A 57,671-nucleotide genomic window follows, 5' to 3' on the forward strand; every position below is an offset into this window, starting at 1 on the left:
GTAGATTGTTACGAATGGCTCGCCTTCTTTTACTGCATCGCCAACTTTTTTACGTAACATTAAACCTACCGCTAAATCGATTTCATCTTCCTTCGTTGCACGACCTGCACCAAGTAACATAGCTGCAATACCAATCTCATCTGCAACAATGTTAGAAATAACACCTGAAGTTTTTGCAGGTACATCAATTACATACTTAGCTTGTGGCATTTTTTCTGGATTGTCTACAATTGAGCTATCTCCGCCTTGATTACTTAAGAACTCTTTAAATTTCTCAATTGCTTTTCCGTTTTTCATCACTTCAATTAGCATTTCACGAGCTTCTTCTAACGTATTTGCTTTTTTCGCAAGTACAACCATTTGACTTCCTAATACAAGTACTAATTCTGTTAAATCTTCTGGACCTTCACCTTTTAACGTATCAATCGCTTCTTTCACTTCTAGAGCATTACCAATCGCAAATCCAAGAGGTTGTGACATATCTGAAATAACAGCCATAGTTTGACGTCCTACATTATTTCCGATACGTACCATTGCATGTGCTAATTCTTTTGCATCTTCTTCTGTTTTCATAAATGCGCCAGCACCTGTTTTTACATCAAGTACGATTGCGTCAGCACCAGCTGCAATTTTTTTACTCATAATTGAACTTGCGATTAAAGGAATTGAGTTAACCGTTCCGGTTACATCGCGTAATGCATAGATTTTTTTATCTGCAGGTGTTAAGTTTCCTGTTTGTCCAATAACAGCTACTTTGTCACGGTTTACAATATCAATGAACTGCTCTTTCGTAATTTCAACGTGGAATCCTTCTACCGCTTCTAATTTATCAATTGTTCCGCCCGTATGTCCTAAACCACGACCAGACATTTTTGCTACTGGTACATCTAAAGCAGCTACTAATGGTCCTAATACTAATGTTGTTGTATCACCAACACCGCCAGTTGAATGTTTGTCTACTTTAATTCCTTCAATTGCTGATAAGTCGATCGTTTCTCCAGACTCAACCATCGCCATCGTTAAATCTGCACGTTCGCGATCTGTCATATCTTTAAAGAAGATTGCCATTGCAAGCGCACTCACTTGATAATCAGGAATACTTCCGTCTGTATATCCATTAATAAAGAATTTGATTTCTTCAGTCGTTAATTCTTTGCCGTCACGTTTTTTTGCAATAATATCTACCATTCTCATTACAATCACCATTCCTTTTTATATTATATGAATCTATTAAAATAGTAAGCCAACGATTGTTGCTGATAAGAAACTTACTAATGTTGCACCGAATAGTAATTTCAAACCAAATCTTGCGACTACATTCCCTTGCTTTTCATTTAAACTCTTAACTGCTCCTGCAATAATCCCAATTGAAGAGAAGTTTGCAAATGAAACTAAGAATACAGAGATAATCGCTGTCGTTCTATCTGAGAAATTAAAGTTTCCTTGTGCTAAATCTGTCATAGCGACAAATTCATTTGATACTAATTTTGTTGCCATAATATTTCCGGCATTAACTGCTTCATGCCAAGGTACACCCATAATAAATGCAAATGGTGCAAATGCATAACCAAGAATTTCTTGGAATGAAATACCGATTACACCTTTAAATACTGCATTAATGAATGCGATAAGAGCAACGAAACCGACTAACATAGCTGCTACTGTAATCGCAACTTTAAATCCATCAATAATGTATTCCCCTAATACTTCAAAGAAAGTCTTTTTCTCTTCTTCTTGTACTTCTAACATATCTTCTTCCTCAGTAACTTCATACGGGTTAATGATAGAAGCAATGATGAAGCCACCGAATAAGTTAAGCACTAAAGCGGTTACAACATATTGTGGTTTTAATAACACCATATATGATCCAACGATAGACATAGAAACTGTAGACATTGCTGATGCACATAATGTATACATTCTTTTCTCTGGCAATAACCCTAGTTGTTTCTTAACTGAAATAAATACTTCCGATTGTCCTAAAATCGCTGATGCCACAGCGTTATATGATTCTAGTTTCCCCATTCCATTTACTTTACTTAATGCTAGACCGATAGATTTCACAATAATAGGTAATACTTTAATATGTTGCAAAATACCTATTAAGGCTGATATAAATACGATTGGCATTAATACACTTAAAAAGAACGAAAACTCTTTTTGATTTACTAATCCACCAAATACGAAATTCACACCGTCAGCGGCATATTTTAATAACTCTCCAAAACCATCTGCTATTCCGCTTATTAATATATTCCCTACACTTGTATTTAATAATAGAAACCCCAAAATGAATTGTAATATAACCATCGTTATGATTGGGCGATATTTGACTTTCTTCCTATCATTACTAGCAAGCCAAGCGATACCTAAAATCAATACGAGGCCAAAAACACCGATTAAGTATTTCATAAGCCGTTTCCTCCCATTCGTATCCGCTTACATTTTTTTTAATTATTAAAGCAATAGATATACTTTAAATGTATATCTATTGCTTTAATCTTTTATCGATTAGTAGTTATCTGTAGCACCTTTTGCATCATTTAATACGATTGCAACACTAGCACTTGCTCCAACGCGAGAAGCTCCAGCAGCTACCATTTTGTCTGCATCTTCACGTGTACGAACACCGCCAGATGCTTTTACACCAACGTTTGGTCCTACTGTTTTACGCATTAATGCGATATCTTCAGCAGTTGCTCCGCCAGTTGAGAATCCGGTTGAAGTTTTTACGAAATCAGCACCAGCTTTTACTGATAATTCACAAGCACGTACTTTCTCTTCATCTGTTAATAGACAAGTTTCAATGATTACTTTTACAAGAGCTTTTCCTTTTGCTGCTTGTACTACTTCATAAATGTCTTTTTCAACAAGTTCGTTGTCACCATCTTTTAAAGCGCCTACGTTGATTACCATATCAACTTCAGTTGCACCTTTTGCAATAGCATCTTTTGTTTCAAATGCTTTTGTTTCAGTCGTGCTTGCTCCTAATGGGAAACCGATTACAGTACAAACATCTACATCATGTCCAGCTAGTTCATCAGCCGCTAATTTTACCCATGTTGGGTTAATACAAACAGAAGCGAATTTATATTCCTTTGCTTCTTCGATTACTTTCATAACATCTTCTTTTGTAGAATTAGCTTTTAAAATTGTATGGTCAATTAACTTTGCAATGTTCATTATCTTCACTCCTCATATCTTTTAACAACTTCATTCTAACTCTTAGTTGAACAAATGTAAATATACTTTTGAAATTTTGTTCATTCTTTTTTAAAAGTAATTTTCTTGTAGCAAATAAAGCGCATTCTAACAAAGAACACTTCAGATATATAATCAAAATTTTTATGTTAACAATGGTAGTATGTATCTCCATATCCATAATTATTTTTAAAAAGGCAATTTGTGTTCAAAAAAGACTCCTATCATTCATACATAACAAAATAAAAGGCATTCTCAAAATTAACATCTTGAGAACGCCCTTTATTTCTAATCTTTTTGATAATGTAACAATTCTTTTGCTGTATGCTGATCGATAATTAATACATTTGCATACCCGCCACGTAACGCACCATCAATTGCTTTTATTTTTCTATTACCACCTGCAACTAAAATAGAGCGTTTCTTTAATTTCAGTTCCTCTAACTCAATTCCAATGGTACGCTTATTGATTTCTTCACTACTAATATTTCCGTCTCCATCAAAGAAACGTGAACAAATGTCACCGACCGATTGTTTTTTGAGTAAATTTGTTTCATCCTTATCGAAATAACCTAATCGGAATAATAGCGCTTCGTCTCGCACTGTTCCTACAGTGAAAATTGCAATATTCGCTTGTTTTCCCATTTCGATAATGTGATGAATATGTCGATCCTGCTCCACTAATTCTTTTGTCACTGCATTATCAAATATAACCGGAAGAGGTAGATTTCTTGGCGTCGTTTGAAAAGCATCTGCAAATAAAGCTATCGTCTCATTCGCATATGTATTTACACTTGAATGACTAATACCACCTTTTAGCTGGACAACCTCTACCCCTTTTACATGTTGCGGTACGATTTTTCTAGCGATTTCATACATAGTCATGCCCCAGCTTACACCAACAATATCACCGTTTTTAACCGTCTTTTCCATATACTCAGCAGCATATTTACTTATATACTCTGTAATCGTTGCATATTCCGGCACTGGAGAAAATACCACATGTGCCTCTAACAAGTTGTACTTTTCTTTCAGTAAATTCCCGACGTTATCTAAATCAGCAAATGGATCAGCGATGCTAATTTGAACAAACCCTTTTTCTTTCGCGTACTTTAACAATCTAGAAATCGTCGGTCTTGAAATATTTAATTTATTAGCAATTTCTTGCTGACTATAATCTGATTGATAATATAATCTTGCAACTTCAACGCTTAATTGTTGTTTATCTTTTTCCATAGTAACTCATTACAAATCCCTTCCTGTATTTCCCTTTCGTTACAAGCATTATACAGCTTTATGCAAAAAAATTCGACTACTGAATTTTATTTAACTGAACTTCTATTACGCTTATTATATATAATGAAATCGTTCAATAAGAAACATGAAACATCATCTAAAGACTACCTTTGCTAAAAACTATTCAAATACCCCTTATAAACAGAAGATACTGTTTATAAGGGGTATGTATTCAATTTAACTTTATAAAAATTGGATGGAAACAATGCAAGTTCTCACTTATTTAGAATAAGTGAAAAGATGATGTTTTATTTGTTCAATAAAATAATGATGGTGTATATTATCGTTAGATACTCGACTTGCCATAATAGCTCCCTCCATTGAAGATGCAAGAAAAGAAGCGAGCGATATAATGTCTATATCTTCTTTAAGTTCTTGTTTCTCTATTCCTTCCTTTATGAGAGAAGCCATTAACATTACTGTATCATCATAACCTTTTGCTGCTGCTTTTTGTAATTCTGGAAATACTCCAGTACTTTCGATTGCGCTATTAAGTAATGGACAGCCTCCAGCAATAGGAGGATTATTAGCTGCATCTTGATATACAAGGAATATTGCAAGGATTTTATCGATTGCATTCTTTTTATTTTCCATTGCTTTATGAAAATGACTCCACATAATCTCACCACTTTTGTCGTAGGCAGCAAGGACAATTTCTTCTTTACTTTTAAATCTACGATAAATAGATCCTTTAGGTAACTCAGTAGCTGTCATTATATCCTGAATGGATGTGCGAGTTATCCCATTAGTATTAAATAAATATAAAGATGTTTCAATAATTTTTTCTTTTACCTTATCAACTTTAGTCATGCTTTGTAATCCTCCTAATGAAAACGATCCTAATATTCTAGGTAATGTTTACCCTCTATTTTCTTAATTTTTTTGTAAGTATAAATAAGTTCGGAACAGAAATATCTTATCAATCCCTATCTTATGGAAACCTCAAACAATACAGTTTGAAAAGAAGTTTATCAAATTATATTATCTATATAACTTAAGTGAATTTTCTGTCAAAATAACATGACCGATTGTTTAATTCAGTCATATTATACAACTAATTTTACCTAAAATCGTAGAGGTGTAAAAATATATAGTTAATTTTAACGTATAGACATATGATTATTATATATAATTTTTATTAATATGTTTAGCTAAAGTGTTTGAACTACTCCCACTTTCACTTCGTATATTACGGGTATCTCCCGCAGTCCTTGCGGTTAAAAGCCTTATCACTTCATTCTATAAAAAGCTAATTGCCAAAAATGAATGAGTACTGAAATTTGCTTGTAAATAAGCAACTGAGATATAAATATATTTGTTGTTTACCATTTTTATTTTATTAATAATTTATAAAAGGGGTTTAAAAAACTAGAAACTTATAGTATCATTAGTTTCCGAACCGAACGGTCCGGTTCTGTATTTATATAAATATATTTTAGAAGGAGAACCTAATGCAGAAAGAAAAATCAAAGATTCTAAGTAATTTAATTATGGAGGTAATAAAGTGAACTTTATAAAAACGAATACAAAAGAACTTATTATGCTAATAATTTATACACTGTTTGTACCATTTCAAATCGGCTTGTTCATATTATTTGGCATATCACTTTTAACTAACAGCAATATAGTTGAATCAGAATTTGCTCTTAGTGCCATCTGTTTAACTATACCTGCTATTGTGGGAATAATTTTCTTTAGGAAAGAAATTATTGAGAGTTTTGCTTATTTTAAAGAGAAGACAATTTTGAAAATAGTAAGTGTTCCTCTGGTGGTTTTATTTACGGTAATTGTAGAACAGACTGTTATGCGTTTTCTGGCACTTGATCAGCCGGAGAATCAAGAACAGCTCCTTGAAACGGGCGCGGAGATACCTCTTATATTTACATTACTTGTATTTGGTATTCTCGGTCCAATACTTGAAGAAATTATATTTCGTCATATAATATTAAATCGTTTTTCACATTATATTGGTACTGCTATTGCATCTATCATTTCGATTCTAATTTTTACATTCCTTCATACGAACCAGCTTTCGGATTATGCTCTTTATTTACCTGGCGCGGTGATACTTACTGCAGCTTATCTTATTTCTAACAGATCCCTTGCATATGTTATGGCGATACATGTGTTAAATAATTCTATTGCTTTTATTCAATTGCATATGTCATAGGAAAACATATGTAATTACAGGTTTTGATACAAAAATACTCTATGTTTTTATCGAGTATTTTTGGCAACAAAACCACTTTTTCTACGGCATAATAAAGCCTTAAGAAAGCTAATCAAAAATTATAATATATTAGGAGAGTGTCAGTCATGATTGTAACAACGACTTCTGGAATTCAAGGTAAAGAGATTATTGAGTATATTGATATTGTAAATGGTGAAGCTATTATGGGTGCAAACATTGTACGCGATGTATTCGCCTCAGTTCGTGATGTTGTCGGTGGCCGTGCTGGTGCTTATGAAAGTAAGCTAAAAGAAGCCCGTGATATTGCGATGGACGAAATGAAAGAACTTGCAAAACAAAAAGGTGCGAACGCTATCGTTGGCATTGACGTAGATTACGAAGTTGTTCGTGATGGAATGTTAATGGTTGCTGTAAGTGGTACAGCTGTACGTATATAAGTAAATAAAAAACAGGCTCCCCCCTTGGAATTTATATTTTGAGGGGAGATCCTGGTTCTGTTGCAGATTTTAAAGAATAAAAAGAGATGTTGATAAAGCATTATACGTCGAAAAAACACAGTTTGAGTGTAAACTGTGTTTTTTTATATAGAAGCCTCATCCCATCACTATCAAGCTAAAATTTTGTGTTAACTTGTAAAAAATGTACATTTTTTACTTTGGGGTAATTTTGAATCCTTAAGCTTATGGGCATGTGCTGGTACCCTCTAATACTGTACAAATTTTTTATAAATGGTTGTAAGGTTCTACGTTTTTGACCATTCTGTATAACGATAACTTTGGTTTATTGATTTCACCTGTAATCTGGTAGCCTATCCTCTGATACAATTTAATGGCAAGTTGGTTCTCTTTCTTTACCGTCAGAGAGCATTTGGCAAAGCCTTGCAGCGAAGCTTGTTCCTCAGCAAACTCAATTAATCTGGTACCTATCCCTAGTCCTCGACTTTCGGGCAGTAAGGCAATTGTTCCGATGTGAAACTCGTCATCTTCTCCCTCCTTCAAGGTAAACATGGAATAAAGCATTTTGATATTCAGAATGTTATAAACAACAAAACCCAGCTTTCGGAACGAAAGCAGCTGTTTAAAAGTGGGCCAGGCAAGACGATTTAAAACGGGTATGGGATAGCAAGTAATCATCCCTAAAGTTTTCCCGTCCATTTGAGCTTCATAGGCGTATTGATGACTAAAACGGTTGTTCTCCTGCCGCCATAGCTTACAAAATGTCCAATCGACTGTGTTCTTCTCCTCAGATCCTGCAAGTGGAAACGCCATGTATTCCAATGCCATTACATTTAGCTGGGCGCCGACCATGGATTGATGAACAGCCTTTACAATAGAGATTTTATTCATTATCCTATTGCTCCTTTTCACTTTCTATATTATTAATATTAATTATCATGGATTTGAATCAGTTCACTTCCCTCTCAATTCATCCTTAGCTTTGAAACCATAATAAAATGTATTTAAAACAAGCTCTGCAGCAGATTTTTTAGCCACATTTCCTTCATGTACCTGTTCCCAGGTATGGAAAAGCAGAGCATAAAGCGTATTCAAAATCCATTCACTGCTAACTGTTTGCTGAAAGTAACCTCTTTGTTGTAGCAATTCAATAACGCGTCTTAAGGGTTCCCTCAGCTTCTCTTCTGCTTCACCTAATTCTTTGTTGTTAAATACAGATGCATCATGACCTAGAAAATAGATTTTGTCACCTAAAGGGATTAACGCTTCAATGAGTTCCGGGATATAGTTTTCGCTTCTTTCCTCATCCAGTGGAATCTGGTTTACAGTATCACTTACCAGTTGTATAGCCCGATGGCCCAAGAACAGCATCAATTTCTCCCTGCTTTCGACGTAGCGATGGAGTGTAGCAATTCCAATTCCCGCATATTCCGCAATTTCATTCATCGAAGCAGTAGGATTTTCAACAAGCAATATAGTAGCTGAATCAAGAATTGCATTAAATCTCGCTTCCTTCAACGCTGACAAGTCTTTCTTCATCGTCAATCTCTCCCTTTTTCTGTATAAAGTCGTCATTTTTGATAGATAAATATATCATTTGATATTATAATAAACAATCTCAAATAAAGTGTCCAGCTGCTGAATGTAGCTTTTCAAAAAGAATTATATTCCTGAAACTGATAGTACTTTGAATGTTTCATTTTTAGCATTTCATTATTTAGATAACGATGAAGAAATTAAATTCTTTAATGTAATAAATACAAGAGCCAAAGGAAATGGTACGAGTTACTTTCTGCATAAAGTTATCGGTTTATTTTAAAATTCACTTCCGGGTATTTGGTTATCAGCCTTTTAAGGGTTGAGCCGTCATCCTTCTGTTTTACATACTGGTCAAAAAATGCCAGGCTGAATTCGTTAATAATACGATGAACTTCCTTTGGATTTTCACCTGGGCTCTGCAACAGAGGTGAGAACAAATGTAAATCGGTAAAGCTTGTATGATCCGTATGAGGAATGACTATTGACATACCACCGCCAGCTAACCCGCGTCCGTATCGCTCCCTCACTTCAAAGGGATCTGCTTCATCAGGCTCTTCTGCATTCATGAGCAGAAATGGTTTTCCAATGCCACTTTCAGGCAAGATTTCACCATACAATGTACCATCCATATTGATAGCTGCTTTGACACGAGAATCTTTTGCAAGTATTTGTGCTGCGGTAGCTCCACCGTAAGAGTGGCCAAACATTCCAATTCGCGAGGTATCCAGTCTTCCTGTAAAGAAACCGGTCTCATCGTTTTCATTAAGTTTCTCTATCTGATTAAGGACAAAGCTGACATCTTCCTCCCATAATTTTATGTGACTATCTCCTTCATCAGTTAAATTGATGGGCTGTACGTAAGCAGTTCGACCACCTGGAAAGACGGTAGCTGCAGCATCAAAGGTATGATCGATACTTAGAACAATATATCCTTGACTAGCCAACTCCTCAACTTGAAACGTGTTTTGATTATGAAAACCATTAAAACCATGAGAGAAGAGTAATATGGGATAGTGATTCTCTGAGTCTGAGAGTTGTAAATCCATAAACGAATGAGACTTTACCAATTCCATGTGGCTGAATGCAAATGCAGGAATAGACAATGTTTTTTCCAATCCCTTGGAGAGCTCATTTATGTTACGAATATAAGGTTCTGGATCCCCCTTGCTTTTTTCAGCTGCAGGATACCAAATTTGCAGCATCAGTTCGCGCCGATCGTTTGGATTTTTTGAATATGGTTCATTTCTCTGATGATCAACCCAATGATATAGCTTCGTACCGACCCTATGTGGACCAGTTGGTTCTTCAAATGAAAATACTGGCATAAGTAAGGGTAGCGCAACTGCTACAGACAAATAGATACATAGTAACGAAGTCTTAACTATGAATATACCCGAACTTCTAAAGCCCTTTTTCCGCCCAGCTAATAAATAGCATAAAATTAAGATAACTGGGGATACATATGCCGGAATCATCTGCCACCTAAAACCTTCTGCCAATAACTGAACTGTAACCATTACAACGGCAATCAAAGTAGCTAATTTAGACCACTTTTTCGTTTCTCTGCCTATTAACAGTATCCAACTCAATAGACTAAAATTCACTACTATCAAAACAACTTCCCAGAAATTCATTGGCCTATCTCCTTTGCATGCATTTTACTTCTAATTAAAGAGGTAGTTTTCAGCCTAAGCAAAAGCAGATGAAACACCTATATAGTTGCACCAATTATGCTTAGTAACCGTTTCATCCACTCTACTCCTTTATTCAAATTAAAAACTTAAAATGCCCAGCTACCTTTACGAAAAATTGGTTCTACAGTTCCATCTGGTAGAATACCGTCAATGTCCATCTCACTGCTGCCAATCATAAAGTCCTCATGTGTTACTGAAATATTTGCCCCTAACGTTTCAAGCTGATCGTTTTCTAAATCTCTTCCACCCTCTAAGCAAGTTGGATAAGCTTTACCAATCGCTAAATGGTTCGATGCATTTTCATCAAACAATGTATTAAAATATAAAATTCCCGATGCTGAAATTGGTGATTCATGTGGTACAAGTGCTACTTCACCTAAATAGCAAGAGCCTTCATCCACATTAATAAGCTCTTGTAATAAATCATGTCCTACCTGTGCTTCAGCTTTAACAATTTTTCCTTCTTCAAATGTCAGTTTAAAGCCATCGATAATATTCCCTTGATAAACTAATGGTTTTGTATTGCTTACATAGCCATTTACACCTTGTTTCATCGGTAACGTATAAACCTCTTCTGTCGGCATATTAGCCATAAAGATAGTATCATCAGGAGTTTTACCACCTCCAGTAACCCATTTATGCTGTGGTGCTAATGCAATTGTTAAATCAGTACCTGGCGCTGTATAGTGAAGCTTCATATATTTTTTATCGTTCAGTAGGACCGCACGAGATTCTAAATTTGTTACATGTTCACGCCATTTTTCAATAGCACTGCCGTCACCAATACGAACAGCTTTAAAAATAGCCTCCCATAATGCTGGTACTTGATCCTCAGTTGCTAAACCTGGGAACACCTTCGATGCCCACTTTGGTGAAGGAACTGCTACCATCGACCAAGCTATTGAATCCTTCATTACGGCGTTGCGATTGTTTCTCAGAGCAGCTCCTGCTACCTTTTGATAGGTAGCTAGACGATCAGATGAAATACCTGTAAATTTATCAGGATCTGTAGCATCTATCATTAATAGTGCTCCTTTACGTTCGATCAGCTCATCATTCATTTTGACTATCCACTCTGGGAAGCGATTAAATTCTTCATCTGAGGCATAATCAAAGTAAGCACGTTCCATTTCTTCATCCGAAAAATTAACATGAACAAGCCCTGCCCCAGCCTTATAAGCCTCTTTCACAACTATACGGGCGAAATCCAATGCATCCACTGATGTATTGACTAATAAGTATTGCCCTGGTTGAATATTGACACCGATTTTCACCGTAAGTTCTGCATATGCTTGTAATTTTTCTTCAAAAGTCATATTATTTACCTCGCTTTTATTAAATTGGTTTTGAATTCCCCTCACTAACTTACTTTCTGAACAGGTTTTCTCAGAATTTCCATTTCCCATTTTTTATTAGAACATGATAACAACTAATGGATTTTTTCTACTACTCATATATTTAATTTCTAAACTTTGATTCAATTAATATTGATTTGTTTTTCAAAAAATCTAATCGAAGGGTATCAAACACTACATAAAGTTATAGAGTTCTTTATTGTGAAAGCTCACTCAGTTCTTCCCAATCTTTTCAATGCTGCTGTACCTAAAGACTTACCATCAATGGGGCGTTTAACATTCTCAATCACTCCTTTATCTTTACAAAAACATTTTTGATAGATAAACATATCATTTGACATAAGATTAAATCATTTTAAATGAATTATCAAGCCATAAAATTTAATTTTTAAAAAATTCGGTAAAAAACCATATAAAAATAGATTCTATCAAAGGGAGCGATAACGGAAAAATTTTTACGCACACATGGATACGAAATTACTGCTCAAAAATACCCTCTTACATTTATCTGCAAGGGGGTTTTCTTTTTATTCATTTTGCAAATAAACAAACGTGTTTCCACTTTACCTATTTTTTCATGTTTACATTATCCTATCTAGATGAAGCTATCTCCTAGAGGTAACGCCACATGCCCATCAAGTTAAGAGTTAAATTGCCCCCATAGAAAGGAAAACTGAATCGGATTGTATGAATAATTATGAAGAGATAGAATTTTCGTTTTGGAGATATTTCAAAAGTTTAGCTTGATGGGTATGTGAATCTCCTCTCTATAACAAATATTTTTTAGTAAATGTTAAAAATTTTACGAGAATGTAATTTTTTAACATTTTAATTTTTCTCAATTGTATAACTTTATTTTTGAACTATACTTAATTCGTAATCCCAAAATTAGGAAAGGAGCTTTGAGATAGGACATTTATCTTAATTGTTTACTTAGAGGAGTGATTTAAGAAATCAATGAAGGTAATGTGTTTCTAAATTAATCAGGAAGGGCACTTGAAGTGTTACTATGCTTTTTTTTACTCATCTAAAAATATCATCAACATTTTTTTATAAGTGTGAATTTAAAAAATCCACTTTCGGCATTAGTGAAAAAACTGATATTTCGTATGTAAGTAATAATGAATTTTAACGAAGGGACTGATCTATATGAACAGAAGAAAGAATTGTAGATTACAAAAAACTATAAAGGTGTTTGCAACATCTGCTATTTTAGCAACCACGTTATTTACACCTATTACGTCAAACAATTTAGATGTACATGCTGAAACTGCACAAACTGCAACTCAATTTGAACAAAGAGAGTTTGACCTTCCAGGTACAGGAAGTTTTTGGGATGAAGCAAAAAGAGAAAAAAGAAGTGAGCAAAAAAATTATATGCCAACAGGCATATATGTGAAACCTAATGAACAGGTTACAATTACAGTATCAGGAACGCAAAAGATTAGAGCCATTATTGGGACACATCAATATGATAAAGAATGGGGAAAAGAAATTGATCTTTCACCTGGCTCTAATACCATCTCTTCACCAAACGGCGGCGTATTAGGGTTAGATAATTTTCAAAGCACAGGAACAGTTAAGGTGCAAGTAACGCAAGGCGGTAGCCCTATTCCTTTCTTTGTATTAGGGAAACACACAAAAGCAGACTGGATTGCCATGATGAACAACTATCCAAATGCACATGCAGTACAATTGAAATCAGAACGAGCGGTGCTAACTGTAACTCGTGATAGTGCCAATAAATATATTGTAAATCAAGATCCTGTGCCCCTATTAAATAAATATGATGAAATGATTCGAGCGCAAGACAAGTTAGCAGGGCTATCTGAAACAGATCCTAATCCTTTACATCGTTCAACTCGTCGTATTTGGGCCTTTGTAGAAAATCCTAACGCACAAAGTTGGGGCATGTATGCAAGTTGGGATGGAGCCGTCTTTACGACTGCTGGTGAAGCTATCAAAAGTACTTTAAATGTCAATGAGTTTGGGTGGGGACAAATGCATGAAGCGGGACATGCACGACAACAATATCCATGGACGTGGAATGATTTAAGAGGTATGGGTGAAGTAACTAATAATCTATATTCTTTAGCTGCATTCAAGAAAATATACCCAAATATACCAACACGTTTAGATACAGAGGGAGATTATAATAGAGCTTTTGCGTATTTAAAACAAACAAATAAGGAATATAAAAATATTGACGACCTGTTTGTAAAACTTGTTATGCTTTGGCAACTTCATTTGGCATATGGGGATGATTTTTATCCAAATCTCCACAAATTATATCGTGAGATACCAGAGGATCAACTTCCCAAAACAGACGAGGATAAAATACAGGCATTTATTTACAATACATCGAAAATAGCAAAACAAAATGTACTGCCATTCTTTGATAAATGGGGATTGAAAGCAACACAAGAAACGAGACAAAAAGTAGAAGCTTTAAACAATCCAACATTAATTGCACCTATATGGGAAGCGACGGATGCTAAACCTGTTAAACCACTTGCTGTATTGTCAAAAAAAATAATGAAGGCAAGTGCAAATAGTGAGGAATCAACGGGCTCAGCTAGTAAGGCGATAGATGGAAAAACAGATACATTTTGGCATAGTACTTGGACACCAAATCAATATCCTTACAATTTGACACTAGAACTTGGTGATACACGTACCATTTCACAATTGGCATATCTTCCAAGGCAAGATTGGTCAGAAAATGGCCGTATTTTAACTTACAATATTTATACGAGTGTAGATGGCATTACGTATGACAAAATATCATCAGGAACATGGGAAAATAATAGTGATAAGAAAACGGCAACATTTACCCCAGTTACTGCAAAGTATGTAAAAGTGGAAGTAACGAAAGGACAGAATGGATTTGCTTCAGCAGCTGAAGTAGATATTTTAGGGTATTAATTATTTTCACTTGTAAATGAGTATATGATCACAGGGTGGATTTTGAAATATTTTGAGGATCTGCCCTGTGATATTTTTTGCGTATTTCATGTTCTGTTTTCACTTTATAATTTCTGATAGGAAATTAAGTGAATAAGTTTCAGTTAATACTAATAAAGTAAAAGTCTATAATGATTCTTCAAAAATTTCTTCCTCAAAAAATCTTTTTTGTTTCAACATTTTTCTGACTACTTAGTTTTTCAAACACTGCTTCTGCTTCTTGACCATAATCTCTAAATGTACCTCCAGCAACAGAATCAATTTCTAAATATTTTTCCTTTGAAATCAGATTAGGAGTTAAGGAACCCTTATTCTCATCTCCTACTAAAGACATGTACATAAATATAAGTAGAAATATAACTAATAATCCTAATGTTATTTTCCCTATTTATTGTCTCCTGTTCTAAAAAAACAGTTTCTGTCTATCATACCAACAATAGGGAATGTCCTTTTAGAATTTATAAAAAATATAAAAATACATGACAAACTTATATATAATTGCAAGTTCAACCCTTACAAAAAAACAAGATAAAAAAATAAACAGCAGAACTAGTCCACTGTTTACTTCGCCACGCCTTCATGTAATTTTTCTGTATAATCCTTTACATCTTTCCAGCTATCTTTCGCTGTATGTAAATCTTCTTTTATAAACGTAAACTCTTCCGGACTAATTCCTTTTACGTTTTGTAGTAAATTATTATATTTTGCACCTACTGTATACCATTGATTTGATATGTTTTGTAGTGCTGTAATTGCTGCATCAATTGTTTCTGTCATGTTTGTTGTTTTATTTTTTACATCAGTCAAAATTACGACTTCTGCTTGTGCTCCTGAAATTCTATCTTTTAAATTGGCGATTTCTCTTTCTGCATTTGCGATATCTTTTTTCGCAACCGCAATCATCGGCCCGCCAGCAAGACATGTTATTAGAGCTACGCAAAGTACGCCACCAGCAATGACCATATCATTACTCTTTTTAATCGAATCGTTATATGTATTTATTTGTTGCTCTAGAGCTGGAATACCAGCATTCGTACTTGCCAATATCGATGTTAACTGATTTGTATCCTCTTTGAAACTATTTGTCTCTTTCGCCATTCTATCGCGAAAAGCTTTCAAATTTCCTAATAATCCATCTACCTCATTTTGATTCTTTACAATATCCGCATACAACTTTTCTAAATCCGCTTTTAATTTCCCGCTATCCTTTTGATCAATCGCTATTAACATGTCATTATAATACGATTGAAAAGTATTATTGTAATTTATAATATTTTGATCTGTTTTCATAATTTGAGGCTTCATATTATTTAACCAATATGCTGCATTAATTTTTGCATCTCTTTGATGCTGAATCATATTCCCTTTAAATTCACTATTAATCGAACTTATTTTACTTAAATCCGTCTCTTGTTGATTTTGAATTAATTTTGCATATGAATCCATTGCAAATATGCTTGATGTCGTTTGTGCCATTACATCTTGGAATCCTGCTGGTCCAAGAGAATAGTTTTTCACATTTTCTTGTAGCACCGTTACATTTTGTTCTGCTGCAAAAGGATGTAAAGGAAATGCGTTACTCGTTGCCACCCCAGCAATCATTACCGCTAAAAGACATTTTTTATAAAATCGTTTCTGCATATTTTTCACCTATTCTCTTTATAAGGATATCAAAAGCTCCTGCTCACAACTGAACAGGAGCTTCAAATCATTCATCAACACTTAACGCCCTAACGATTCGTATTCGATTATGCTTTTTTCGTATCTACTACTTTAATATCTTCAGCATAAATCTTTTCTGCATAGTCTTTAATGTTTTTCCAGCTATCTTTCGCAATGTTTAAATCTTCTTTAATGAAAACAAGATCGTTTGGACTAATTGAATCCACATTTTGAAGTAAAGAATTGTATTTTGATCCCATTGTATACCATTGGTTTGAAATGTTTTGCAACGCTGTAATTGCAGTATCAATCGTATTTGTTAAATACTCAGTTTGTGTTTTAATGTTCGTTAACCCAGCTACTTCTAATTGAGCAGTTGTAATTTGTCCAGTTATTTTTTGAATTTCAGCTTGTGCATTGTCAAGTTCTTTCTTCGCTAATACGATACCAGCTGTACCACCGCCTACAGCTGCTGCACCACCTGCAATTAATGCGACTCCTAGCGGTGTTCCTGCGCCCGTAGCAATAACTACTGCACCACCAATAATTGCAATTGGTCCTAGAGCTGTCGCAACAGATGAACCGATAATAATTGCATTATATTTACTAATTGCTTCATTGTACGTTGTAATTTGATTTTGCAGAAGGGGAATCCCTGCATCTTGACTAGCTAATATAGATGTAATTTGATTTGCATCACCCTTGAAGTTTTGCGTATCCGACGTCATTTTATTTCGGAATTTCTTTAAGTCTTCTACTAACTGATCCACTTGCGCTTTATTTTCATTAATACTACTTGATAATCTAGTTAGGCCTTTCGTAAGAGTCGCTTTATCTTTTGCATCTACCGCAGCAACTAAAGTATCATAATAGTTTTGGAATTTCGTATTGTAGTTAATGATGTTTTGATTCGTTGAAATAAGCTGTGGCTTTAATACATCTAACCATTGCTTCGCATTTCCTCTAGCTGTATCTTGGTGCTGAATCACTTTTCCTTTTAAAGCTGCATCAACAGTCGATACATTTCCAAAGTTAACATTACCTTGTTTAATAATTGTTAAAGCATACAGATCCATTACTAAAGCATTTGAACCTGTTCTTTCCATTGCATCTTTCAAGCCTTCTGGTCCTAATGAATATTCTTCATAGTCATTATAAGCTTTTGCTACCGCATGAACTGGAGCTTGTTTCACTGTACTTTCAGCTGCATACGCATGAGCCGGCATAATATTTCCTGCTGCAAATACTGCCATCAGTGCTGATAGAGCCATTACTTTATAAGGTTTTTTTGTCATTTTTCTTCTCTCCCTATATCGCTAATTATTTTTCTGTTTAATGTACTTCAACGTTTGTAACGTAATCTTCAAATTGATTTGTTTGCTTATTCATTTCATCACTTACTTTTTTAATTTGATTGAAATGTTTTTGAAGTAAACTACTGTCTGTATACGTGCCTTCTTCAACATTTGTTTGAATTTGGATCATATTATTATTTAAAACTTTCCAATCCGTTAATAACGTTTCTAAAGTTGTAATTTGACGATCAATTAATTCTGTAAAGCTATTTACTTGATCTTCAACGAATGTAATTTGAGTCGCTTCTGCTTCAGTTTGTGATAACTTTTGAATAAGTGGCAATAACTCTTTTTGCTTTTGCTGAATGCGAAGAGCTGCTTCTCTCGTTTGACTATCTGCAGCATTTACAATTTCATTACTTAAAGTACCGATAGAAACAAAATCGATTGTTTTCGTTTGTGCAGTTTGATTTGTGATTGTAAATACTTGTTTACCGATATTAATAGAACCTTTAATAATTTCTTGAGGTCTATTCAAAATAGTAGTTAGTTCAGCTTGAATTTCCCCTTGAATTCTTTTAATATCTTCTCTTAATTTCACAATATCTCCACTTGATCCTTGCAGTGTTTTTATTGCTTCATCGGCTTTAATTGATAAATTGTTACTATCTTTATCTAATACTGTTTTAAATCGATTTAACTCTAATAAATCTTGCTCCATACTCTCTTGGATGCTCTGTACTTGCAATTGTAATTTTCCATATGCACTCATAAAATCTGATTTTGCTTGCTGATCTTCATTTACGTTTCCTGCTAGTTCATAGAGCTTACTATAATAGCTATTAAATCTATTGCTGTATCTCATCATCTCTTGATTTAAGTCAATTAGCTTCGGATTATATTCATCAATCCACTCTCGTACATTCGCCTTTGCAAACTTTTGATGATTCGTTAAGCTACTCATCGCATTTACCTTAATGTCTGGCTGTTGCAAAATAATTAATCCGTATGCTTGAATAAGCGGTGATTGTGATCCTAACATTCTAATTGAGTTGGATAATGTATTTGGAGCAATTACATTTTGCGCATATACTGTTTTCACTTCCGTTTGCCCCTCCTTAGCGTAAGCGCTTACAGGAATGAAGCAACTCGTAGATACTGCTGTAACCAATAACCCTGTAATTAAAGTTTTTTTCACTTTAACTCCTCCTATGTATTAGCAACTATTACTATCGCATTTTATTATTCTATTTTCTTGCATATAATTTAAGATGGTTAAACTAGAGGACGTACTCACCGTGATTGACGTACGAACCATCTCTCCCAACTGTTATTGCTACAGTACTTACTTATTGTTATAAAACTTTTCATATGTGCTTAGTATGAATAACGTTGCATAAATTTTCTATCGACCCTCATTTTCCACATCGATACAGTGAATATATTACATAAAAATATTATTCATTTTAAACTTAATAACGTAAGTAAATATGAAATTCCGTTTTGTTTTCATATAAATTTTGTACTGTAAGGTCATTTAAACACAGCTGTTTATATATCGTAAAGAAGTATTTTCATTCCCTTTATTTTCAAGCTTTCATGTCCTTATTTCAAAATATAATCCGATTCGCTTTATCGATTGAAATATCTACATATCACAACAGAAAACACTACTTTCAAATAACCAATTAAATTATATTGGTATAATTTTTAAGCCCATATGCAATTATGCATAGCATATACACAAAAAGGATAGCTTCATTTTCACAAAGCTATCCTTAAAAATCTTCTTATTTTTTCAAATGATATGGAACTGTCGTAATAACAACATTTCTTTTATAAAGTAAATACGCACGTATGAGTAAACTGGATTGATTATGAAGAATGTTATGCCAACCTTTTTTTGGAATAAACTGTGGTATAACGACCGTAACACGGTAATTCGATTCACTCGCCTTATATTGCACTGTATCGATAAACTTCGTTAGCGGCTGAATAATACTTCTATAATGAGAATGTAATGTAACAAGCCTTACTTCAGGTTGCCACTTCTTCCATTTCTCTTCAAATTTCTTTTCCTCTTCTCTGTCAAAAGCAACATATACTGCGATAACTTGATCTGCCGAAAGGGATTTCGCATAGTTCAATGAATTTTCTACTACATGGGTCATACCTGCTACAGGAACGACAATTACATTCCCCTCAATTGGAATAAGAGGTTCGCAAGTTTTTAAACTTAATTGATCACCCACTGCATCATAATGCTTCTTAATTCGATGGAATAAGAAGATAATAACTGGTAAGAAAATAAGAATCGACCAAACTTGTGCAAATTTAGTTAAAAAGAACATGCTCATTACGATAAAACTAATAACTGCACCAATTAAATTAACCGTTAATCTTAAAGCCCATCCTTCAGGCTTTTCGCGAAGCCATTTTAATACCATCCCTGTTTGAGAAAGTGTAAATGGAATAAATACACCTACTGCATATAGTGGAATTAAATGTTCTGTTTGTCCTTGGAAAGCTACAATTAAAATAATCGAAGCAACTCCAAGTATAATAATACCGTTTGAGTAACCTAGACGGTCTCCTCTAATCGTAAACATTCTCGGTATGAATTTATCTTTTGCAAGGTTAACCGCTAATAAAGGAAATGCAGAATAACCTGTATTAGCAGCGAGAATTAATATTAAAGCTGTTGTACCTTGTATGAAATAGTACATGAAATTACGTCCAAATGTTTGTTCAGCAATTTGAGAAACAACTGTTACTTCTTTACTCGGAGTCACTCCGTAATAATAAGCTAAAAATACAATTCCTGAAAATAACACAGCAAGTAATGCACCCATTGCAAGCAATGTTTTTGCAGCATTGTTTGGCGCAGGATCTTTAAAGTTCGGAATTGCATTTGAAATTGCTTCAACACCTGTTAAAGCAGAACTACCTGATGCAAATGCTCTTAGTAATAAAAATAAACTAATCCCTGCAACTGGTGTACCAATCGGCGCATGTAAAGTGGGTGAAACATGACCAGTTAAAATATTATATATGCCCACACCAATTAATATAAATAGTGCTAAAACGAATAAATAAACAGGATATGCTAAAACGGAAGCTGATTCCGTTACTCCCCTTAAATTTAATATCGTAATTAATATAACAAATATAACCGCAATAATTACGTTGTGTGCATGTAAGCTAGGAAACGCAGACGTAATTGCATCTGTACCAGCGGACACACTTACCGCAACAGTTAAAATATAGTCAACTAATAAAGATCCTCCAGCAATTAAGCCTGGATTCATCCCTAAATTTTCTTTTGATACAACATACGCTCCCCCGCCATGCGGATAAGCAAAAATAATTTGACGATAAGATAAAATAAGGGCTGTCAATAATACTAATACCCCAACAGCGATCGGAATGGAATACCAATAAGCGATCGCTCCAACACCTGCTAAAGCAATTAAAATTTGCTCTGGACCGTAAGCAACTGATGACAATGCGTCAGAAGATAAAATAGCTAAAGCTTTCGTTTTATTAAGCTTTTGTTCTCCAAGCTCCGTTGATTTTAACGGTCTTCCAATTAAAAATCTTTTAATAGATGAAACCAATGCTGTCCACTCTCCAATAATTTTGTACGAACTTTTCTGCTTGTTACAGCCAGTAAACTATTTCCTCAGAAAACAAAAAATGTCTACAAGCCATAGCGAAATAGACTTGTAGACATTATTTTTTTTGTCGCACAAGCTCCACCTTCCTTCTCAATATAACGCTTACGAGGTTAGCTGTCGGATTCGGGCCTATGAGTAGCCCTACCTTTTTTAAGGATTCACCCCATCGGATTATGTACTAATCCGTAAAAACGGGTCCCCCGTACCATGCGGTTTCAGCGATTTAGAAAATTGAAACTGTGGATTATAATACTCCTTTATTTTCAAAAAGTAAACAAAAATTTTCAATAAGAAAAAAATTAAAATGATTGTGCATAATCCACTGAGAAATATACATAATGAATACTAAAAAATCCGCAAAGGAGACCCATATGTCTAAAGAAAAGAAGCCTATTTTTTCCGATTCATATTTAGATGCAGTAGCAAATGAAATTAATCAGTTATATGGTAAACGTGAACAGGAAATAAATTTGACAGATAGAACGAAAAGAAATAAATAATTTGTCATACAAAAAAATAAAAAAGATAGCAATACACTTATATATTGCTATCTTTTTTATTTTTTCATACATCTAATTCTATTACAGATCTGTTAAAGGTCATCTCTTCATACACCTTTAAATTTTGATATATAGTGCCTAATAATGGTGCCGCTATAGAAAATTTCTCTGCTACATCCAGTAAATATCCTTGCAAGTGCTTCCCTTCAATAAACGAACCCTTCTCCATATCACGTTGCATCGATGACTTCATATCATACGAAATTTTATCAATTGTTTTCATATGTTCCTCGGCAATATTTTCCTTTACGGGAGCTCCTAATACTCTCATGATTTGTACAGATTCCTCAAATACATTACGGATAAAATCACGGCCGCCTTCACTTTCACGGATTGGTCCAATTGGTGCACGCATTAACGTTGTCACACCGGACATTACAGTAATAAATAAATATTTATGCCACATATCTTGCGTAATATTTTCACTTAAAACAAAACTAGATTTCGTACCTGCAAATGCTTTAGAAATATGCTTTACTCTCTCTGAATTTTGAGACTTAATTTCTCCAAACACAAGTCTGTTGGCAGCGCTAGTTTGTACAATTTCTCCTTGATCGTTTAACGTCGTCTCGATAAAGCATAAACCGCCAATTACTTTTTCTTCGCCGAATTCTTTTTGTAATAGCGATAAATGAGCGATACCATTTAACAATGGAATGATTACAGTATTTTCGCCAACAAACGGCTTCAAATCTTGAATTGCCTCGTTTAAGTGATACGCTTTTGTTGAAAATAAAATGACATCAAATGGAGAAGTTCTCTCTTCTTTCGTTATTAATTTCGGTTGAAAGGAAAAATCCCCGTTAACACTTCGGATTACAAGTCCTCTTTCCTCTAATTGTTTTTTCCGTTTACTACGAACAAGAAATGTAACATCTTCTCCCTTTTCGACTAATCTGCCACCAAAAAATCCTCCGACTCCACCAGCGCCTAATACTAAAATCCGCATACAGCATCCCCCTTTTCAAAATAAAATTTTATAACTTTTAGTATACATAACATTATACATGTCCTCTGCTAAATAAGCTGAATTTTCACTCTCAATCGGGTATAAAACAGTGGTTATTTTCAAATAAATTTGGGCATGTTGTTTCTATAGCATATACGGAAAGGAAACAATGTAGATGGAGGTAATACAAGCAATTGAGGAAAAAGATGTAGCAACAGCTATATTTCAATTTATATTCCCGTTTTCTTTTAAAACTGGATATGAACAAAATATGTTCCCTTTCTTACAAAAAAACGATTTTCGTCCTTTTCGGCTCGATCATCTCGATGATGAAAATACATATTATGGGGAGTTTAAAGTTTCACATCAAAATATGGAAGCATACTATCTTTCATTTACCAATAAAATTCTCTTTCCTCACTCAGAGCATCAAAAGGGCTTGCAACGTTATTCAAAGGACCTTAACTTAACTGGACATTTAACAACAAACCTTATTTCAATCCCATTCAAGATACACTCTATTGATGTAACACTTTGTCCTTATGAACTTGGCTTCTTAACAATTCGAACAGAAGTAAACACTGCTCCAAACATGACTTTATCTGAAGCAATCGAATTCGCTGCTCGCTTCCGTGTACTTGAAACTAAAAATGATACAAATGAGACTATTTGTATTGAATGTAACGGAAAAAAGTATTCCCAAGTTGAAAAATTCATTTTTGGTTATTTATTTCATGGCGTAACTGATTTCTTTGAAAAGAAGAGATTAAGAAGTTCATACTTTCAAACCTTCCCTTTCTTCGAAGACCAAAGAATGTACGTCCAAACTTTATTGTCACTAAAAGAAGGTATGGAACTTAACGAAGTGGATGTTTATCGTACTTCTAGTCTTTCCGGATTAACAAGTGATGGTAAGCCATATGTGAGTGCAAATAACCTTCCTTACATTCATGACTATTTAAAAAAACACGCTTACCAGAGATGGGCTCCAAATCGTTATTTCATAATGGAAGAACATATTTTTACATGTGTAACAAATGAAGGAGAACGCGAAATCGCTAAACTTGCTAGTCAAATGTACGGGGAATTTTATTACGCTTTATTATTAAACCTATTCCATAAAATTGTTTTATTAAAAATGGCGAACGCCTATGCTGAGCTAAATATTGAACAAGATACTAATGAAATAGAGAAATTAATTTATTCGATCAATTCGTTCACTGCTAATTATTTTTCTTTAGAATTAGTATCCCAATCACAGAGTGAAGATATTTTCTTCCGCTTAAGAAAACTTTTTAATATTGAGGTTCTATACTCGAACGCGAAACAAAATCTTGATAGTTTGTTTAAATATCAAGAAAATGTCGCCTCTAAAAAAGATAGCCTTTTATTATTAATTTTAACGCTCTACTCTGTAGTGGGCCAAATGTTAGGGTTTACTATGATTGACCTTTTAAGAAACACCGATTCAAACAAAATATCGTCACCTCTTGAATTTTTCGCTCTATTAATTGCGATTAGCGGCATTGTCATTTCACTTATTTTAGGAGCCCAAAGTTTATACCAATGGGGTCTACAACATAAACGAAGAAAAGCTTGGGTAAAACAAACTGTACTTTCTGCCGTTAAAGAGAAAGAAGATAAAAATTAAAGAAGATTATTTTCAAATTCTTGGCCCGCTGCAGTAAGTGAATTTTTATCAGCGATTTTCCCATTATATCGGCGCAACTCGAAATATATCAGCGATTTTTTTAATATATCGACTTACCGACAAAAACCGACAAATAACAGGACCGGATAATAAAAAAAGGGTGCTCCAAAATTAAACTTGGAGTACCCCTTTTATTATACGAATTCAGTTTACTTCCCTGCTTCGATTTGCTCTAATGCAGCAGCTACTTGCTCTTCCGTTAATTCATGTTGTATTACGTAGCGGTTACGTGGACTTACACGACATTCATGAGAACATGCACGTAAATATTTCGCTTCGTTTTCTTCAGAACATAAAATTTTCTTATTACATTCTGGATTTGAACAGTTTACATAGCGCTCACAAGGTTCACCTGTAAAGTGGTCTTTACCAACGATAACATGTTCTTTTTGGTTTACTGGTACAGCAATACGCTCATCGAACACGTAACATTGTCCATCCCAAAGCTCACCTTGTACCTCTGGGTCTTTTCCGTACGTTACAATTCCGCCGTGAAGCTGACTTACATCTTCATAGCCTTCACGAACTAACCAACCAGAAAACTTCTCACAACGAATTCCGCCTGTACAATAAGTTAAAATCTTTTTACCTTCAAGTACTTCTTTATTTTCACGAATCCAATCTGGTAATTCACGGAATGATTCGATATCAGGTTTAATCGCACCTTTGAAGTGACCTAAATCAAACTCATAATCATTTCGTGCATCAATGATAACTGTATCTTCTTGTTTCATTGCTTCATAAAAATCTTTTGGTTCTAAATACTTGCCAGTTATTTCGTGTGGGTTAATGTCATCTTCTAGACGAAGTGTAACTAACTCTGGACGAGGACGCACGTGCATTTTCTTGAATGCATGACCATCAGCTTCATCTATTTTAAATACAATACCGTCAAAACGTGGATCATTGTTCATTGCTTCCATGTATTTCTCTGTTTGTTCTACAGTTCCTGAACAAGTTCCGTTAATACCTTCTTTCGCTACAAGAATTCTTCCTTTTAATTCAAGTGAATTACAAAATTCTAAATGCTCTGCCGCGAATTCTTCTGGGTTTTCAATTGTTGTGTACATGTAATATAGTAATACTCTGTATGGTTTTGTAGTTGCCAATGTATTTCTACCACCTATCTAATTTTTAAAATCATGTATAAGTTAACGTTCATATCAAAACATATATAATAAGAAAATGAATCCCATTTTCTTTTCTTTATACTATTTTCTATCAGTTAACAAAAATAAAAAACAAGATTACACATCAAAACACTATGGTTATGTTGTAATCCCAATATATTATATATCATACAAATGCAATTCCATCAATTAATATGCTGGATTATCGGCTTTATGTTCACATAAATTTCAAAATTGACCCTTTAATTTATTATGTTTCCCCACGTCATCACACCATAAACTCCCAATTTATTTTACGTTATCACACCATCCATTGCATAAAGGCATATAATTTGCATTAAGGAAACTTTCGTGTTCAAATGAAATTATCATATAACATATTTAAATGTATTGAAATAATGAGTAAGAATAAATACAATAATTTCATCAAGTTAACATTTTAAAGGGGAAAACTACTATGAATAAAGATATAACAAAAGATGAACATCTCCCTTCTGAAAGTACAACCGTACAATCAGCTCACTTAGCTTTAAGTGGAGAAACAAAAGGCTGGAAAAGACTGTTACCATTTTTAGGACCCGCTTTTATCGCGTCCGTTGCTTATATTGATCCTGGCAACTTTGCTACAAATATCGCAGCTGGTTCACAATATGGATATTTACTATTATGGGTTATACTCGCTTCTAACTTAATGGCTGTATTAATCCAAACTTTATCGGCTAAATTAGGAATTGCTACAGGAAACAATTTACCCGAAATAGCTCGTGAAAACTTTCCAAAGCCTGTGTCTATCGGCTTATGGATACAAGGTGAACTAGTTATTATGGCTACAGATTTAGCGGAATTTATTGGAGCTGCATTGGGGCTTTACTTACTATTTGGAATCCCCATGCTACCTGCCGCTTTAATTACAGCAGCCGGATCATTTATTATCCTTGAATTTCAACGTAGAGGATTTCGTCCACTAGAAGCTATTATTACAGGAATGATTTTCATTGTAGTAATTGCTTTTGGGATTCAAGTTTTTTATGCAAAACCAGAATTAAGTCCCCTTCTTTCAGGACTATTTATTCCAAAATTCCAAGGTGTAGACAGTATATTACTTGCAGCAGGGATTTTAGGTGCGACAGTTATGCCGCATGCAATATACTTGCATTCTGCATTAACACAACGCCGTGTGGTCGGAACAACTGACGAACAAAAGAAAAAGATTTTTCGTTTCGAATTTATCGATATTATTATTGCAATGGTTATTGCTGGAGCAATTAATGCAAGTATGTTAATTGTAGCAGCTGCACTATTTTTTAAAAATGGCTTGCACGTTGAAGATTTAGATGTTGCTTACACTCAATTTACCAATTTAGTAGGTCCTGTATCGGCTGCATTATTTGGGATTGGACTTTTATCAGCAGGACTATCTAGCTCTTCTGTCGGTACAATGTCGGGTGATATTATTATGCAAGGTTTCATTCGCATGCATATTCCGTTATATTTACGCCGATTTATTACAATGATTCCACCATTAGTTATTATCGCTTTAGGTGTAAATCCAACTTACGCTCTAGTCATGAGCCAAGTCGTCTTATCATTCGGTATTGCATTTGCACTAGTGCCACTTATTATGTTTACAAGTAACAAAAAGATTATGGGTGCACTCGTTAACCACCGTATAACAACATTTATCGCATGGATAATTGCTGCTCTCGTTATCGTTTTAAATATCTTCTTACTGTATCAAACATTTGTAGGGTAATGAAAAAAGGGTATTCCAATTTTTATTTGGAATACCCTTTTTCAATTCATTATTTGTATTAATCCTATAAACTCTTTTTAAGATAAATTATATAATCTATTTCCAGACAATAATTCCCTTACGCCTTGAATAATCTTTATTTTCAGATTAGATTATATAATAACAAATACATTCTATTTTCATGTGAAAAGGAGCGAAAATATGTTTCCTTTATTAAAAACTGAAAGACTTATTTTAAGAGAACTTACCGAAGAAGATGCACCGCGTATACTACAATGCTTTTCTAATACTAATGTACTGCTCTATTATGGCCAAAAACCGTTACAAGATGTTGATCAAGTGAAACAAATCATTCATAACTTTAAGTTGAGTTACAATGCAAGAAGCGGTATAAAATGGGGGATCGAATTAAAAGACAAGAAAGAACTTATCGGTACCATCGGTTTTCACGATTGGTCTTCTGAGCATAAACGAGCCAATTTAAGTTATGCCTTTTTCCCTGAATACTGGGGAAAAGGCTATGCGACTGAAGCTGTTTCTGAAGTTATATCATACGGTTTCCATACGATTCATTTAAAGCGTATTGGGGCAATTGTATTTCTTGAAAATGAGGCTTCCAATAAAGTGCTATTAAAACTAGGTTTTGAAAAAGAAGGAGTTCTAAAAAATTATATGTATCAAGATGATATCCCATATGATACGAATTTTTACGCTTTATTAAAATCGGTTTAATAGAATTCATGTGTAAAAAACCTTACTTTTAAAAAGTAAGGTTTTTTGTATTTATTCATTAGCAATATAAGCATTCTTATACGTATAAATACCACCAAATTGATGCTTTTCAATTCCTTTTACATAATCCTTTTGTACATATGCTGAGCCAATATGATAAAGCGGCGCCACCGCAGCATCTTCTAATAATACCTGCTCGGCTTCTCGCAACGCTTTCCATCGATTTTCCGTATCTAGTACAAAATCCGTTTTCGCTTTCTTTATTAATTCATCGTAACGAACATTAGAATAATTCATTTTATTATTCGGATTCCCTGTCGTAAATAACTCTAAATAACTAATTGGGTCTTTATAGTCAGGTCCCCAATTTGCCATAGTTATATCGTAATCACCTATTTGTTCTAACTGTAATTTTTGCTTAAATGGCTGTTGTTTAATTTGTATCGCGAGTCCTTGCAAATTCTTTTCTAAATCACCTTTTATATATTCTGCCATACGTTTTGCATTATCTTGTTCAAACGTTAAAAACTCGAGGTTTACTTGCTCTACTTCAAGCTCTTTTTTCGCTTCTTCCCAAATCTTTTGCGCATTTTGCAAATCATATGAAGAAAGATCTCCGTTTTCTTTTCTAAAATCTTTACCGGTCACTTCATTTACATGACCAACTGGTACAAGCCCGCTTGCAGGTTTTGCTCCGTTATTAATAAAGTGAGCAACGAAATCATCTTTATTTAACGCTAATGAAATAGATTGACGCACCTTTTTATTTGCTAACGCGGTATTTTTTTCATTAAAACGAAGCATAGCAATTCCAGAATCACTCGACATATGTAATTCCTTATTCCCTTTATACTTGTCTACAACTTGCGAATTAATAGGTACTCGATCCAAATCTCCGGCTTCATATAAATTTACAGCTGTCATTGTATCCTTTACGATATGAAAGTTTATTTCCTCTAATTTCACTTTCTTTCGATCCCAATATGTAGCATTCTTCTTTAATTGAAACTCTTGTTCATGCTTCCATTTTTCTAATACAAATGGACCGTTATATATGAGATTACTAGGTTCCAATGCATAATTGTTTCCTTGTTCTTTCAAAAATGATTCATGCTGTGGTAAGTATATAGGTAGTGCTAACAACTGTAAAAAATACGGAACCGGCTGTTCGAGTTCAACTTCTAACGTATAATTATTTATTGCTTTAACCCCAAGTGCATCAAGAGGCATTGTCCCCTTATTGATCTCTTTCGCATTTTTCACATAAAAGAGCATGGACGCATATTGAGAGGCTGTTTCAGGGTTAATTGCACGTTTCCACGCAAATATAAAATCATTTGCTGTTACACTATCCCCATTTGACCATTTTGCATCTTTACGCAAGTCAAATGTATATTTCTTACCATCTTCACTTCTTTTAAACGATTTTGCTATGGCTGGAGTAGGCTGATCTTGATCGTTTAATACATATAATCCTTCAAATATATTCTGCATAATGTGTGCTGATGTACCATCTGTTGTTTTCACAGTGTCCAGAGAAGGAATTTCTTCTGATACTGTTACATTTAACACTTGTTTTTTAACCTCTATTTCACTTTTATCCGCTTTATTATTACAAGCTGTTAATAATAAAGATGTAACAAGTGCCATTACCATTAAATGGCTCTTTTTTCGCTTCATGAGTTGTTCTCCTTAAATATAAAATATTATAAAGCGTAATATATTATAGCAGAAATACTAACAGAAAGATGCGACATTCTTTTGAATATTTATTCGTTCAAGAAAAAAGCTATCCTTTAAAAGGATAGCTTTTTCAACTGCCACATAATTATCTATCTTTGCAAACCTCGTTTATAACGACTTGCTTCAAATATAATACGCTCTTCATCTAACGTTTTACATTCGCCATTCCAAACGACATGTTTTCCGTTAATAATTACATCGCTTATATCTTTTCCACTAGCAGCATATACAAGGTGTGATAACACTTCATCCGCTGGTTGTAAATGCGGCTTATTAGACGGATCAATTGTAATGAAATCAGCACATTTTCCAATCTCAAGTGATCCTGTTTGTTTCATCCCGATTACTTCAGCAGCTCCTTTTGTCGCAAGTGTAAGAGCTGTTTCAACTGGTAATGCTGTTGCATCTTGGTGAATACCTTTTTGTAGTAAAGTCGCTATGCGCATTTCTTCAAACATGTCTAAATTATTGTTAGACGCAACACTATCTGTTGCAATTCCTACTTTTATTCCTGCTTCTAGCATCGCTTTTACATTCGCTATACCAGAACCTAGTTTTAAATTACTATTCGGATTATGAGCTACTCGAACGTCATTTTCTGCTAAAAATGCACGCTCATCGTCATTTAATACTACACCGTGTGCAATAACTGTTGGGCGTTTAAACAATCCGCAGCTCGCTGCATATTCTACTGGACGTTTTCCATATTGTGCTTCAATATCACGTACTTCACGCTCTGTTTCAGAAAGATGGATATGAACCATCGTTTGATTCTCTACTGCAATCCGTGCGCACTCTTCTAACAATTCTGTACTACATGTATATGGACTATGTGGTGCAACCATCGTAGTTAACATGCCACTTTCGTTATAGTAACGCTTCACATATTTCTCAGCTTCTTCAATCGCTTTCTTTTCATCGTCTTTCGTTCCGAAGCTAAATAAAGTCCTTGAAACAGCAGCTCGCATCCCGCTCCTTGATACCGTTTCCATAATTGCGTCTTGATCTACTCCAATTGGATTAAACATGTCAGAGAATGATGTTGTACCACTTTTCACCATCTCAAGTAATCCTAATTCCGTACTAGCGACCGCAATTTGGGGAGTAAATTGACTTTCCAGTGGCCAAATTCTCGTCTCAAGCCACGGCTGTAATAACATATCATCGCCAATACCTCTTAGGAGACTCATTACAACGTGTGTATGTGTATTTACAAGCCCTGGTAAAACCCACTTTCCTTTCATGTCAATTACTTCATCTACTTCAAAATCATTAGCGAATTTTCCGCTCTTTACATCTATAATTTGATCATTTTCTACAATGATATATCCATTTTCTATCACTTCGTTTTGTTCATTCATCGTTACAATTGTAGCGTTTACATAAGTTGTTTTCAAAAGTATTTCCCCTTTCAACTCTATGAAGTTCCCTTTAATAAGTTACCACCATTATAGTAACTTATTAAAGATTAAGAGTCAAAAGATAATTTGAATTCTTTCGTTACTTTTTCCTTCAAAATGCTATATTGTTTTTCATTTGTATCTGCAAATGCTTCTTTCCGATTTGACTTTTCATCCATATAATTCAATTTCCCATTGAATTGAGTCTCTGTAAAATCAAATCTCTGCCCATCTATAAAGTTATAAAAGTGCCATACCTCTCTTACTTTTGTCTTTTTAATTTCTCCTCCATATATGTCTTGAACGACTAGAGCCGTTACACCACACTGTCCCTTTGCTGGGTTTTCAATTGTCCACTTTGAACTTGTTTCAATCGACCACGATTTTATTAGTGCTTCATATATTCTTTTTTCCTTTACATCATCCATTCTAATCTTCCCCTACTATTAATAGTTTTACACATCATATTTCAAAAAAGGCAGTACACGACCCTTAAAGACAGTTGATGGTGTCTCTCCTATTAACTGTGCCCCCATTTTCAAGTAATATCCTTTTGCATTCGGATCACTATCAATCGTAAAACTTTTTAATCCTAGTTCATTGGCTTTTTCTATTACGTACTCCCAAAGTATTTTCCCGTAACCTTTTCCTTTGTAATCAGGATGAATGTACAAGAAATCGAGAGCTTTATCATTACGTAAAAATGAGAAAAAACCAATCTTCGCATTATCGTTTTCTAAAACATATACAAAATTATTTTTTATGTATTCTTCTGTAATTGTTAAATCTTCCTTACAAGCAAGTATGAATTCTTCACTATAATCCCACGTTGCTTTTGATTGTAGTGCGAGTTCACTTAATTCATTTGCTTCACTTAATAACGCTTCTCTTATCTTCATGATTCTTTTTCCTCACCTTCGATATGTAAACTACTAAATTGATTCGGAAAGCACTTCAAAAAACCTTTTATTTTCATAAATTAGAAATTAATTTTATAAATCTTTATTATAATCAGTACGATTTTCAACAATTTTTTTAAAGAAAAAGAACGCCATCCCTAAAAGTTGGCGTTCTCTTTTTCTAAAATTTAATCTTCAAACTCACTCATTCATTTTACTATTTCGTACGATACAAACCTATACAGTTTCTACTACCGCTTCAAGCATTGTTCCATTTTTAGCATAATTCGTATGCCAAGAAAAAGCTTTTTCTAAAATATGAGGAGTTTGTCCACCTCTTGTTTTTGCTTCTTCGTAATAGGCACGTAGTTGATCACGATACATTGGATGTGCGCAATTCTCAATAATAAGTTCCACTCTTTCTCTTGGCGCAAGTCCCCTTAAGTCGGCATACCCCTGTTCAGTGACGATAACATCTACATCATGTTCAGTATGGTCTACATGAGAAACGAAAGGAACGATACTTGAAATGTTACCACCTTTCGCAATCGATTTAGTAACAAAGATAGCTAAGCGTGCATTTCTTGCAAAATCACCAGACCCACCAATACCATTCATCATTTTTGTACCTAAAACGTGAGTAGAGTTAACATTTCCGTATATATCTAATTCTAATGCAGTATTAATTGAGATTAATCCAAGGCGACGAATGATTTCAGGATGATTGGAAATCTCTTGCGGACGCATCATTAATTTGTCACGATATTTTTCAAAGTTAGAAAATACTTGTTGCATTTTCTCTTCAGAAAGCGTGATAGAACAACAAGAAGCAAAATTGACTTTTCCAGCATCCATAAGATCAAAAACTGCATCTTGTAAAACCTCGGAATATACTTCTAAATCTTCAAATTCTGAATCTAACATTCCATGCAATACGGCGTTAGCCACTGAACCAATTCCTGATTGTAACGGCGCTAAACGATTTGTTAATCGGCCTACTTTAACTTCTTCTCGAAGGAATTCTATTAAATGCTGTGCCATAATAACAGTTTCTTCATCCGGAGGAACAATTGTCGATGGCGAATCCAATTGATTCGTAAACACAATTCCCTTTACTTTTTCAGGATCAATTGGAATACCGATTGTTCCAATTCGGTCATCTGTTTTCACAAGCGGAATTGGAAGCCTCTCCCCTTGTTTACCTGGTTCATATAGATCATGTAGCCCCTCTAATTGCGCGGATTGAGCCATATTCATTTCAATAATAATAGACTTAGCATTTAAGGAAAACGCTAAGGAATTTCCAATTGAAGTGGTTGGAATAATCATTCCGTCCTCTGTAATCGCAACCGCTTCCAAAATAGCGAAATCTATATCCAGAACGTCAGCGCGGAGTAACTCTGCTGTATGAGACAAGTGTTGATCCACAAATAAAAAGTCTCCGTTATTAATTCCTTTTCGCATAGTCGCGTCAGCTTGGAAAGGTAATCTTTTCCCTAAAATTCCTGCCTCAGCAAATAATTTGTCTACATCCGAGCCTAAAGAAGCCCCAGTATAAACATTTACTTTAAAAGATTCATCATTCTTAACTCGGTTTACAAGCGCAAATGGGACTGCTTTTACATCACCTGCACGTGTAAACCCACTTAAGCCTAAAGTCATTCCACTTTGAATCCAGGAGGCTGCTTCTTCAGGTGTAACTACCCGATCTTTTAGACGTTGATCTCTGATTCTATCTAAATTATTCTCCATATGTAATCCCTCTCTCATTGAATATTCATAATTATTTTACACATTAACACTATCAAAATAGGGATTTTAGTATACAATGCCGAAAATTCAGACAGAACAGCAAATCTAGGTTCTAAAGCAGCAAAATTTAGAATCCTAGAAGCTTACGGAAATAACTAGCGTATGATTGACTAACTGGTACTCTCTCACCATTATCCATCGAAAGTACAAAAGTAGAATGGGTATCAGGATAAATCGCTTTAATATGATTAACATTTACAATAAACGAACGGTGACATCTAATAAATGAATCTTTCGGAAGCAAGTATTCGAATTCTTGCAGAGAGTATTTATGTGTTCCTGATAACTCTTCTGAATTCACGTACGTCTTTTTATCTTTAGCCTCTAAATACATAACCTTTGAAAAAGGAACCGGAATCCAGCCGTCTGTTGTTTTTAAAGTAACGACTGACTTTCCATCCGTTAAAGCTGGATAAATTGCCGTTACGCACCCTTCAAGCTTTCCATTGTTTGAAAATGGTACAGCCATTCCATGATAAGGAATACCAAAAACATCCCGATTCATAAACTCAGAGGTTTTTTGATTCATCACCATCGCTTTATGAGCAATCGTTCCTTCCTTTATAGGATCCCCGACACTAATCTTTAAATCAATTCGTTTACTTGGCCGATAGTAAATATATTCTTTCGTATTCGAAACAGCAATTGAAATTTCATCTGAAAATAATTCCCCAACAACATCTAGTAATAAACCTAACGTTCTATCTTCCATTCTATTAACACCTCATTCACTATTATACTACTATTATGAACGAGCATCTGTTGCTTTATAAAAAGTTTGGTTTTAAGTTACTTTTAAAATTAGTTTTATTCACTATTACTTCGTTACTACAAAAAACCTCACTTCAGAAAAGTGAGGTTTCCTCTCACACAATATTTCTTTATTTTTTATTAAGTAAAGTGAATTTAAGAATTTATTGCCCCTATTTCTGTATAATAGATAATCCCAAACTACAAACAGTTTGGGATTATCTTTCTCATTTATTATGCGCATCTAACCACGAAATTAAATCTTTAAATACTTCATCCTTATTTACTTCATGAAACATTTCATGTCTACCATTTTCATATAAACGTAGTGTCACATCTTTCACACCACATTTTTTATAGTTTTCATATACTTCTTTTACACCTTTCCCCATATCGCCAACAGGATCACGATCACCAGAGAATATATGTATTGGAAGATTCTTTGGCGTCTTCTTGTATTCTTCTAGTTTATTTACTTCTAATACTCCAGAAAATAATTCTCGGTAAAAACTCGTCGTACAAATGAAACCACATAACGGATCCGCAATATATTTATCAACTTGATTATTATCTGAAGATAACCAATCAAATTTTGTACGATTTGGCTTAAAGTTCGAATTGAAGTTTCCGAAAGATAAAAAGTTTAACATTGGACTTTTCGTTTTTGCCCCGCGCAATTTCATTTCGATTGTTGCTACTTTATGACCAATAGCTCCTAAAAGCCCTGGATTTCCACCTGTTCCTGAAATCAGAAATCCATCGTATAGTTCACCCCTAAGTTGTACAGCACGTCTTGATAAAAAAGAACCCATACTATGTCCAAGTAAAAACAAAGGACTTGACTGCTCTTCTTTTATCCTTTCTGAAACAAAGATAACATCCGATACAACTTGATTCCACCCTATATTTGGTTCAAAATGACCATAATCTTCTTCTTTTTTTACTGTTTTCCCATGTCCTTTATGATCATGCGCATAAACACCATACCCTGCTTCCAATAAAGCATCTACAAATTCTGTATACACCCCTGCATGCTCTGTCATGCCATGTGCAATTTGAATAATTCCTCTCGGATCTCCTTCTGGTAACCACTTACGCAAATAAATTTCCGATCCATCCAATGCCGTAACGAAACTTTCCTGTACATTCATTTCGTCAGCCCCCAACTCTATTATGTATAGCTTTAAGAAAATGAATATCCATTCACTTTTCTTATTTTATATTATATGTAATTGCTTTCATTATGACAAATGATGTATTTTTCAGACTTGCTTTTAAACTAATTTCTTGACGAATTCAAAATAAAATTATATAGTTACTTACATAAAGTAACTATATAATTTTTAGGAGGTTCCTACTATTATGATGCCATCATTATTTTTAGCACATGGTTCGCCTATGCTCGCTATTCAAGATACAGACTATACACGATTTTTAAAAACACTTGGAGAAACATATAAACCGAAAGCAATTGTTATTTTCACTGCTCATTGGGAAAGTGAAGTATTAACGATTTCCTCATCAGATAACGAGTATGAAACAATTTATGATTTTGGAGGTTTTCCCCCTGAGTTATACGAAATCAAATATCGTGCGAAAGGCTCTTCTCATATTGCATCTATTTTAGAAACAAAATTTAAGAACAAAGGTATTCCAGTCCATCATAATATGACGAGAGGTTTAGATCATGGTTCATGGACACTCCTGCACCGCATGTATCCAGAAGCAAATATTCCTGTCGTGCAAATATCAGTCAATCCATTCCTTTCTGCAAAAGAACAATTTGAAATTGGAGAAGCACTTAAAGGACTCGGACAAGAAGATATTTTAGTAATCGGGAGTGGCGTTACCGTTCATAATTTACGAGCACTGAAATGGAATCAAACTACACCTGAAAAATGGGCAATTGAATTTGATGATTGGATTATTAAACATATGCAGAATAACGATAAAGATGCATTGTTTAATTGGGAGAAAAATGCTCCTCATGCACAATTAGCAGTACCAAGAGCAGAACATTTTGTTCCTTTATTTATCGCTATGGGAAGTGGTGAAAATAGCGGTGAAGTCATTCACCGTAGTTACGAGCTTGGTACATTAAGTTATCTTTGTCTTCGATTTTAAAGAAAAGGATGAAGCACATGCTGCTTCATCCTTTTTCTTTTTCATTCACTTAGTTAACTAACTTCCAAATGTCGTTTCTCTGATACCTCTTCGTTCTTATTATGAAAATAAACCCAAATACACGCAATAAATAATAGTGAAGATGTAGAGAGGAAAACATATTGGAAACCTGCATGCGCTGCAATTTGTCCCCCGAGCACTGGACCAATCATATTTCCTAAAAACTGAAATGATTGATTATATCCAAATATTCGTCCCGTAACATGGGTTGGTGTATGTTGTTTTAGTAGAGTTTGTACGGAAGGTAATAATCCTGCTTGTGCGATACCTAATAAAAATCGAAGAATTAATAGTTGCCAAGCTGAGGTTACAAATGCTTGCGGGATAAAAATAATTCCTGCTGCAAATAACGCTACAACTAACGTTTTTTGAGGACCGATATGATCTGATAATCTTCCTAGTCTTGGTGCTGCCAAAATAACGGCTAATCCTGTCGCTGACATAACTGCACCCGCAATTGTTTCAATATGTGCAGTATGAGGACCTACTAAATTTTTCACGTACAATGTAACAATTGGTTGAACTGACATATTAGCAAGTTGAATAATAAATGTTGTTACAAATAAACTAATAATTAAATGCTTCGCTGGGACCATCGTCCATACTTTTTTCGGCTGTATTTTTTTTGCTTGAGCAGAGTGATTTTCTTCATGCAGGAAGAAAAAAACGATGAGAAAGGAAAGGAATAAAAAAGCTCCTGTAACAAGAAAGACATGACGCATTCCAATTAATTCAGACAAATAACCTCCAAGTAATGGACCAAGTAACGAACCGCTCACACCACCAGTTGAAATTGTGGAAATCGCCCAACCTGAATGTTCTTTCGGAGTTTCTGCTGCAATAAATGTCATCGCTGTTGAAAGGAAACCAGATACTGCTCCCATTAAAAATCGTAGTGCGACTAGTTGATACACATCCGTTACAAACCCCATAAGCGTCATAATAATCGCCATACCGAGGCTAGCACGAATAAGCATCAATTTCCGTCCATGTATATCACCAAGCTTTCCCCATATTGGCGATACAATCGCACCCATTAAAAATGTTACACCAAATGCAAGTCCCGACCACTGTGCAATACTTGAAGTGCCAGTTACTCCTAATTCCTCAATATAAAAAGATAAGAAAGGAATTACTAAACTCATACCGGCTGCAGTGGTAAAACAACCTAGCCAACAAATCATTAAATTCCGTTTCCAGCTGGCCATTTTCACACCTTCTTTCTTTAGATACCCATTCTACACCCTTTCTTGTAAAAAGTTTAGTAATTTGCTTTATATGCAAATTTTACTACAAAACCCGCTATTTTCTAGTAAAAACCACTATATCTCTACATCATTTTCATAATAAAACCAACTCCCCTAAATGAAGTTGGTTAATTATTATCTATCGGTATTAAACGAGCATTACAATTTCTCTCGTAAAACTCAATGGGACCTGCTTGTCCAATAATCGCATATTCATATCCATCTTGCTTCATATTATATAAACAATGATGCAATAATTCTTTTCCTACACCTTTCACACGATTTTGTTTCGCTATGCCCATCGGACCAAACAATCCTTTCTTTCCTCTCACTACATCGTAACAGGCGAAGCCAATTATTACTTCCTCCTGCTGTGCAATATAGATAGGTAACTTTTCGTTATATGTCCGAAATCCATAAACAACCGACTGTAACCACCGTTCACCAAATTCATCCGCTACAAATCGTGATAACTTATCAAAGTCAGAAGGACTGGCTCTTCTTATATGACAAAATAATGTATTATAAATAGTTTTAAAACGATTTAATTCTACCACTAAGTCTCTCGGTACAGCTGTAATACGTAATATATCTTCTTGCATTTGTGTATGTATAAATTCACCAACATCTGTATCTATACGAAATAATGCATACATAATATGTCCTTCATTGATTACTACTTGCTGAAAGCGTTCCATACGTTTCTTCGCTATTTGTAAAATTTCTATCGCTTTATAAGATAGTTTATATTGCCCTATTTTTTTATATTCTTGATTATGTAAATCGAATCGTTTTCGTAACGAAAGTTTTTCTAAAAAATCTGGACCCACTTTATGAAACAAATACATAAATAACTCAGCACAAACTCCTGTACCTTCTTTACACATACCTATAAACAGATGGACCGGGTGAATTATGTTATACTCACTCTCTTTTGTTGCAATCTCCAATATTTTATGCACACGTTTTGTAAATTGAAATTCCTTCATATGTATTTCCATCCTCTACTAATTTACTAACAAACCGTAACCATAAATAATTGAAACAATTACACCCACTACCAATATACCTGGAAGTAAATTTGCCACCTTGATTTTAATAATACTAAGCAAGTTCAATCCAATAGCAGATATCATAATGCCGCCCGTAGCCGTCATCTCCACTATAAATTGGTTCATTAATTCTTTCGGGACAAAACTATTAATTTGTGTTGCAAAAACTGCAATACCACCTTCATATAAAACAACTGGAATCGCCGAAAATACTACGCCAATTCCTAGAGTTGTCGTTAATATAATAGAAATAAATCCATCGATAATCGCCTTTGTAAATAAAATATCATGATTTCCGCGAATCCCACTGTCAAGTGCACCAAGTATCCCCATCGCGCCAATTGCAAAAATTAAAGTAGCTGTTACAAAACCTTCTGATATGCTACCTTTCCCTTTCGATCCAACTTTATTTTCTAGCCAATCCCCTAAATGTTTTAACTTTTCTTCTAATTGTAACCATTCTCCAATTACCGTACCAATCACTAAACTCAGTATGACAACAAGAAAGTTTTCACTTTTTAATGCCATTTGAAGCCCAAGCACAGTAACCGCTAAACCGATTGCGTGCATTATCGTCCCTTTCATACTTTTTGGAATCCTACTAAATAATTTACCAAGTAAAGTACCAAATATAATACAAATTCCATTTACAACTGCTCCTAATATAACCATTTCTCATTCTTCACCCTTCGAATTCTTTATTTCTATATTTTGGTTTATACATTGATTTACAGGTCATCTATATGTTAACTTAATATTGAGAATATTAACAAATGTTTTCCACTACATAACCCGCTATTTTTTGTAACTTTAATTACCTTTAATAGATTCAGTGTTAATTTAATTGCGGGATAATATTAAAAGGGAAGGTATACATGAAAACTTTACTAAAACGATTTTTGTTAATAGCCTTTTTCATTACACCGATTGTTTTATTAATCAATTACTCTTTTATTTCAAAAGCAAAAGACAAACCCGATTTACAAAACAAATCTAGTAAAACCGCTTCAAAAAGCGAAAAGAAAATAGAAGACCAAGAAATCACACTCACCTTCTCTGGTGATACAATGTTTGATTGGCAATTACGTCCTATAATCGAAAAGAATGGGGCTGATTACCCATTCCAACATGTAAAAGAAGAAATAAAAAAAGCTGATATTTCTTTTGTGAATTTAGAGTCGGCATTTACAACGAAAGAAAAGAAATCACCTGGGCAACTGTTTTGGATTAAAAGTGATCCATCTACACTACAAGCTATTAAAAACACTGGATATGACATCGTAAATATTGGGAATAACCACACACTTGATTATGGGCAAGATGGATTATTAGATACGATTTCTCACGTAGAAAAATTAAAGTTCCCTTACACTGGAGCCGGAAAAAATGCGAAAGATGCATATACAGCACGAGAAATGACCGTAAAAGGGAAAAAATTTAAATTTCTTTCCTTCGTTCGATTTATGCCTGATTCTAATTGGGTAGCTGGTGAGAATAAACCTGGCGTTGCGAATGGCTATGATTTAAATCTTGTAACAAAAACAATTAAAGAACAAAAGAAAGATGCAGACTATTTAATCGTCTATATGCATTGGGGCGTTGAAAAATCAAACCGTCCGGTAGAATACCAAAAGCAATATGTACCTAAAATGGTTGAAGCAGGAGCTAACGCGATTGTCGGGAGTCACCCACATTGGTTACAAGGATTTGAGTATTATAATAAAGTTCCTATCGCTTACTCATTAGGTAACTTTTTATTCCCAAGTTATGTGAATGGAAAAAGCGCCGAAACTGGCGTATTAACTTTAACTTTTAAAGGAAAGGATGTCCAAATGTCATTCAATCCTTATATCATTCGCAACAACCAAGTTTCCCCTGTAAATGAGGAAGAAAAGAAAAAAGCTCTTCAATATTTACAAACAATTTCAACTGATGTAGAAATTGATGATATAGGGAAAATAAAAAACAAACGAAACTAGACAGTCCAAGATCTATTTCTCTGTAATATACTTTACAGAATAGGTGATAAACATGCTGAAAAACTTATTAGAAAATGTAAGTTTGTTAGAGAATATTTATAAAATGTCTATAGCAGTTCTACTTTTATGTTCAGTTTTCTCTGTTAGACTTCTAAAAAAAATAAAGCGTGAGAGAAATCTTACTCCTTTTGAATTTACAATGTATGTAATCATTCGTATTGCGATACTCTTTTGGTTAACTAGCTTTATTCTTCTTGAATTTAATGAGTATCTAGTTTAACTATAAAAAAGATAGAACAAGCACTATATTTCCTCGCTTGTATCTATCTTTTTTATTTAGATGCTAACTCTTCCCTTCTATTAAATAAGCAAATCAAACAAAACAGGGTTTTTATTAAGCTCCATAAATTGAATATTATTTTCTTTAAAGCGAGTAATTAATTGCTCATAATCTTCTTTATGTTTTAATTCTACTCCGACTAATGCTGGACCATTTTCTTTATTATGTTTCTTAATATACTCAAAGCGCGTAATGTCATCTTCTGGTCCTAATCCTTTATCAAGAAATTCTCTTAGCGCACCTGAACGTTGCGGAAATTCAATGATAAAGTAATGTTTCAGTCCTTCATAAATGAGCGAACGCTCTTTCATTTCTTGCATTCTATCAATATCATTATTTCCACCACTTAGCGTACATACAACTGTTTTACCTTTTATTTCATCCCTGTATAAATCAAGTGCTGCAATAGAGAGTGCACCAGCCGGTTCAGCTACAATCGCATTTTTCTTATACAGTTCTAAAATCGTCGTACAAACTTTTCCCTCTGGTACTAAAACAATGTCATCAATTACATCTTTACAAGTTTCAAAAGTTAACTTTCCTACCTTTTTAACCGCTGCCCCATCAACAAAACTATCTATTTTCTCTAATGCGACATTATCATTTTGAAGAAAAGCCTCTTTCATAGATGCAGCTCCCATCGGTTCTACACCAATAACCTTTGTAGTAGGACTAACACCTTTTACATATGTACCAACACCTGATGCTAATCCACCACCACCGATTGCTGTAAAGATATAATCAACCGGTTTCTCCATATCATGCATAATTTCAACTGCCACTGTCCCTTGACCAGCAACGACATACGGATCATCAAACGGATGAACAAATGTCATTCTATTTTCTTCACAATAACACTGTGCTTCTTGGAAAGAGCTATCGAATGTATCACCAACTAATACAATCTCTGCGAAATCACCACCGAAAAATTGTACTTGTGATACTTTTTGTTTCGGTGTTGTTGTGGGCATAAATATTTTCGACGGAATCTTCAATAAATTACATGTATAAGCAACTCCTTGCGCATGATTACCAGCACTTGCACAAACAACACCGTTTTGTAACTTTTCTTTCGGTAAACTTTGAATCAAATTGTATGCACCACGAATTTTGAAAGAGCGAATTAATTGTAAGTCTTCTCGTTTTACATAAACGTCACAATCATATTTCTCAGATAAAACTGTATCACGTTGTAACGGTGTTTTAATAACGATATCTTTCATGCAATTATGAGCCATTAAGATATCTTCAATTTTCACTCTCTCCTTTACCTTTTGCACCATTATATATCATCCTTATCTCTTTTAAATTGGCTCAATCAAAATTTGGGATTTTCAGAACAGCCCCTGTATTCGCCGATGTTACCATTTGTGCATAACGTCCAAGCCAGCCAGTTTTCACTTTCGGTTCTGGTCGTTTCCATTCTTTTTTACGCTTTTCTAATTCCTCATCACTCACTCTTACTTCTAACAAACGTTCTTCAACATCAATACATACAATATCCCCTTGTTCAAGAAGTGCAATCATCCCGCCCGCTGCTGCTTCTGGTGAAATATGTCCTACTGAAATTCCACGTGAAGCTCCAGAGAAACGTCCATCCGTTAATAATGCAACCTCAGCACCTAATCCCATTCCAGCAATTGCTGATGTTGGTGCTAACATTTCTGGCATACCAGGGCCACCTCTTGGTCCTTCATAACGAATGACAACTACATCTCCTTTTTTCACTTTCCCAAGCATAATGCCAGCAAGTGCCTCATCTTGTGAATTAAAAATAACGCAAGGTCCTTCAAAACGCTTTACCTCTGTTGCACCGCTTTTAATAACCGCTCCATCTTTCGCAAGGTTGCCTTTTAATATACGCAATCCTCCTTCCTCACTATGAGGGTTTTCAAGAGAGTGAATAACTTCCTTATCTTTAATCTCTGCCTCAGCAATATTTTCTCTTAATGTTTGCCCCGTAGCAGTTATTCGATCAAGATGAAGTACTCCTTCTTTCCGGCTCATCTCTTTCAAAATTGCACTAATCCCGCCCGCACGATCAATATCTTCCATATGCCAATTGGAAGCAGGGCTTACTTTACATAAATGTGGTACACGTCTTGAAACGGCATCAATACGGTTCATATCGTAATCTAATCCAGCCTCTTGCGCGAGCGCCAATGTATGCAACACTGTATTTGTTGAACCGCCCATCGCCATATCAAGCGCAAACGCATCATCAATTGCTTCTTCCGTTACAATGTCTCTTGGTTTAATATCTCTTTCAATTAAAATTTTCAATTTCTCTGCTGCTTGTTTAATTAACTCTTCACGTCTTGGATCAATTGCTAAAATACTCCCGTTACCAGGAAGAGCTAAACCTAACACTTCACATAAACAATTCATAGAGTTCGCGGTAAACATACCCGAACAAGATCCACAAGATGGACAGCCATGATCTTCAATATCTTTTAATTCTTCTTCTGAAATTTTCCCAGATTGATAAGCTCCTACTCCTTCAAAAACGGAACTCAGATCAACAACTTCTCCTTTAGATGTTTTTCCTGCTGCCATCGGGCCGCCTGAAACAAACACAGTCGGAATATTAATACGTAGTGCAGCCATCATCATACCTGGTGTAATTTTGTCACAGTTTGGGATACAAATCATGCCGTCAAACCAGTGTGCATTTACAACCGTTTCTACTGAATCTGCAATTATTTCACGACTCGGAAGAGAATAACGCATACCAATATGCCCCATCGCAATACCATCGTCAACTCCAATTGTATTGAATTCGAATGGTACCATACCTGCCGCACGAACTGCCTCTTTTACAAGTTTTCCAAACTCGTTCAAGTGTTTATGCCCTGGAATAATTTCAATAAAAGAATTACAAATCGCTATAAAAGGTTTATCAAAATCTTCATCTTTCAAACCAGTTGCTTTTAATAAACTACGGTGCGGCGCTTTATCAAAACCTTTTTTAATCATGTCACTTCTCATCTTGTCAAATCCCCTCTTACATATTTTTCATTTATACTCTCTTACTCTATTTCTTTACTAATTCTTTCGGTGCATGAATCCAACTCATCATTTCACGAAGCTCTGCTCCCACTTTTTCTAATTGATGATTTTGCTCTGCTTTTTTCATTGCGTTATACGTCGGACGCCCTGCTTGATTTTCTAAAATCCATTTCTTCGCAAATTCACCTTGCTGAATTTCTGTCAAAACACGCTTCATTTCCTTCTTCGTTTCATCTGTAACAATTCTCGATCCTGTTACATAATCTCCAAACTCTGCCGTATCTGAAATAGAATGGCGCATAGTCGTTAATCCACCTTCGTACATTAAGTCAACAATTAGCTTTAATTCATGCAAACATTCAAAGTATGCAATTTCAGGGCGATATCCACCTTCCGTTAACGTTTCGAACCCGGCCTTCACAAGTGCAGTTACCCCGCCGCAAAGTACAGCTTGCTCACCGAATAAATCCGTTTCGGTTTCTTCTTGGAATGTCGTTTCAATTACCCCCGCACGTGTACACCCTACACCTTTTGCATACGCCAGTGCTACGCTTAATGCCGTGCCCGTAGCATCTTGATGTACTGCGACTAATGCCGGAACACCATTTCCTTCTTGGAATACACGGCGAACGAGATGTCCTGGACTTTTTGGTGCGACCATCGCTACATCTACGTAACTTGGCGGATTAATTTGTCCGAAGTGAATGTTAAATCCATGTGAGAAAAGTAACATTTGTCCTTCACGAAGATTCTCTTCTACCTCTGCTTTATACACATGAGCTTGCTGTTCATCTGGCAATAACATTTGTACAACTTGTGCGGTTCGAACCGCTTCTGAAACAGACATTACTTCAAATCCATCCGCTTTCGCTACTTCATACGACTTACCAGGACGAACACCAACTACAACCTCTACACCAGAATCACGTAAATTTTGTGCTTGCGCATGACCTTGTGATCCATAACCAACTACTGCAACAGTTTTTCCTTGTAATAACTCTACATTTGCATCTTTTTCATAATATGTTTTCATATTCCATACACTCCTTATAATTTATTTACTTGCAGAACATCAATTAATTTTTTCAACTGACTAACAAGTAATGTCGCTTCATTTTCAGTACAAACTGCTGTGAGTTTCATTTCAGAAACACCACTAGTATCTCTTTCTTTTAAATGTAAAGAAGAAATATAATAACCACGCCGAGCAAAAACCCCACTTATACGTAATAAGACGCTTGGCTCGTTATGAATAACGAGTGAAAAAGTATGACTCATTCTTCCCACCTCTTCATAATCATTTCGTTATTCCCTTTGTTTGGCGGAACCATCGGAAATACGTTTTCACCTTCTTCTACACAAAAATCAACTACGACAGGACCTTCATGAGCAAATGCTTCTAACATCACTTGTTTTGCCTCGGTTGAATTTGTTGCTCTTAATCCCTTTACTCCATAAGCTTCTGCTACTTTCACAAAATCTGGTGATCCAATTTTTGATTCTGATAAACGATTTTCATAAAACATTTCTTGCCATTGCCTTACCATCCCTAAAAATTTGTTATTTATGATAAATACTTTTACAGGGATGTTATTTTCAGCAATTGTTTGTAGTTCTTGAATGTTCATTTGAAAAGAAGCGTCACCTGCAATACAAATGACAAGTTCTTCTTTTTTAGCTAGCTGAGCACCAATTGCCGCTGGAAAACCAAACCCCATTGTTCCTAATCCTCCAGAGGTAAGGAACGTCCGAGGTTTTCTTGCTTTATAGAAGTGAGCAGCCCACATTTGATGCTGACCTACTTCTGTTGTGACAATCGCTTCACCATTCGTTAATTCACTTACTAAGTTGATCACATGCTGTGGTTTTAACTCAGATTCTTTTTGCTTATAAGAAAGTGGATATTCTTCTTTCCATGTCTTTACTTTCTGAAGCCATTCGTCTGTTTGTGTATAAATAGACATATGTAACAGCATGTGTAACGCTTTTTTTACATCACCAACAATCGGATGTTCTACAGTTACATTTTTATGAAACTCAGAAGAATCAATATCAATATGTACTTTTTTCGAGTGCGGAGAAAAAAGTTCTAATTTTCCTGTTACACGATCATCGAAGCGAACACCTAATGCAAGTAGTAAATCACATTCTGTTACCGCCATATTAGCAGCGTATGTCCCATGCATACCAAGCATCCCTAGAAACAATGGATCATCCGGTGGATATGCACCAAGTCCCATTAAAGTTGAAACGACTGGAATACGGTTCTCCCTTGCGAATTCGAAGAGTTCATCGGATCCACCTGAATGAATGACACCTCCTCCAATATAAAGAAGTGGACGCTTAGATTTTGAAATTGCTTTAGCCACCTCTCTAAGTTTCATGCTGTCTGGTACAAGTTCTGGTTTGTACCCCGGAATATCAACTTCTTCATTAAAGAAACTGGTGACTTTTGCATTTTGAACATCTTTTGGAATATCAATTAATACTGGTCCCGGGCGCCCGCTTTTGGCGATGTAAAAAGCTTCTTGCACAATTCGTGATACATGATTCACATCACGAACCTGGTAATTATGCTTCGTAACAGGTACTGTAATTCCGACAACATCCGCTTCTTGAAATCCATCTTTACCAATTAAAGGCGTTGCAACTTGCCCGGTAATGACAACTAAAGGAATCGAATCCATATAAGCGTCTGCTAAACCCGTAACTAAATTTGTCGCCCCTGGGCCAGAGGTAGCAAAGACTACCCCGACCTTTCCAGAAGCTCTCGCATATCCTTCAGCCGCATGAATAGCAGCTTGTTCATGACGAGTTAAAACATGTTTCAAACCACTTTCGTATAAAGCATCGTATATTGGCAAGATTGCTCCGCCCGGATAGCCGAAAACGGTCGTTACACCTAATCTCTTTAAACATTGAATCACATGCCCAGCGCCTGTCATTTCTTCATACTGTAATTTCTCATACGCTGTATACTGCTGCTTCATTTCCATTAACTCCTCTCCTTATTTACGCTAAGCTTTCCGTCAGCCCGGGAACACGTACTCCTCTTTCTCTCGTTAATTTTTTAAATTCTTCGGTCAATTGTTTCGTTACACTTCCTGGTTTCCCATCTCCAATTTCTCTCGAATCTACTTTTACAACTGGAATTACCTCTGCTGCTGTTCCTGTTAAAAATACTTCATCCGCTACATATACATCATGGCGAGTGAATGGTCTTTCCTCACACGGAATATTCAGTCGTTCACATAGCTCGATAACACTATTTCTCGTAATACCTTCTAATGCTCCTAAATAGGATGGCGGGGTTAATACTTTTCCATCTTTCACAACGAAAACATTATCGCCAGAACCTTCACAAACATATCCTTGTTGATTTAACATAAGAGCCTCTAACACTCCTGCTTGTGCTGCTTCAATTTTTACAAGTACGTTATTTAAATAATTCATTGACTTAATACGTGGATCTAACGCGTCTGGCGTATTACGTCTTGATGCAACAGATACAACGCTTAGCCCATTATCATAAAATTCTTGTGGGAATAACTTTAATTGTTCTGCAATGATAATTACGCTCGGCTTCACACAACTTCTCGGATCGAGCCCTAAGTCACCTTTTCCTCTTGAGACAATTAAGCGAATGTAAGCATCAGCGTATTCATTTTTTTGGAGTGTATGTAAAACTGCTTCTTCCATTTCTTCTACCGTCATTGGAATTGTTAGTAAAATAGATTTCGCTGATTCATATAATCGTTTCACATGTTCTTTTAAACAAAATACATTTCCTCCGTAACTACGAATCCCTTCAAATACACCGTCTCCGTATAAAAAACCATGATCATACACTGAAACAACTGCCTTTTCTTTTTCTACAAATTCCCCATTCATGTAAATGTACTGGTTTCCCATCTCACATCGCTCCTCTTTTTTTTCTCTATTTTTTGCAATCTATTTCTACATCGATTGCTGAGATGAGTATTTTTAACAGAATATTCAGTATATAACCCTTAAAAATATACTCGTCTCAACAATCGATTACTTACATACTTGTAGCAATCCATTGCTGAGACGAGGGAATCGTGGTACCACTCAGCTTCCTTATACTTCTCACGAAATATAAGCTCTGCAAGTCCAATTAGACTTTTGTTTTTCTATCGGGAACAACCCCGCTACTTTTTACTAGTTTTCAAAAGTAGTGCTCCAAGGTGATTTTCAATGATTGAATTGTTACCACCCTCACAGCCTCGGGGCAGCTCTCTGAAACAATCTTTATCATTTACTCTCCTCTTCTACGCATTCTCTTCTTCTATTTTTAAAAATAAAAACTCTCGCCTCAGCAATCAACTACTACAATTTAGTAGCTTTGATTGCTGAGGCGAGAGTTTCGCGTTACCACTCAGCTTCCTTATACTTCTCACGAAATATAAGCTTTGTAGGTCCAATCAGACCTCCGTCCTTTTACCGGAGACGATGCCGCCGCCCTCTACTCAGTTTCCCTTTCGCAAGCGATGCTCCGAGGTGATCTTCAATGATTCGATTGTTACTACCCTCACAGCCTTGGAGTAGCTCTCTGAAACGATCATAATCATCTAATTTCCTCTTCTTTGCATATACAACATATAAAGTTAGAAAATTCTTAATTAACTTTTATTTGTTACACGTATTATAGGACGTTGTTCTTTTCGTTGTCAATATGTTTTTTCAAAAAAATCAAAATTCATTCTATTTATTTTTTCTCAAATCAAAATTGGAATGCATTACTTACATACACTCATATATTACTTAAGTATGTTTGCATTACTACATAAAGAAAAACTTATAAAGTTTATGAGGAGATGAGGAAACTATGTTAAAAGGGAAAGTAGCGTTAGTTACAGGAGCAAGCCGAGGAATTGGACGAGCGATTGCTAAACGTTTAGCAAATGACGGTGCATTGGTTGCTGTTCATTACGGTAGTCGAAAAGATGACGCTGAAGAAACTGTTCATGAAATTCGATCAGATGGTGGCCAAGCTTTTTCTATCGGCGCAAATCTAGAATCCTTACACGGTGTAGAAAACCTTTATAACGCTTTAGATACTGATTTACAAAAGCGCACTGGTGAAACACAATTTGATATTTTAATAAACAATGCTGGCATTGGTCCTGGTGCTTTTATTGAAGAAACGACTGAACAGTTTTTTGATAGAATGTTTTCAGTAAATGCAAAAGCTCCATTCTTTATCATTCAACAAGCACTGCCACGTTTACGTGACAATAGCCGAATTATTAATATTTCATCCGCTGCCACCCGCATTTCTTTACCTGATTTTGTTGCATATAGTATGACGAAAGGCGCTATTAATACAATGACTTTTACGCTAGCAAAACAGCTTGGAGCACGAGGAATAACGGTGAATGCAATACTTCCAGGATTTATTAAAACAGATATGAATGCAGAACTCTTGAGCGACCCAATGATGAAGCAGTACGCTACTACTATTTCCGCTTTCAATCGCTTAGGTGAAGTAGAGGACATTGCCGATACTGCTGCATTTCTTGCTTCTCCAGACAGCCGCTGGGTTACTGGACAATTAATTGATGTGAGCGGAGGATCTTGTTTGTAAAAAACATATATTTTCAAATCTTTTTTATTGCGCAATAAAACAATTTATATAATACTATATAAAACATATACATTTAGGAGGATTACAGCAATGTCCGAAAAAACATACGAACTCGCAACCTTCGCAGGCGGTTGCTTTTGGTGCATGGTAAAACCATTTGATGAACTTCCTGGTATTCATAAAGTACTTTCTGGCTATGCAGGAGGTCATGTAGAAAACCCAACATATGAACAAGTAAAAGCTGGAACATCTGGACATTTAGAAGTTGTTCAAATTACATTCGATCCTTCTATTTTTCCTTATCAGAAATTACTAGACTTATATTGGCCACAAATCGATCCAACTGATGATGGCGGACAATTTTTTGACCGTGGTCCATCTTATCGTACCGCTATTTTTTATCATAACGAAACACAAAAAGGGCTTGCTGAAAAATCAAAACAAGCTCTTGCAGAAAGCGGTATGTTTAAAGATCCAATCGTGACTGAAATTCGTCCTGCTGCACCTTTTTACGAAGCAGAGGAATACCACCAACATTTCTATAAAAAGAATCCAGAGAAATATGCTACTGAGCAAAAGGAATCTGGTCGTGAAGACTTTATAAAAGAAAATTGGCAAAAAAAATAATAAAAACGCATCGTGCTTTTTTAGTACGTTGCGTTTTTATTTTTGATAAAAGTACCATACAATTAACAGAACAATTGCTGTTAGTGACCAAAGTATTATCTCGTTTTTCACTCTATTCTTTTTCTTAGTCATTTCATTCTCTCCTAATAACTATTAAACATATTCAATTTTTTCTTTGTTTAATTGTCCATCTTATATACGTGAATACATCCTTACAAATTCTAATAGCAAGACCACCAATAATTCCGATTGCAATGGAAATTACTAGCATCTGTCCAAAACTAAAAGAATTTGTGTACGTTATATAGAGAACGATACATACAAGTAAAACATCCGGTAACAAAATCAAAAAATTTTTAAACAATACTTCACCTCTCTTATGTTTTATTTATAAATTATATCTTCCAAAAAGGAAATCTATTACCATTTTTAAAATAAAAGACCTCCAGTTCAAGCACTAGAGGTCTTCCATTTTATTTCTTCAATCGCTCAATAAAATCATGTAATTTATCAAGTGACTTCATATTCTGATTGCAAGCTACACCATCTTTGCAAATGTAGTTTCCCTTTTTAACGAAAGTTCCTGGTACATCGCCTTTAATTTCAACTAAAAACATTCCTACTTCTTCATGTCCATGACATAACGAACAAATGCTTTTTTTATTTAAACTTTGGAACGTTCCTTGCAGACCAACAAATTTATTTTTATCATTTTTCGCTATAATAAATTTCCTGCTTGACCCCTTATCAATCCAGCTTAAATAAGATATTTCTTTCATATCCATTTCTTCCATATCAGGAAGTTTTAACTTTTTCGCTTTAGGAAATAATTTTTTTAATGTTTGTGCTGTAACTTCTTGAAACGGAATTACATACGGATTTATTTTCATTAAAAATGATTCTGCATCTTCTCTATTTTGAACTGTTAATACCGTATCAATTAACTCTTTCTGTTCATCCGTTAAATTCTCAAATACATGTATTATCTTTTCAATCGCAAGCGATTTTAACGCTTGAATTACACCTCTATCATTTGCCGTTGCATGCCCGTTTGCTAAAATATAAGCTTGTGATTTTATAAAATTATATTGATCACTTCTAATAAACGCTTCCATCTTTATCACTCCATACAAATTGTTGATCTAGTTTTATTGTATACAATGATTACGTTTTTTGATATGTAAAAGATAACTTAGAAACAAACATTACATATATCACTTATTCTCTACCGCTGCATTTCCTGACAAAAGAAGCCATCATCTGTTTTCCATTCCGCATATAATACGTCTTCAAATTTAGTAATTCCTTTTTGCTTTATTTGTTTATAAAGCCATCCTTCATCAAATCCCGCTTCCCTCAAATTATCCTTAACTACTTTTCCATCACTAATTAATGAAATTGGTAAGTATACAGGCTTATGTTTTAAACTTAAATCATTTATAGTAGGAGATTCGTATTTACTTTTTTTCAGAACGCTTATGTTTCCGTTCGGTTCCAATATCATATATTCAACTTCTCGGATTGAAAATATATCTTTTTGTTGCCTAAGCATTTGTTGTAATTGGTTTATATCCAAATGATTTACGCTTAATTGTTCACGATCAATCTTTCCATTACGAATAATAATTGAAGGATATCCTTCAAAAAACCTTCTTGTTCCTCTTACTTTTTGTGTTATCACTTCTATAGTATAAATTAAAATTACCCAAACAAATACTGAATATAAAATAGACCATACTTTAATTTTAGGATCATATATTGAATTTCCAACGAGCTCACCTAGGACGATTGCAGAAATAAAATCAAATGGCGTTAGCTGAGATATTTGTGTTTTCCCTAATATTTTTGTAGCAATTAATAGAACAAAAAAACCAACTAAAAGCTCTATCGTTATTTGTCCAATATGATTCATATATGTTCACCTTTCTACTTTTCAAATGCTCTGTATACCATTTAATAAAAAAACGGCACATTTTTTCTATTATCATGCCCGTTCACACCTCATATATCCAATACATATAAAACAAAAAGAGTCTGATTCAAAGTAATATATGAACCAGACTCTTTTCCTCTTATTTAGAATACACAATCTTTTTAATCGTTTCCCCAGAAAGAAAATATTCTTCTGCAAGTTGATGAATAGCAATCCCACTTTTAAAAGCTTCTTTAATTGCTTTATTTCTTTCATCTAGTTGTTTTCTTCCGCCAGATCGTGTACCCCATTTATAATGTTTCGTTTCTTGTTTCGGAATGTAAATTGTTTCACCTTGTATATACTTTTGAATTTCAGTAATTAAACTCTCCGGTAAAACAGCATTAGCTTTTACGTATTTCATTTCTGCTCGCCCCTTATTTTTTATGGTTCATTTCAATAAGGTGCAAAGCCAAATATAAAAAATGATACGAGCGCATATAGGCGATTGTATATTACTTGTCTACCTCACGCAAAGTATCGCCATTTCCATACTTGGCTTTGCATGAGACGTTGCAGTGTCTGGCAATTGAATTATAATCGCCATATAAACACCTCCTAATATACCTTTTGTATTTTATTATATGATAAATTCCTTCTCCTTGCATCCACACCCTTCTTAAAGCACGAAATTACTTAGTTTGATATAATACTTTTTAATTGAATCAAAAATCATTGTGAGGTTACATTATGAAGAAAAAAATTATCATTACAATCGTTACACTATTCTTTATTGTCACGGCATTATTCGGAACATACAAATTGATGAACGCAAGAAGCTTTCAATTATTTGGAGATTTAACACAACGTGTAGAAACAAATGAAAAAGTGATCGCTTTAACTTTTGATGATGGCCCTACTAACAATGTAAAACAAATATTACCGCTACTAGATAAATACAACGCTAAAGCTACTTTCTTTTTAATTGGAAATGAATTAGAGAAAAATCTATCGTTAGGAGAAGCTATCGCGCAATCTGGGCACCAACTTGGAAACCATACATATTCTCATAATAGAATGGTTTTCAAAACACCTTCTTTTATTAAAGGTGAAATAGAAAAAACGAATTCATTAATCCGCCAAACAGGATTTACAGGCGAAATTGATTTTAGGCCCCCTAACGGTAAGAAGTTAATAGGGCTGCCATATTATTTAAATAAAAACAATATCGAAACAATCACATGGGATCTTGAGCCCGATACTTTTTATAAATCTGCGGCTGATAAAATTAAATACGTTAATAAAAATGTAAAACCAGGTTCTATCATTTTACTGCACTCTATGTATGATGAGTCTAATGAAAATTTACAAACGATTGAAGGTATTTTAGATTCTTTATCTAAGAAGGGCTATCAGTTCGTAACAGTAAATGAATTGCAAAAAAGAGCAAAATAAAAAGGTAGCGTATCTTTGTATGATACGCTACCTTTCTTTTTATATAATGCCAAGTACATTTAAGAATACGATAATAATCGCAATTGGTGCGATATAACGAAGTAAGAATAACCATAATACGAATAGTTTATAACCTTTATTTTTACTTACACCTAGCTCTTTCATTAATACATCTTTCTTCATTTTTAAAGGAACAAAGATAGAAACTAATAATACACCAAGTGGCATTAATACGTTACTTACTGCATAGTCCGCTAAATCAAAGACTGTCTTCCCGAAAATCTTCAGATCACTTAATATACCGAATGATAACGCTGATGGTACCCCAACAACGAAGATTAATAACCCTACGATTAAGGCCATTTTTTCACGTTTCCCTTTACCTTTTGATGTTAACGATGCAACACTAATTTCTAACATCGAAATTGCTGATGTAATCGTAGCGAAGAAGAATAGTAATAAGAAAACAATGAAGAATAATTTTCCGAACGCCATTTTACTGAAAATAGCTGGCAACACGATAAATAATAGTCCCGGCCCTTGAGATGGTTCCATTCCAAATGCGAACACAACTGGGAAAATTGCAAGTCCTGCAAGTAATGTAATAACAAGAGTTAAGGCTACGATAGAAAATGCTGAACGTGGTAAGCTTTCTTCTTTCGGTAAGTATGAGCTATACGTTACCATAACGGCTACCCCGACAGATAATGAGAAGAACGATTGCCCCATTGCGTATAATATAACTTCTGATGTTACATGTGAGAAGTCAGGTTGTAAGAAGAAACGAACGCCTTCTCCAGCACCATCTAATGTAAGTGCACGAACGATTAATACAAAGAATAAAACGAATAATGCTGGCATGAAATATTTATTTACTTTTTCAACACCATTTTGTACACCTTTACTTACGATGAAAATAGTAATAAGGATGAATAATAGCTGTGATCCAACTGCTAAATATGGATTGGAAATGATTTCACCAAACGTAGCTTCGTATGCTCCATTTCCTTCCCATAGTCTACCTGTAATTGCATTCCATAAATATAATAAAATCCAGCCTCCTACAACACTGTAGAAAGAAAGTAATATGAAACATGTTACAATTCCTAATTTACCTAACCAAGGCCATAACGTTTTAGGAGCAATCTCTCTATATGCATCGACAGCCTCTTTTTGTGTACTTCTTCCAATAACAAATTCAGCTAATAATAGCGGTAAACCAATTAATAATGTGAAACCGATGAAAATTAGGAAGAACGCTCCGCCTCCTCCAATGCCGGCCATATATGGGAATTTCCAAATCGCCCCAAGACCAATTGCCGAACCTGCTGCAGCTAATACGAAACCTAATTTCGATGTCCATTGCTGTGAATTCATTTGTTAATCTCCTCTCTATCTCTTTTTCTTTGTTACAATTCGGTATTTATATTGTTCTATCAATACTCTTTTCTAATACGTTCACTTCCTCCCTAATAATAAAAAAACGCCCCTACGTAAATACGTAGGGACGACAAAATTATCGCGGTACCACCCTAGTTGTGAAGAACACTAAGAAACCACCTAAATAAAAACGCCCCTACGCAAAAACGTAGGGACGATAAAATATCGCGGTACCACCCTAGTTATGAAGCCACACCAAAGTTAGGACCTAAATAAAAAACGTCCCTACGTAAATACGTAGGGACGATAAATATCGCGGTACCACCCTAGTTGTGAAAAAATCTTCACCACTTTATTTGATAACGGTATAAACTACCGTCTTTCATTTCCTCAAAATATGAGATTTATGAAAGATGCTCCAGGACGAACTTCATGAATAATCTATATACTGATTCACACCAACCATCAGCTCTCTGAAATAGGGAGATATTCACTACTATACCCTTTCATTGCCCAAATATTATTTTCCGAATTGATTACTATCATTTTTATCACACATTAAAAATAGTGTCAACTTATATTTCGAATTTTTATGTATTACAATCTATTTAAAAATTCGAAATATAAGTTTTAGTTTAGAAAACAAGTAGCTTAGTACATAACGAATTCTAACAGGCAATAGAAAAAGAATTACGTATTATTGATACTTATTCAATAATACAAATCATCTAGAAACATAACCTGTCTCTCTGTATTCATTTTTTAAGAGTTTGATGGATACCAAGAAAATTTCGCATCACTATCCAGTGGTCTATTTTTCGTTTCTTCTTTAATTACACGAAACCATTCATTTAGAATTTGAGTTTTGGGCAATTGAGCAGCAAGGCTATCTTCCCAAATTATATGTGAGAACCAGGCTTTCGTTTCCCATTCAAACTGCAATTGTGCGAACGAAATTATAGGGTGATCAGCTCCACGAAATTGCTCATTTACTGCATTTGAAACTTCTGGAGCTTGCGGTAACAACTCGTTCTGAATTCTATTTCTTATCGTCTCATTTTCTAGCTGATCCCAGAAATACAATTGCCCATTTATTTGATAAAAAATATCAAATGAAGCCTCACCTTTCTTCAAATTCAATAACACGAAGGCACGTTCCACATCATTGTCAGCCGCTTTTACAGCATTAACAATTATATTTTGTGCCATTGATACCCAGTAACTAGTCGCTTCCTCTACCGGTGATTCAACATACAATTCTTCACTTAATTCATGAAGAGTAGCTTCTTGCTCATTTACTTTTTCAACTTTTTTAAAAAACCTATTAAAAAACCCCATAACTTCCCCCTTATTACTATTTTCTATTTCACAAAATAAAAAATAGATTTTTCTTGCTCATCCACATTTACTCCTGGCGCGTATGTATGAACTTGTTGCAACACTTCTTCTATTAGCAACTCTAACTCCTGCACACTTTTTTCTGGATTCCCTATTAATGTGTCCGCCATACGTTCATATAATTTTTCAGGTTTAATAGTCATTCGTTCCACATTATTAGGCATCCATTTAAACGCTGGATGATGTACGTACATTTTATTCAAACCAAATAAAACACCGAATATGTTCCTTTGTACTTCGCAAATAACGTCATAAAGCATAAGCCAATCTTTCCGTTTTAAAAGCGCCTTTCGATTGTGCCAACGATTACTTAACCATAGATTTTCTGAAATCATCCGTTTTGCTAGTTCATCTGGATATGCCGCTACTTTTTCTTTTAATTCATTCACTTTCCCTTCTCCATACAAACTAACACCATCATGAATGGATGATACAATACATTGTTTTTCATAACTTATATCATATTGATCCACCACATCCGAAATCACTTTCTCTACTGTCTCTGTTAAAAAGTTACTAATCTCTAATTTAATTCCCTCTTTCGTTAAATACGTTTCCGACCATTCTTCTTCCTCATACGGATGATACGATAATATTTTCCCATCAATATGATAAATAGGGGCCCTACGATCCTCATCTTCCGGCGGTGTTGACCATAAAATATGTAATTCTATATCTGAATGTTCATCTTCAAGCTTTCTAGCTACTGAAC

General features: G+C 34.8%; 52 protein-coding genes, 1 riboswitch and 2 other annotated features (2 of these 55 cut by a window edge). Of the genes, 13 read left to right on the plus strand and 39 right to left on the minus strand.

Features of this window, described 5'->3' with window-relative positions; all coding sequences use genetic code 11:
- From M1D66_RS17755 to M1D66_RS17775, 5 genes are all read right to left on the minus strand, one after another.
- A protein-coding gene (locus M1D66_RS17755; RefSeq protein WP_025710128.1) for a pyrimidine-nucleoside phosphorylase crosses the window boundary here: on the minus strand, positions 1-1,194 show its 5' portion. It extends 108 nt beyond the left edge of the window; 1,194 of the gene's 1,302 nt are visible here — the first part of the coding sequence; its start codon is at positions 1,192-1,194; its stop codon lies beyond the left edge, outside the window.
- A 36-nt stretch (positions 1,195-1,230) separates the two neighbouring features.
- Positions 1,231-2,412, minus strand: coding sequence for a NupC/NupG family nucleoside CNT transporter (locus M1D66_RS17760; protein WP_000876188.1), 1,182 nt, complete (start codon positions 2,410-2,412; stop codon positions 1,231-1,233).
- A gap of 99 nt (positions 2,413-2,511) precedes the next feature.
- Entirely contained in the window at positions 2,512-3,183 is a 672-nt protein-coding gene (gene deoC, locus M1D66_RS17765) for a deoxyribose-phosphate aldolase (protein WP_001017433.1), read from the minus strand.
- 306 nt (positions 3,184-3,489) lie between these two features.
- Positions 3,490-4,437 (minus strand): sugar-binding transcriptional regulator, encoded by a 948-nt coding sequence (locus M1D66_RS17770; RefSeq protein ID WP_000409780.1) that lies wholly within the window; start codon positions 4,435-4,437, stop codon positions 3,490-3,492.
- A 279-nt stretch (positions 4,438-4,716) separates the two neighbouring features.
- Positions 4,717-5,307, minus strand: a complete 591-nt coding sequence (locus tag M1D66_RS17775; protein ID WP_000169644.1) for a TetR/AcrR family transcriptional regulator — start codon at positions 5,305-5,307, stop codon at positions 4,717-4,719.
- Positions 5,308-6,001: 694 nt separating this feature from the next.
- On the opposite strand from M1D66_RS17775, the gene M1D66_RS17780 reads away from it, so the two are divergent.
- Both M1D66_RS17780 and M1D66_RS17785 read left to right on the plus strand, forming a co-directional pair.
- Entirely contained in the window at positions 6,002-6,667 is a 666-nt protein-coding gene (locus M1D66_RS17780; protein ID WP_242554663.1) for a CPBP family intramembrane glutamic endopeptidase, read from the plus strand.
- Between the two features lie 146 nt (positions 6,668-6,813).
- Positions 6,814-7,125 carry a heavy metal-binding domain-containing protein gene (locus M1D66_RS17785; protein ID WP_000637514.1) on the plus strand — a complete coding sequence of 104 codons (312 nt, stop codon included), beginning with the start codon at positions 6,814-6,816 and terminating at the stop codon, positions 7,123-7,125.
- A gap of 285 nt (positions 7,126-7,410) precedes the next feature.
- Here the strand turns inward: M1D66_RS17785 and M1D66_RS17790 are convergent, their stop codons facing one another.
- From M1D66_RS17790 to M1D66_RS17805, 4 genes are all read right to left on the minus strand, one after another.
- Positions 7,411-8,034: a GNAT family N-acetyltransferase gene (locus M1D66_RS17790; protein ID WP_001033856.1), complete on the minus strand. Its 624-nt coding sequence runs from the start codon at positions 8,032-8,034 to the stop codon at positions 7,411-7,413.
- A gap of 63 nt (positions 8,035-8,097) precedes the next feature.
- Positions 8,098-8,682, minus strand: a complete 585-nt coding sequence (locus M1D66_RS17795; protein WP_000710981.1) for a TetR/AcrR family transcriptional regulator — start codon at positions 8,680-8,682, stop codon at positions 8,098-8,100.
- Between the two features lie 263 nt (positions 8,683-8,945).
- Positions 8,946-10,316 (minus strand): alpha/beta hydrolase family protein, encoded by a 1,371-nt coding sequence (locus M1D66_RS17800; RefSeq protein ID WP_242554664.1) that lies wholly within the window; start codon positions 10,314-10,316, stop codon positions 8,946-8,948.
- A 146-nt stretch (positions 10,317-10,462) separates the two neighbouring features.
- Positions 10,463-11,692, minus strand: a complete 1,230-nt coding sequence (locus M1D66_RS17805) for an aminopeptidase (protein WP_000141967.1) — start codon at positions 11,690-11,692, stop codon at positions 10,463-10,465.
- 1,188 nt (positions 11,693-12,880) lie between these two features.
- Between M1D66_RS17805 and M1D66_RS17810 the strand changes: the two genes are divergently transcribed.
- Positions 12,881-14,656 carry a M60 family metallopeptidase gene (locus tag M1D66_RS17810; protein ID WP_242554665.1) on the plus strand — a complete coding sequence of 592 codons (1,776 nt, stop codon included), beginning with the start codon at positions 12,881-12,883 and terminating at the stop codon, positions 14,654-14,656.
- Between the two features lie 193 nt (positions 14,657-14,849).
- Here the strand turns inward: M1D66_RS17810 and M1D66_RS17815 are convergent, their stop codons facing one another.
- The 5 genes from M1D66_RS17815 to M1D66_RS17835 form a co-directional block, all read right to left on the minus strand.
- Entirely contained in the window at positions 14,850-15,029 is a 180-nt protein-coding gene (locus tag M1D66_RS17815) for a hypothetical protein (RefSeq protein ID WP_000060529.1), read from the minus strand.
- Positions 15,030-15,256: 227 nt separating this feature from the next.
- Positions 15,257-16,336 carry a non-hemolytic enterotoxin NHE subunit C gene (gene nheC / locus M1D66_RS17820; RefSeq protein WP_242554666.1) on the minus strand — a complete coding sequence of 360 codons (1,080 nt, stop codon included), beginning with the start codon at positions 16,334-16,336 and terminating at the stop codon, positions 15,257-15,259.
- 107 nt (positions 16,337-16,443) lie between these two features.
- Positions 16,444-17,652 (minus strand): non-hemolytic enterotoxin NHE subunit B, encoded by a 1,209-nt coding sequence (gene nheB / locus M1D66_RS17825; RefSeq protein WP_000162958.1) that lies wholly within the window; start codon positions 17,650-17,652, stop codon positions 16,444-16,446.
- Between the two features lie 37 nt (positions 17,653-17,689).
- On the minus strand, positions 17,690-18,850 hold the full coding sequence (gene nheA, locus M1D66_RS17830; RefSeq protein ID WP_000751824.1) for a non-hemolytic enterotoxin NHE subunit A: 1,161 nt from the start codon (positions 18,848-18,850) through the stop codon (positions 17,690-17,692).
- A 592-nt stretch (positions 18,851-19,442) separates the two neighbouring features.
- Positions 19,443-21,269 (minus strand): APC family permease, encoded by a 1,827-nt coding sequence (locus M1D66_RS17835; RefSeq protein WP_000254887.1) that lies wholly within the window; start codon positions 21,267-21,269, stop codon positions 19,443-19,445.
- Positions 21,270-21,413: 144 nt separating this feature from the next.
- Positions 21,414-21,560, minus strand: a riboswitch (cyclic di-AMP (ydaO/yuaA leader).
- Positions 21,561-21,700: 140 nt separating this feature from the next.
- On the opposite strand from M1D66_RS17835, the gene M1D66_RS17840 reads away from it, so the two are divergent.
- The gene (locus M1D66_RS17840; RefSeq protein WP_000031873.1) at positions 21,701-21,829 is read left to right on the plus strand and encodes a hypothetical protein; all 129 of its coding nucleotides are present in this window, start codon (positions 21,701-21,703) and stop codon (positions 21,827-21,829) included.
- Between the two features lie 64 nt (positions 21,830-21,893).
- Here the strand turns inward: M1D66_RS17840 and panE are convergent, their stop codons facing one another.
- Positions 21,894-22,838, minus strand: coding sequence for a 2-dehydropantoate 2-reductase (gene panE, locus M1D66_RS17845; protein WP_001221904.1), 945 nt, complete (start codon positions 22,836-22,838; stop codon positions 21,894-21,896).
- Positions 22,839-23,013: 175 nt separating this feature from the next.
- Here panE and M1D66_RS17850 point away from each other — a divergent pair, with 175 nt between their 5' ends.
- On the plus strand, positions 23,014-24,489 hold the full coding sequence (locus M1D66_RS17850; RefSeq protein WP_086385867.1) for a hypothetical protein: 1,476 nt from the start codon (positions 23,014-23,016) through the stop codon (positions 24,487-24,489).
- Positions 24,490-24,698: 209 nt separating this feature from the next.
- On the opposite strand, the gene trhO is transcribed toward M1D66_RS17850, so the two are convergent.
- Positions 24,699-25,658 (minus strand): oxygen-dependent tRNA uridine(34) hydroxylase TrhO, encoded by a 960-nt coding sequence (gene trhO / locus M1D66_RS17855; protein WP_000246231.1) that lies wholly within the window; start codon positions 25,656-25,658, stop codon positions 24,699-24,701.
- Between the two features lie 478 nt (positions 25,659-26,136).
- On the opposite strand from trhO, the gene M1D66_RS17860 reads away from it, so the two are divergent.
- The gene (locus M1D66_RS17860) at positions 26,137-27,432 is read left to right on the plus strand and encodes an Nramp family divalent metal transporter (RefSeq protein ID WP_001030679.1); all 1,296 of its coding nucleotides are present in this window, start codon (positions 26,137-26,139) and stop codon (positions 27,430-27,432) included.
- Positions 27,433-27,633: 201 nt separating this feature from the next.
- A complete protein-coding gene (locus M1D66_RS17865) occupies positions 27,634-28,164 on the plus strand; it encodes a GNAT family N-acetyltransferase (protein WP_242554667.1) in 531 nt (176 codons plus the stop codon).
- A 51-nt stretch (positions 28,165-28,215) separates the two neighbouring features.
- Here M1D66_RS17865 and M1D66_RS17870 read toward each other — a convergent pair whose 3' ends face one another.
- From M1D66_RS17870 to M1D66_RS17900, 7 genes are all read right to left on the minus strand, one after another.
- Positions 28,216-29,844, minus strand: coding sequence for a peptide ABC transporter substrate-binding protein (locus M1D66_RS17870; protein ID WP_242554668.1), 1,629 nt, complete (start codon positions 29,842-29,844; stop codon positions 28,216-28,218).
- A 152-nt stretch (positions 29,845-29,996) separates the two neighbouring features.
- Positions 29,997-31,322 (minus strand): bifunctional S-methyl-5'-thioadenosine deaminase/S-adenosylhomocysteine deaminase, encoded by a 1,326-nt coding sequence (locus tag M1D66_RS17875; protein WP_144596477.1) that lies wholly within the window; start codon positions 31,320-31,322, stop codon positions 29,997-29,999.
- A gap of 53 nt (positions 31,323-31,375) precedes the next feature.
- Positions 31,376-31,735 carry a YunG family protein gene (locus M1D66_RS17880; protein WP_000342910.1) on the minus strand — a complete coding sequence of 120 codons (360 nt, stop codon included), beginning with the start codon at positions 31,733-31,735 and terminating at the stop codon, positions 31,376-31,378.
- Positions 31,736-31,762: 27 nt separating this feature from the next.
- Complete coding sequence (locus tag M1D66_RS17885) at positions 31,763-32,206, minus strand: GNAT family N-acetyltransferase (protein ID WP_000701908.1); 444 nt, start codon at positions 32,204-32,206, stop codon at positions 31,763-31,765.
- A gap of 237 nt (positions 32,207-32,443) precedes the next feature.
- On the minus strand, positions 32,444-33,958 hold the full coding sequence (locus tag M1D66_RS17890) for an acetyl-CoA hydrolase/transferase family protein (protein ID WP_000429811.1): 1,515 nt from the start codon (positions 33,956-33,958) through the stop codon (positions 32,444-32,446).
- 127 nt (positions 33,959-34,085) lie between these two features.
- On the minus strand, positions 34,086-34,730 hold the full coding sequence (locus M1D66_RS17895; protein ID WP_000390211.1) for a LytTR family DNA-binding domain-containing protein: 645 nt from the start codon (positions 34,728-34,730) through the stop codon (positions 34,086-34,088).
- A gap of 265 nt (positions 34,731-34,995) precedes the next feature.
- A complete protein-coding gene (locus tag M1D66_RS17900) occupies positions 34,996-35,919 on the minus strand; it encodes an alpha/beta hydrolase (RefSeq protein ID WP_001102583.1) in 924 nt (307 codons plus the stop codon).
- A gap of 211 nt (positions 35,920-36,130) precedes the next feature.
- Between M1D66_RS17900 and M1D66_RS17905 the strand changes: the two genes are divergently transcribed.
- Entirely contained in the window at positions 36,131-36,892 is a 762-nt protein-coding gene (locus M1D66_RS17905; protein WP_000982898.1) for a DODA-type extradiol aromatic ring-opening family dioxygenase, read from the plus strand.
- A gap of 53 nt (positions 36,893-36,945) precedes the next feature.
- On the opposite strand, the gene M1D66_RS17910 is transcribed toward M1D66_RS17905, so the two are convergent.
- The 3 genes from M1D66_RS17910 to M1D66_RS17920 all read right to left on the minus strand — a co-directional run bounded on the left by M1D66_RS17910 (position 36,946) and on the right by M1D66_RS17920 (position 39,923).
- On the minus strand, positions 36,946-38,160 hold the full coding sequence (locus M1D66_RS17910) for a multidrug efflux MFS transporter (RefSeq protein ID WP_000179295.1): 1,215 nt from the start codon (positions 38,158-38,160) through the stop codon (positions 36,946-36,948).
- 167 nt (positions 38,161-38,327) lie between these two features.
- Positions 38,328-39,188 carry a GNAT family N-acetyltransferase gene (locus tag M1D66_RS17915; RefSeq protein WP_000657778.1) on the minus strand — a complete coding sequence of 287 codons (861 nt, stop codon included), beginning with the start codon at positions 39,186-39,188 and terminating at the stop codon, positions 38,328-38,330.
- A gap of 18 nt (positions 39,189-39,206) precedes the next feature.
- Positions 39,207-39,923 carry a DUF554 domain-containing protein gene (locus M1D66_RS17920; protein ID WP_000236052.1) on the minus strand — a complete coding sequence of 239 codons (717 nt, stop codon included), beginning with the start codon at positions 39,921-39,923 and terminating at the stop codon, positions 39,207-39,209.
- Between the two features lie 203 nt (positions 39,924-40,126).
- Here M1D66_RS17920 and M1D66_RS17925 point away from each other — a divergent pair, with 203 nt between their 5' ends.
- Positions 40,127-41,230, plus strand: coding sequence for a CapA family protein (locus M1D66_RS17925; RefSeq protein ID WP_000854544.1), 1,104 nt, complete (start codon positions 40,127-40,129; stop codon positions 41,228-41,230).
- A 52-nt stretch (positions 41,231-41,282) separates the two neighbouring features.
- The gene (locus M1D66_RS17930; protein ID WP_139849638.1) at positions 41,283-41,510 is read left to right on the plus strand and encodes a hypothetical protein; all 228 of its coding nucleotides are present in this window, start codon (positions 41,283-41,285) and stop codon (positions 41,508-41,510) included.
- Between the two features lie 80 nt (positions 41,511-41,590).
- Here the strand turns inward: M1D66_RS17930 and ilvA are convergent, their stop codons facing one another.
- From ilvA to ilvE, 6 genes are read right to left on the minus strand one after another with little or no spacing between them, the layout of a single operon-like run.
- Positions 41,591-42,853, minus strand: coding sequence for a threonine ammonia-lyase IlvA (gene ilvA / locus M1D66_RS17935; protein ID WP_000250323.1), 1,263 nt, complete (start codon positions 42,851-42,853; stop codon positions 41,591-41,593).
- A 31-nt stretch (positions 42,854-42,884) separates the two neighbouring features.
- Positions 42,885-44,558, minus strand: a complete 1,674-nt coding sequence (gene ilvD / locus M1D66_RS17940; protein WP_001255815.1) for a dihydroxy-acid dehydratase — start codon at positions 44,556-44,558, stop codon at positions 42,885-42,887.
- Between the two features lie 46 nt (positions 44,559-44,604).
- Positions 44,605-45,612: a ketol-acid reductoisomerase gene (gene ilvC, locus M1D66_RS17945; protein WP_023521657.1), complete on the minus strand. Its 1,008-nt coding sequence runs from the start codon at positions 45,610-45,612 to the stop codon at positions 44,605-44,607.
- A 14-nt stretch (positions 45,613-45,626) separates the two neighbouring features.
- Positions 45,627-45,857 carry an ACT domain-containing protein gene (locus M1D66_RS17950; RefSeq protein ID WP_242554669.1) on the minus strand — a complete coding sequence of 77 codons (231 nt, stop codon included), beginning with the start codon at positions 45,855-45,857 and terminating at the stop codon, positions 45,627-45,629.
- Positions 45,854-47,569 carry an acetolactate synthase large subunit gene (ilvB, locus tag M1D66_RS17955; protein ID WP_049107166.1) on the minus strand — a complete coding sequence of 572 codons (1,716 nt, stop codon included), beginning with the start codon at positions 47,567-47,569 and terminating at the stop codon, positions 45,854-45,856. The genes M1D66_RS17950 and ilvB overlap by 4 nt, the downstream gene beginning before the upstream one ends.
- Before the next feature lie 22 nt (positions 47,570-47,591).
- On the minus strand, positions 47,592-48,491 hold the full coding sequence (ilvE, locus tag M1D66_RS17960; protein WP_000528155.1) for a branched-chain-amino-acid transaminase: 900 nt from the start codon (positions 48,489-48,491) through the stop codon (positions 47,592-47,594).
- Between the two features lie 152 nt (positions 48,492-48,643).
- Positions 48,644-48,883 (minus strand) — a binding site (T-box leader).
- Between the two features lie 545 nt (positions 48,884-49,428).
- Between ilvE and M1D66_RS17965 the strand changes: the two genes are divergently transcribed.
- Positions 49,429-50,187 (plus strand): SDR family oxidoreductase, encoded by a 759-nt coding sequence (locus tag M1D66_RS17965; protein WP_242554670.1) that lies wholly within the window; start codon positions 49,429-49,431, stop codon positions 50,185-50,187.
- 90 nt (positions 50,188-50,277) lie between these two features.
- Positions 50,278-50,814, plus strand: a complete 537-nt coding sequence (gene msrA / locus M1D66_RS17970) for a peptide-methionine (S)-S-oxide reductase MsrA (RefSeq protein ID WP_001291883.1) — start codon at positions 50,278-50,280, stop codon at positions 50,812-50,814.
- Positions 50,815-50,977: 163 nt separating this feature from the next.
- Here the strand turns inward: msrA and M1D66_RS17975 are convergent, their stop codons facing one another.
- The 4 genes from M1D66_RS17975 to M1D66_RS17990 form a co-directional block, all read right to left on the minus strand.
- Positions 50,978-51,178: a hypothetical protein gene (locus tag M1D66_RS17975; protein WP_144596481.1), complete on the minus strand. Its 201-nt coding sequence runs from the start codon at positions 51,176-51,178 to the stop codon at positions 50,978-50,980.
- A 109-nt stretch (positions 51,179-51,287) separates the two neighbouring features.
- A complete protein-coding gene (locus M1D66_RS17980; protein ID WP_000387072.1) occupies positions 51,288-51,929 on the minus strand; it encodes a FusB/FusC family EF-G-binding protein in 642 nt (213 codons plus the stop codon).
- Positions 51,930-52,039: 110 nt separating this feature from the next.
- Entirely contained in the window at positions 52,040-52,726 is a 687-nt protein-coding gene (locus M1D66_RS17985) for a DUF421 domain-containing protein (protein WP_001015543.1), read from the minus strand.
- A 160-nt stretch (positions 52,727-52,886) separates the two neighbouring features.
- Positions 52,887-53,150 (minus strand): CD3324 family protein, encoded by a 264-nt coding sequence (locus tag M1D66_RS17990; protein WP_000878325.1) that lies wholly within the window; start codon positions 53,148-53,150, stop codon positions 52,887-52,889.
- A 326-nt stretch (positions 53,151-53,476) separates the two neighbouring features.
- Here M1D66_RS17990 and M1D66_RS17995 point away from each other — a divergent pair, with 326 nt between their 5' ends.
- The gene (locus tag M1D66_RS17995; protein WP_139849642.1) at positions 53,477-54,181 is read left to right on the plus strand and encodes a polysaccharide deacetylase family protein; all 705 of its coding nucleotides are present in this window, start codon (positions 53,477-53,479) and stop codon (positions 54,179-54,181) included.
- Positions 54,182-54,220: 39 nt separating this feature from the next.
- On the opposite strand, the gene M1D66_RS18000 is transcribed toward M1D66_RS17995, so the two are convergent.
- The 3 genes from M1D66_RS18000 to M1D66_RS18010 all read right to left on the minus strand — a co-directional run.
- Positions 54,221-55,558: a sodium-dependent transporter gene (locus M1D66_RS18000; RefSeq protein WP_001088187.1), complete on the minus strand. Its 1,338-nt coding sequence runs from the start codon at positions 55,556-55,558 to the stop codon at positions 54,221-54,223.
- A gap of 299 nt (positions 55,559-55,857) precedes the next feature.
- Positions 55,858-56,080: a binding site (T-box leader), on the minus strand.
- A 243-nt stretch (positions 56,081-56,323) separates the two neighbouring features.
- Positions 56,324-56,899, minus strand: a complete 576-nt coding sequence (locus M1D66_RS18005; RefSeq protein WP_000505545.1) for a hypothetical protein — start codon at positions 56,897-56,899, stop codon at positions 56,324-56,326.
- A gap of 23 nt (positions 56,900-56,922) precedes the next feature.
- Positions 56,923-57,671, minus strand: the 3' portion of a protein-coding gene (locus tag M1D66_RS18010; protein WP_065223431.1) for a DUF4037 domain-containing protein. It continues 79 nt past the right edge of the window; the window shows 749 of its 828 coding nt (coding positions 80-828); its start codon lies off the right edge, out of view — the gene reads right to left on this strand; it ends in the stop codon at positions 56,923-56,925.

This window comes from Bacillus sp. PK6-16, from assembly GCF_056530295.1.

Excerpts from the sequence above, each read along its gene's own strand:
- msrA (WP_001291883.1), top strand. The coding sequence starts at position 50,278 with ATGTCCGAAAAAACATACGAACTCGCAACCTTCGCAGGCGGTTGCTTT.
- M1D66_RS17980 (WP_000387072.1), bottom strand. The coding sequence starts at position 51,929 with ATGGAAGCGTTTATTAGAAGTGATCAATATAATTTTATAAAATCACAA.
- M1D66_RS17915 (WP_000657778.1), bottom strand. The coding sequence starts at position 39,188 with ATGAAGGAATTTCAATTTACAAAACGTGTGCATAAAATATTGGAGATT.
- M1D66_RS17760 (WP_000876188.1), bottom strand. The coding sequence starts at position 2,412 with ATGAAATACTTAATCGGTGTTTTTGGCCTCGTATTGATTTTAGGTATC.
- M1D66_RS17920 (WP_000236052.1), bottom strand. The coding sequence starts at position 39,923 with ATGGTTATATTAGGAGCAGTTGTAAATGGAATTTGTATTATATTTGGT.
- panE (WP_001221904.1), bottom strand. The coding sequence starts at position 22,838 with ATGCGGATTTTAGTATTAGGCGCTGGTGGAGTCGGAGGATTTTTTGGT.
- M1D66_RS17880 (WP_000342910.1), bottom strand. The coding sequence starts at position 31,735 with ATGGATGATGTAAAGGAAAAAAGAATATATGAAGCACTAATAAAATCG.
- M1D66_RS17775 (WP_000169644.1), bottom strand. The coding sequence starts at position 5,307 with ATGACTAAAGTTGATAAGGTAAAAGAAAAAATTATTGAAACATCTTTA.
- M1D66_RS17790 (WP_001033856.1), bottom strand. The coding sequence starts at position 8,034 with ATGAATAAAATCTCTATTGTAAAGGCTGTTCATCAATCCATGGTCGGC.
- M1D66_RS17840 (WP_000031873.1), top strand. The coding sequence starts at position 21,701 with ATGTCTAAAGAAAAGAAGCCTATTTTTTCCGATTCATATTTAGATGCA.
- M1D66_RS17805 (WP_000141967.1), bottom strand. The coding sequence starts at position 11,692 with ATGACTTTTGAAGAAAAATTACAAGCATATGCAGAACTTACGGTGAAA.
- M1D66_RS17885 (WP_000701908.1), bottom strand. The coding sequence starts at position 32,206 with ATGAAGATAAGAGAAGCGTTATTAAGTGAAGCAAATGAATTAAGTGAA.
- M1D66_RS17810 (WP_242554665.1), top strand. The coding sequence starts at position 12,881 with ATGAACAGAAGAAAGAATTGTAGATTACAAAAAACTATAAAGGTGTTT.
- ilvB (WP_049107166.1), bottom strand. The coding sequence starts at position 47,569 with ATGAAGCAGCAGTATACAGCGTATGAGAAATTACAGTATGAAGAAATG.
- M1D66_RS17990 (WP_000878325.1), bottom strand. The coding sequence starts at position 53,150 with ATGAAATACGTAAAAGCTAATGCTGTTTTACCGGAGAGTTTAATTACT.
- M1D66_RS17985 (WP_001015543.1), bottom strand. The coding sequence starts at position 52,726 with ATGAATCATATTGGACAAATAACGATAGAGCTTTTAGTTGGTTTTTTT.
- M1D66_RS17890 (WP_000429811.1), bottom strand. The coding sequence starts at position 33,958 with ATGGAGAATAATTTAGATAGAATCAGAGATCAACGTCTAAAAGATCGG.
- ilvA (WP_000250323.1), bottom strand. The coding sequence starts at position 42,853 with ATGGTGCAAAAGGTAAAGGAGAGAGTGAAAATTGAAGATATCTTAATG.
- M1D66_RS17930 (WP_139849638.1), top strand. The coding sequence starts at position 41,283 with ATGCTGAAAAACTTATTAGAAAATGTAAGTTTGTTAGAGAATATTTAT.
- M1D66_RS17870 (WP_242554668.1), bottom strand. The coding sequence starts at position 29,844 with ATGAAGCGAAAAAAGAGCCATTTAATGGTAATGGCACTTGTTACATCT.
- ilvC (WP_023521657.1), bottom strand. The coding sequence starts at position 45,612 with ATGAAAACATATTATGAAAAAGATGCAAATGTAGAGTTATTACAAGGA.
- ilvD (WP_001255815.1), bottom strand. The coding sequence starts at position 44,558 with ATGAGAAGTGACATGATTAAAAAAGGTTTTGATAAAGCGCCGCACCGT.
- M1D66_RS17895 (WP_000390211.1), bottom strand. The coding sequence starts at position 34,730 with ATGGAAGATAGAACGTTAGGTTTATTACTAGATGTTGTTGGGGAATTA.
- M1D66_RS17770 (WP_000409780.1), bottom strand. The coding sequence starts at position 4,437 with ATGGAAAAAGATAAACAACAATTAAGCGTTGAAGTTGCAAGATTATAT.
- M1D66_RS17925 (WP_000854544.1), top strand. The coding sequence starts at position 40,127 with ATGAAAACTTTACTAAAACGATTTTTGTTAATAGCCTTTTTCATTACA.
- M1D66_RS17995 (WP_139849642.1), top strand. The coding sequence starts at position 53,477 with ATGAAGAAAAAAATTATCATTACAATCGTTACACTATTCTTTATTGTC.
- M1D66_RS17860 (WP_001030679.1), top strand. The coding sequence starts at position 26,137 with ATGAATAAAGATATAACAAAAGATGAACATCTCCCTTCTGAAAGTACA.
- M1D66_RS17795 (WP_000710981.1), bottom strand. The coding sequence starts at position 8,682 with ATGAAGAAAGACTTGTCAGCGTTGAAGGAAGCGAGATTTAATGCAATT.
- M1D66_RS17950 (WP_242554669.1), bottom strand. The coding sequence starts at position 45,857 with ATGAGTCATACTTTTTCACTCGTTATTCATAACGAGCCAAGCGTCTTA.
- M1D66_RS17900 (WP_001102583.1), bottom strand. The coding sequence starts at position 35,919 with ATGAATGTACAGGAAAGTTTCGTTACGGCATTGGATGGATCGGAAATT.
- nheC (WP_242554666.1), bottom strand. The coding sequence starts at position 16,336 with ATGCAGAAACGATTTTATAAAAAATGTCTTTTAGCGGTAATGATTGCT.
- M1D66_RS17865 (WP_242554667.1), top strand. The coding sequence starts at position 27,634 with ATGTTTCCTTTATTAAAAACTGAAAGACTTATTTTAAGAGAACTTACC.
- M1D66_RS18005 (WP_000505545.1), bottom strand. The coding sequence starts at position 56,899 with ATGGGGTTTTTTAATAGGTTTTTTAAAAAAGTTGAAAAAGTAAATGAG.
- M1D66_RS17910 (WP_000179295.1), bottom strand. The coding sequence starts at position 38,160 with ATGGCCAGCTGGAAACGGAATTTAATGATTTGTTGGCTAGGTTGTTTT.
- M1D66_RS17905 (WP_000982898.1), top strand. The coding sequence starts at position 36,131 with ATGATGCCATCATTATTTTTAGCACATGGTTCGCCTATGCTCGCTATT.
- M1D66_RS17800 (WP_242554664.1), bottom strand. The coding sequence starts at position 10,316 with ATGAATTTCTGGGAAGTTGTTTTGATAGTAGTGAATTTTAGTCTATTG.
- M1D66_RS17850 (WP_086385867.1), top strand. The coding sequence starts at position 23,014 with ATGGAGGTAATACAAGCAATTGAGGAAAAAGATGTAGCAACAGCTATA.
- M1D66_RS18000 (WP_001088187.1), bottom strand. The coding sequence starts at position 55,558 with ATGAATTCACAGCAATGGACATCGAAATTAGGTTTCGTATTAGCTGCA.
- M1D66_RS17815 (WP_000060529.1), bottom strand. The coding sequence starts at position 15,029 with ATGTCTTTAGTAGGAGATGAGAATAAGGGTTCCTTAACTCCTAATCTG.
- ilvE (WP_000528155.1), bottom strand. The coding sequence starts at position 48,491 with ATGGGAAACCAGTACATTTACATGAATGGGGAATTTGTAGAAAAAGAA.
- M1D66_RS17785 (WP_000637514.1), top strand. The coding sequence starts at position 6,814 with ATGATTGTAACAACGACTTCTGGAATTCAAGGTAAAGAGATTATTGAG.
- nheB (WP_000162958.1), bottom strand. The coding sequence starts at position 17,652 with ATGACAAAAAAACCTTATAAAGTAATGGCTCTATCAGCACTGATGGCA.
- deoC (WP_001017433.1), bottom strand. The coding sequence starts at position 3,183 with ATGAACATTGCAAAGTTAATTGACCATACAATTTTAAAAGCTAATTCT.
- M1D66_RS17965 (WP_242554670.1), top strand. The coding sequence starts at position 49,429 with ATGTTAAAAGGGAAAGTAGCGTTAGTTACAGGAGCAAGCCGAGGAATT.